Annotated in this window: 44 protein-coding genes and 1 rRNA gene (1 of these 45 running past the window's edge); 24 read left to right on the forward strand and 21 right to left on the reverse strand. The window is 42.3% G+C overall.

Features of this window, described 5'->3' with window-relative positions:
- From rrf to BLW31_RS05705, 15 genes are all read left to right on the forward strand, one after another.
- Positions 1-94, forward strand: a 5S ribosomal RNA gene (gene rrf, locus BLW31_RS05635); the annotation flags it as partial.
- Between the two features lie 323 nt (positions 95-417).
- On the forward strand, positions 418-1,266 hold the full coding sequence (locus tag BLW31_RS05640; RefSeq protein ID WP_010538533.1) for an ABC transporter ATP-binding protein: 849 nt from the start codon (positions 418-420) through the stop codon (positions 1,264-1,266).
- A 3-nt stretch (positions 1,267-1,269) separates the two neighbouring features.
- Positions 1,270-2,085 carry a hypothetical protein gene (locus BLW31_RS05645; RefSeq protein ID WP_010538532.1) on the forward strand — a complete coding sequence of 272 codons (816 nt, stop codon included), beginning with the start codon at positions 1,270-1,272 and terminating at the stop codon, positions 2,083-2,085.
- 15 nt (positions 2,086-2,100) lie between these two features.
- Positions 2,101-2,472, forward strand: coding sequence for a GntR family transcriptional regulator (locus BLW31_RS05650; RefSeq protein WP_010538531.1), 372 nt, complete (start codon positions 2,101-2,103; stop codon positions 2,470-2,472).
- Positions 2,473-2,486: 14 nt separating this feature from the next.
- The gene (locus tag BLW31_RS05655) at positions 2,487-3,287 is read left to right on the forward strand and encodes a hypothetical protein (RefSeq protein WP_010538530.1); all 801 of its coding nucleotides are present in this window, start codon (positions 2,487-2,489) and stop codon (positions 3,285-3,287) included.
- 17 nt (positions 3,288-3,304) lie between these two features.
- Positions 3,305-3,751: a hypothetical protein gene (locus BLW31_RS05660; protein ID WP_022301181.1), complete on the forward strand. Its 447-nt coding sequence runs from the start codon at positions 3,305-3,307 to the stop codon at positions 3,749-3,751.
- A gap of 224 nt (positions 3,752-3,975) precedes the next feature.
- The gene (locus tag BLW31_RS05665) at positions 3,976-4,566 is read left to right on the forward strand and encodes a hypothetical protein (RefSeq protein WP_010538528.1); all 591 of its coding nucleotides are present in this window, start codon (positions 3,976-3,978) and stop codon (positions 4,564-4,566) included.
- Positions 4,567-4,577: 11 nt separating this feature from the next.
- The gene (locus BLW31_RS05670; protein WP_010538527.1) at positions 4,578-5,420 is read left to right on the forward strand and encodes a DUF2764 domain-containing protein; all 843 of its coding nucleotides are present in this window, start codon (positions 4,578-4,580) and stop codon (positions 5,418-5,420) included.
- 17 nt (positions 5,421-5,437) lie between these two features.
- Positions 5,438-7,195 (forward strand): V-type ATP synthase subunit A, encoded by a 1,758-nt coding sequence (locus BLW31_RS05675; protein WP_010538526.1) that lies wholly within the window; start codon positions 5,438-5,440, stop codon positions 7,193-7,195.
- 33 nt (positions 7,196-7,228) lie between these two features.
- On the forward strand, positions 7,229-8,554 hold the full coding sequence (locus tag BLW31_RS05680; protein ID WP_008762991.1) for a V-type ATP synthase subunit B: 1,326 nt from the start codon (positions 7,229-7,231) through the stop codon (positions 8,552-8,554).
- Between the two features lie 42 nt (positions 8,555-8,596).
- Positions 8,597-9,202 (forward strand): V-type ATP synthase subunit D, encoded by a 606-nt coding sequence (locus BLW31_RS05685; RefSeq protein ID WP_005681263.1) that lies wholly within the window; start codon positions 8,597-8,599, stop codon positions 9,200-9,202.
- On the forward strand, positions 9,199-11,022 hold the full coding sequence (locus tag BLW31_RS05690) for a V-type ATP synthase subunit I (RefSeq protein ID WP_010538525.1): 1,824 nt from the start codon (positions 9,199-9,201) through the stop codon (positions 11,020-11,022). Before BLW31_RS05685 ends, BLW31_RS05690 begins: the two co-directional genes overlap by 4 nt.
- Positions 11,023-11,074: 52 nt before the next feature.
- Positions 11,075-11,536 (forward strand): V-type ATP synthase subunit K, encoded by a 462-nt coding sequence (locus BLW31_RS05695; protein WP_005675599.1) that lies wholly within the window; start codon positions 11,075-11,077, stop codon positions 11,534-11,536.
- Between the two features lie 205 nt (positions 11,537-11,741).
- Positions 11,742-13,403: a glycogen/starch synthase gene (locus BLW31_RS05700; RefSeq protein ID WP_010538524.1), complete on the forward strand. Its 1,662-nt coding sequence runs from the start codon at positions 11,742-11,744 to the stop codon at positions 13,401-13,403.
- Between the two features lie 38 nt (positions 13,404-13,441).
- Complete coding sequence (locus tag BLW31_RS05705) at positions 13,442-16,006, forward strand: glycosyltransferase family 1 protein (protein ID WP_010538523.1); 2,565 nt, start codon at positions 13,442-13,444, stop codon at positions 16,004-16,006.
- A 335-nt stretch (positions 16,007-16,341) separates the two neighbouring features.
- Here BLW31_RS05705 and BLW31_RS05710 read toward each other — a convergent pair whose 3' ends face one another.
- Entirely contained in the window at positions 16,342-17,442 is a 1,101-nt protein-coding gene (locus BLW31_RS05710; RefSeq protein ID WP_010538522.1) for a redoxin domain-containing protein, read from the reverse strand.
- Between the two features lie 138 nt (positions 17,443-17,580).
- Between BLW31_RS05710 and BLW31_RS05715 the strand changes: the two genes are divergently transcribed.
- Genes BLW31_RS05715 through BLW31_RS05730 form a run of 4 tightly spaced genes read left to right on the forward strand, consistent with a single transcriptional unit; the run spans position 17,581 to position 21,948 of the window.
- The gene (locus BLW31_RS05715; protein WP_029425609.1) at positions 17,581-18,972 is read left to right on the forward strand and encodes a polyamine ABC transporter ATP-binding protein; all 1,392 of its coding nucleotides are present in this window, start codon (positions 17,581-17,583) and stop codon (positions 18,970-18,972) included.
- Between the two features lie 11 nt (positions 18,973-18,983).
- Positions 18,984-19,784: an ABC transporter permease gene (locus BLW31_RS05720; protein ID WP_010538520.1), complete on the forward strand. Its 801-nt coding sequence runs from the start codon at positions 18,984-18,986 to the stop codon at positions 19,782-19,784.
- Complete coding sequence (locus BLW31_RS05725; RefSeq protein WP_010538519.1) at positions 19,778-20,572, forward strand: ABC transporter permease; 795 nt, start codon at positions 19,778-19,780, stop codon at positions 20,570-20,572. The genes BLW31_RS05720 and BLW31_RS05725 overlap by 7 nt, the downstream gene beginning before the upstream one ends.
- Before the next feature lie 26 nt (positions 20,573-20,598).
- Positions 20,599-21,948 (forward strand): ABC transporter substrate-binding protein, encoded by a 1,350-nt coding sequence (locus BLW31_RS05730; protein WP_029425608.1) that lies wholly within the window; start codon positions 20,599-20,601, stop codon positions 21,946-21,948.
- An 82-nt stretch (positions 21,949-22,030) separates the two neighbouring features.
- Here the strand turns inward: BLW31_RS05730 and BLW31_RS05735 are convergent, their stop codons facing one another.
- The 19 genes from BLW31_RS05735 to BLW31_RS05825 form a co-directional block, all read right to left on the reverse strand.
- Complete coding sequence (locus BLW31_RS05735; protein ID WP_010538517.1) at positions 22,031-22,726, reverse strand: DNA alkylation repair protein; 696 nt, start codon at positions 22,724-22,726, stop codon at positions 22,031-22,033.
- Between the two features lie 104 nt (positions 22,727-22,830).
- A complete protein-coding gene (locus tag BLW31_RS05740; RefSeq protein ID WP_010538516.1) occupies positions 22,831-23,484 on the reverse strand; it encodes a DUF4840 domain-containing protein in 654 nt (217 codons plus the stop codon).
- Positions 23,485-23,658: 174 nt separating this feature from the next.
- A complete protein-coding gene (locus tag BLW31_RS05745) occupies positions 23,659-25,368 on the reverse strand; it encodes a hybrid sensor histidine kinase/response regulator transcription factor (RefSeq protein ID WP_029425607.1) in 1,710 nt (569 codons plus the stop codon).
- 1,316 nt (positions 25,369-26,684) lie between these two features.
- Entirely contained in the window at positions 26,685-27,938 is a 1,254-nt protein-coding gene (locus BLW31_RS05750; protein WP_010538514.1) for a DUF1735 and LamG domain-containing protein, read from the reverse strand.
- Between the two features lie 367 nt (positions 27,939-28,305).
- Positions 28,306-29,271, reverse strand: a complete 966-nt coding sequence (locus tag BLW31_RS05755; protein WP_022301173.1) for a glycosyl hydrolase family 18 protein — start codon at positions 29,269-29,271, stop codon at positions 28,306-28,308.
- Between the two features lie 195 nt (positions 29,272-29,466).
- Positions 29,467-31,098, reverse strand: a complete 1,632-nt coding sequence (locus tag BLW31_RS05760; RefSeq protein WP_010538512.1) for a BT_3987 domain-containing protein — start codon at positions 31,096-31,098, stop codon at positions 29,467-29,469.
- A gap of 13 nt (positions 31,099-31,111) precedes the next feature.
- Positions 31,112-32,068, reverse strand: coding sequence for a glycoside hydrolase family 18 (locus BLW31_RS05765; RefSeq protein ID WP_022301170.1), 957 nt, complete (start codon positions 32,066-32,068; stop codon positions 31,112-31,114).
- Positions 32,069-32,142: 74 nt separating this feature from the next.
- Positions 32,143-33,738, reverse strand: coding sequence for a RagB/SusD family nutrient uptake outer membrane protein (locus tag BLW31_RS05770; protein ID WP_010538510.1), 1,596 nt, complete (start codon positions 33,736-33,738; stop codon positions 32,143-32,145).
- A gap of 18 nt (positions 33,739-33,756) precedes the next feature.
- A complete protein-coding gene (locus tag BLW31_RS05775) occupies positions 33,757-37,098 on the reverse strand; it encodes a TonB-dependent receptor (protein ID WP_010538509.1) in 3,342 nt (1,113 codons plus the stop codon).
- A 196-nt stretch (positions 37,099-37,294) separates the two neighbouring features.
- Entirely contained in the window at positions 37,295-38,281 is a 987-nt protein-coding gene (locus tag BLW31_RS05780) for a FecR family protein (RefSeq protein WP_010538508.1), read from the reverse strand.
- Positions 38,282-38,340: 59 nt separating this feature from the next.
- Positions 38,341-38,892, reverse strand: coding sequence for an RNA polymerase sigma-70 factor (locus BLW31_RS05785; protein WP_010538507.1), 552 nt, complete (start codon positions 38,890-38,892; stop codon positions 38,341-38,343).
- A gap of 188 nt (positions 38,893-39,080) precedes the next feature.
- The gene (fucP, locus tag BLW31_RS05790; protein ID WP_010538506.1) at positions 39,081-40,397 is read right to left on the reverse strand and encodes an L-fucose:H+ symporter permease; all 1,317 of its coding nucleotides are present in this window, start codon (positions 40,395-40,397) and stop codon (positions 39,081-39,083) included.
- A 16-nt stretch (positions 40,398-40,413) separates the two neighbouring features.
- The gene (locus BLW31_RS05795; RefSeq protein WP_010538505.1) at positions 40,414-40,806 is read right to left on the reverse strand and encodes an L-rhamnose mutarotase; all 393 of its coding nucleotides are present in this window, start codon (positions 40,804-40,806) and stop codon (positions 40,414-40,416) included.
- 7 nt (positions 40,807-40,813) lie between these two features.
- Positions 40,814-42,244, reverse strand: a complete 1,431-nt coding sequence (locus tag BLW31_RS05800; protein ID WP_010538504.1) for a rhamnulokinase — start codon at positions 42,242-42,244, stop codon at positions 40,814-40,816.
- A 15-nt stretch (positions 42,245-42,259) separates the two neighbouring features.
- Positions 42,260-42,898 (reverse strand): class II aldolase/adducin family protein, encoded by a 639-nt coding sequence (locus BLW31_RS05805; protein WP_010538503.1) that lies wholly within the window; start codon positions 42,896-42,898, stop codon positions 42,260-42,262.
- Between the two features lie 107 nt (positions 42,899-43,005).
- Positions 43,006-44,781: an L-fucose isomerase gene (gene fucI / locus BLW31_RS05810; protein WP_010538502.1), complete on the reverse strand. Its 1,776-nt coding sequence runs from the start codon at positions 44,779-44,781 to the stop codon at positions 43,006-43,008.
- 69 nt (positions 44,782-44,850) lie between these two features.
- A complete protein-coding gene (locus BLW31_RS05815) occupies positions 44,851-45,846 on the reverse strand; it encodes a GntR family transcriptional regulator (protein ID WP_010538501.1) in 996 nt (331 codons plus the stop codon).
- A 176-nt stretch (positions 45,847-46,022) separates the two neighbouring features.
- Complete coding sequence (locus BLW31_RS05820) at positions 46,023-46,577, reverse strand: 30S ribosomal protein S16 (RefSeq protein ID WP_010538500.1); 555 nt, start codon at positions 46,575-46,577, stop codon at positions 46,023-46,025.
- Positions 46,578-46,685: 108 nt separating this feature from the next.
- A complete protein-coding gene (locus BLW31_RS05825; RefSeq protein ID WP_010538499.1) occupies positions 46,686-47,987 on the reverse strand; it encodes a Na+/H+ antiporter NhaC family protein in 1,302 nt (433 codons plus the stop codon).
- A 195-nt stretch (positions 47,988-48,182) separates the two neighbouring features.
- On the opposite strand from BLW31_RS05825, the gene BLW31_RS05830 reads away from it, so the two are divergent.
- Genes BLW31_RS05830 through BLW31_RS05850 form a run of 5 tightly spaced genes read left to right on the forward strand, consistent with a single transcriptional unit; the run spans position 48,183 to position 55,465 of the window.
- A complete protein-coding gene (locus BLW31_RS05830; protein WP_022301168.1) occupies positions 48,183-49,253 on the forward strand; it encodes an efflux RND transporter periplasmic adaptor subunit in 1,071 nt (356 codons plus the stop codon).
- 7 nt (positions 49,254-49,260) lie between these two features.
- A complete protein-coding gene (locus BLW31_RS05835; protein ID WP_010538497.1) occupies positions 49,261-52,293 on the forward strand; it encodes an efflux RND transporter permease subunit in 3,033 nt (1,010 codons plus the stop codon).
- A gap of 2 nt (positions 52,294-52,295) precedes the next feature.
- A complete protein-coding gene (locus BLW31_RS05840) occupies positions 52,296-53,600 on the forward strand; it encodes a TolC family protein (protein ID WP_010538496.1) in 1,305 nt (434 codons plus the stop codon).
- Between the two features lie 16 nt (positions 53,601-53,616).
- A complete protein-coding gene (locus BLW31_RS05845; RefSeq protein WP_010538495.1) occupies positions 53,617-54,672 on the forward strand; it encodes a sensor histidine kinase in 1,056 nt (351 codons plus the stop codon).
- Positions 54,665-55,465: a LytR/AlgR family response regulator transcription factor gene (locus BLW31_RS05850; protein WP_010538494.1), complete on the forward strand. Its 801-nt coding sequence runs from the start codon at positions 54,665-54,667 to the stop codon at positions 55,463-55,465. Before BLW31_RS05845 ends, BLW31_RS05850 begins: the two co-directional genes overlap by 8 nt.
- Positions 55,466-55,470: 5 nt before the next feature.
- Here the strand turns inward: BLW31_RS05850 and BLW31_RS05855 are convergent, their stop codons facing one another.
- Positions 55,471-57,671: the 3' portion of an ATP-binding protein gene (locus BLW31_RS05855; RefSeq protein ID WP_022301166.1), read on the reverse strand. The gene runs 919 nt beyond the window's last position; the window shows 2,201 of its 3,120 coding nt (coding positions 920-3,120); its start codon lies beyond the right edge, outside the window; its stop codon occupies positions 55,471-55,473.

A 57,671-nucleotide genomic window follows, 5' to 3' on the forward strand; every position in this document is an offset into this window, starting at 1 on the left:
GAGGGTTCCACCTCTTCCCATTCCGAACAGAGAAGTTAAGCCTCGTCACGCCGATGGTACTGCGTAACAGTGGGAGAGTAGGTAGCCGCCGTTTTTAAAGAGTCCCCGCCGGTCTTTATTGACTGGCGGGGATTTATGTATTTATACCCATCCATCATCTTTGCTATATTCTATCTTTTATCTTTATAAAGCCATATATTAGCTTCATTTTAGTTCAATCGGATTCGAATGATTCCTGCTTTTAAAACGTCTTATTCTATCGAAATCATATTCTCTCCTGTTGATTTTCTGTAGTTTGATCTAATTTATTTTCCTTTTCTTTTGTTTTCTCAGAACAAATGCATACTTTTGTAGTGTACTATTGAACTAATACACTTAGAGCCATATATTAGCTCTAACAGCTAAAAAAATAATATTATGATTAAAGTTGAGAATTTATCTTTTACTTATCCCAAATCAAAGCACATGGTATTACACGACTTTTCTTTTTCTTTAGAGGCAGGTCGGGTTTATGGACTGTTGGGACGTAATGGGGCAGGGAAATCAACTCTCCTTTATTTGATGACTGGATTATTGACTCCGAAAAAAGGGAAAATAATGTACCATGATATAAATGTCCGTTCTCGTCTGCCAATGACATTGCAGGATATGTTCTTGGTTCCGGAAGAATTTGAATTACCTTCTATATCATTGAAAAAGTATATTGACTTGAATGCTCCTTTTTATCCAAACTTTAGCAAAGAGGATATGTATAAGTATCTTCATTGTTTTGAAATGGATATGGATGTGAATTTAGGAGCACTTTCTATGGGGCAAAAAAAGAAAGTATTTATGAGTTTTGCTTTAGCTACCAATACTTCTCTTTTATTGATGGATGAACCGACAAATGGATTGGATATTCCGGGAAAGAGCCAGTTTCGCAAATTTATGGCATCGGGGATGACAGATAATAAAACAATTGTGATTTCAACTCATCAGATACGTGATATAGACAAAATGCTGGATTCTGTTATGATCATGGATGAAAGCCGGGTATTATTGAATGAATCGACAGTGCATATATGCGAGAAATTGTGCTTTAAGGAAAGTGATGACCGTAGTCTGATTGATAAAGCGCTTTTTGCCGTTCCTTCTTTGCATGGGAATAGTTTGCTTTTACTGAATGAACACAACGAAGATTCAGATATCAACATAGAACTGCTATTTAATGCAATACTGGCACAACCACAAAAGATTGCTAATTTGTTTCACGCTCAAGAAGAATAGATTATGATAAAGGATACATTTTTTAGTTTTTCTCGCTTTGGAAAATTATGCCGTAAAGAGATTTTAGAGAATTGGAAGTTGTATGTGCTTCAGTTGTTGGTAATGTATTTAATAATGGCAATTATATTGATTTGGTATAGCTATACTGATTATAGTAGTTTTAATATACTTACTAAAACAAATGATTTAAATGTTCATATATTTACGTTGGTCTTTTGGATGTGGTCTTGGTGGGCATTTATGTGCTTGGGAACTTCTTTTGCATTTAAAACCATGAAATGTAAAACAGGTCGTATTACAATGTTGATGATTCCTGCTACTGTCTTTGAGAAGTTTTTCTTTCGATGGCTGGTATATGTGCTTATTCTTCCTTTACTTATTTTTCTATCTATTTGGCTGGCGGATTATACACGTGTACTTTTTTATTCTGCAATATATTCAGAAATACCTTTTATTGAAGTTACTGACTTCAAACACTTTGTTGGTCAGGGAGATGGAGGGTATTCACTATGCCATAGTTGGAAAGATGGTTCTTTGCTAATATTACTTAATGTATATATTCAATCATTGTTTTTACTGGGGAGTATTGTTTGGCCTAAGAACTCTTTTATAAAAACACTTATTAGTATTGTGCTTGTTGCCTTTCTTTATAATTGGGGAGTAGTAGCTTTCACTCGTTTTTCAGAGAATAGTACTCTTTCAACCTTGATTTTGTTTTTCTTTAAGTGGGGATATATTTTATTCCCAATATTGACTATTATAAATTGGACATTGACTTATTTCCGCTTGAAAGAGTCGGAAGTAATCCATCGAATATAGAAAAGGAGGGTATGTATGAATTTTAAAGAAAGCAGAGCAATATATTTACAGATAGCCGACCGTATTTGTGATGATATCTTGTTGGGACAATACGAGGAAGAAGGACGTATCCCTTCTGTCAGGGAATATGCGTCTATTGTAGAAGTGAATGCAAATACAGTAATGCGTTCGTATGAGTATCTTCAGTCTCAGGAGGTGATTTACAATAAAAGAGGGATTGGCTTTTTTGTAGCGTCCGGGGCAAAGATGCTGATTCATTCATTGCGAAAAGAGCAATTCTTAAAAGAAGAAGTCGGCAGCTTTTTCAGGCAACTTTATACACTTGGTATTTCTATCAAAGAAATAGAGAAGATGTATTATGAGTTTATACAAAGACAAAATCAATAATAAACAGATAAGATATGAAACGCACAACATATATAATAATAGGACTTTTTGTATTGGGCTTATTCTTTATACCTATCCTTCTGCAGACACCTGGCGGTGAGAAAACCGATAATCGTTTATCAATGGAAGGTGAGCGGACTGAAATAGAAATGACGGGAATCCGTCATGTGAAGGTTGTTGAAAAGTTAGGGAAGATAGATAAAGATCATATAGGCGTATTAGGTAAGTTGGATGTGGAAGCCTCTCACTCTTCAGGTAAGAGTATATTTGTGTATCCGAAAAGTCAATATTTGCATGTGACACAAGAAGGGGATTGCTTATTGATTGAAATTAATCTGGATAATGAAGATATCTATCAGGTAATTAGACAGCTAGAAAATGGATGCAGATTGGTTTTAGATGGTTTGAATCTGGAATTGAAAACGGATTCAACATTGTTATCTATTGAGAATCGTGCGGCTAGGCTGGATCTTAATGTAAGGAAATTGTGTTTGGACTCTTTATATCTCTTTAATGACGAATGGCAGAATATCTCATTGACTTCTTGTCGCTTTCGTTCGTTGGATATAAAAGGAGAGAAGTTGCAATTGAAAGCTGAGCGGGTAGAGGCAACAAACTATTATGAAGAGTTAGGGACTTTTAGAAGTCGTGAGACTACTCAGTTTATGGTTGAGAATCTGTATTTATCAGGAAAAGATTCGCATAAGTATCGGCCAGGTATAAATTGTAATCGTATCTTCTGGAGTCCTCAGGTCAGAGATGCAGAACTTGAGCTGACCTTGAATCAGAAGAGTGAGATCATATTGAATCGTTGAACATAAATGAAAAGGAAATGAAAGTCATAAAGTCTATTGCAGTTTTAAGTCTGTCAGCTTGTTTGTTTGCTTGTACTTCCAAACCTGATTTAGACGGATTTCGGAAGGTAGATATTAGTAATAATATGCTGGATACGATGCCGAAAGGCAGATTGAGTAATTATAAAGAAACGATAGAGAAAACTTATTTATTGGGGTGTCTGGTATTGAGTACAGCGGGTAGTTCGTCAGAAAGCTCTCCGGCTCAGTTGAAAGAATGGAAGGAGGCTCTGAGTATGCCCGATACGATAAAGCCGATATATAGGGAGAGACTGTGGGACTTTGTTTTTTATCCCCAGATTACTTATGAAGTTGAATCTAAGTATTTGGGTATTTATCAACGAAGAAAAACAGTAATTAAAGGTATCGGGCTTGATATGATAACAGGAGAAGAAGAAAAATATATCAAATCGAGACAAAAGTAGTTTTTGAGTATTTTATTCATTATAATATTTTAAAGCAGGTGTCATTTAGTAATATTACTAGGATATAACCGGAATAAAATTGGTGTAAAAGTGTGATTTTATAAGAAGAGAGGCGTTTTCTTTGCGTCTTTCTCTTTTTTATCAAATTGATTTTTGTAAATTTGGCGAGAATCTTACAGAGACACACAGTTAATATAGTAATAATACTAAATACTCCTGTTAATATGGAAAACAAAATTCAAGAGTTGACCGATAAGATTTATCGTGAAGGCGTGGAAAAGGGAAACGAGGAAGCGCAGAGACTTATCGCGAATGCTCAGGAAGAAGCAAAGAAGATTATTGAAGATGCTCGTAAAGAAGCTGACTCAATTGTTGCTGCCTCTCGTAAATCTGCTGATGAACTGGCAGATAATACAAAATCAGAGTTAAAACTATTTTCCGGTCAGGCTGTCAATGCACTCAAATCCGAGATTGCAACGATGGTCACTGACAAGTTGATAACCGCTTCTGTGAAGGATTTCGCTCAGGATAAGGATTATCTGAATGCGTTTATCGTTGCGCTGGCATCCAAATGGAGTGTAGATGAACCTATTGTCATCTCAACGGCTGACGCTGAATCACTGAAAAAGTATTTCGCAGCTCATGCAAAAGCTCTGCTGGATAAAGGTGTGACTATCGAACAAGTGAACGGTATCAAAACTTTATTCACGGTTTCTCCGGCGGACGGTTCATATAAGGTGAACTTCGGAGAAGAAGAATTCATGAATTACTTCAAAGCGTTCTTGCGTCCTCAATTGGTAGAAATGCTATTTTAAAAGAAGCGACTATGAGTAGTAAATACTATTACTTGGTAGCCGGTTTGCCGGAGCTCACTCTGGAGGACAGTAAACTGAGCTATACAGTAGCCGATTTTAAAACCGAAATCTACAGTGGATTGTCTGCTTCAGACCAGAAGTTGATTGACCTGTTCTATCTGAAGTTTGATAATGCCAACGTGTTGAAACTCCTCAAAGACAAAGAGGCGGAAATAGACAAACGGGGAAACTATTCTGCTGCGGAACTCACCGAGTATATTTCTATTCTGAAAGAAGGCGGTGAGATCAGTCCTAAAGAATTCCCTTCCTATTTATCTACTTTTATTTCCGACTATCTGAATACTCCGGCTGAAAGCATGGTGTTGCAGGAAGACCATCTGGCTGCTCTGTATTATGAACATGCTATGAAATGCGGAAATAAGTTCGTCTCTTCCTGGTTTGAATTCAATCTGAACATTAATAATATTCTTGTTGCATTTACAGCCCGTAAATTCAAATGGGATATTGTTTCCTATATTGTAGGAAATACGGAAGTGTGCGAAGCTTTGCGTACATCCAGTGCCCGCGATTTTGGTTTGTCCGGTGAAGTGGATGTTTTTGAATCGTTGGTGAAGATCAGTGAGATTACGGAACTGGTGGAACGTGAAAAGAAATTGGATGCTCTGCGGTGGAACTGGATGGAAGATGCTATCTTCTTCGATTATTTCACTGTAGAACGTATTTTCGCTTTCTTACTGAAGCTGGAAATGATTGAGCGTTGGATTTCATTGGATAAGGAAAGAGGAAATCAATTGTTCCGAAGCATTATTGAATCGCTGAAGAATGAGGTACAGATTCCCGCAGAATTCAGATAATAAATTAAAAAAAATATATGGCAACAAAAGGAACTGTTAGTGGCGTTATTGCCAACATGGTGACCCTCGTCGTTGACGGCCCGGTAGCTCAGAATGAGATTTGTTATATCTCTACCGGTGGCGATAGATTGATGGCGGAGGTGATTAAGGTTGTAGGTTCGCATGTGTATGTTCAGGTGTTCGAAAGCACACGTGGACTGAAGGTGGGCGCCGAAGCCGAATTTACAGGACACATGCTTGAAGTGACCTTGGGTCCGGGTATGTTATCGAAAAACTATGACGGTCTGCAAAACGACCTTGACAAGATGGACGGTGTTTTCCTGAAAAGAGGACAATATACATATCCGTTGGATAAAGAACGTATATGGCATTTTGTTCCGATGGTGAGCGCCGGTGATAAAGTGGTGGCTTCCGCATGGCTGGGACAAGTGGATGAAAACTTCCAGCCGCTGAAAATTATGGCTCCGTTTACTATGAATGGAACGGCTACCGTCAAAACGATTATGCCCGAAGGGGATTATAAAATAGAAGATACAATTGCTATTCTGACAGACGAGGAAGGAAATGACATTCCGGTGACTATGATTCAGAAATGGCCGGTGAAACGGGCTATGACGAATTATAAAGAAAAACCGCGTCCTTTCAAATTGCTGGAGACCGGTGTACGTGTTATTGATACGCTGAACCCGATTGTAGAAGGTGGTACGGGATTTATCCCCGGTCCGTTCGGTACAGGCAAGACAGTGCTTCAGCATGCTATTTCCAAACAGGCAGAAGCGGATATCGTAATTATCGCGGCTTGTGGTGAACGTGCAAACGAGGTTGTGGAAATCTTTACGGAATTCCCGGAACTGGTTGACCCGCATACGGGGCGTAAGCTGATGGAACGTACAATCATTATCGCGAATACTTCTAACATGCCGGTAGCAGCCCGTGAAGCGTCTGTATATACAGCTATGTCATTGGCTGAATATTATCGTTCGATGGGATTGAAAGTATTGCTGATGGCTGACTCTACTTCCCGTTGGGCACAGGCATTGCGTGAAATGTCCAACCGTATGGAAGAATTGCCCGGACCGGATGCGTTCCCAATGGATATTTCTGCTATTATTTCTAACTTCTATGGCCGTGCAGGTTATGTAAAACTGAATAACGACGAGACCGGCTCAATTACTTTTATCGGTACGGTGTCACCTGCCGGAGGTAACTTGAAGGAGCCTGTAACAGAAAACACAAAGAAGGTAGCCCGTTGTTTCTACGCACTGGAACAGGACCGTGCCGACAAGAAACGTTATCCGGCTGTGAATCCGATTGACTCATATTCCAAATATATCGAATATCCGGAATTTGAAGAATATATCAAAGATCATATCAATGATGAATGGATCGGTAAAGTGAATGAGCTTAAAACCCGTTTGCAGCGTGGTAAAGAAATTGCCGAACAAATCAACATTCTGGGTGATGACGGTGTACCTGTAGAATACCATGTTATCTTCTGGAAATCTGAACTGATCGACTTCGTAATCCTGCAGCAGGATGCCTTTGATGAGGTGGACTCGGTAACTCCGATGGAACGTCAGGAAGCTATTCTGAATATGATCATAGATATCTGTCATACAGAATTTGAATTTGAAAACTTCAATGAGGTAATGGATTACTTCAAGAAAATGATCAATGTCTGTAAGCAGATGAACTACTCGAAGTTCAAATCAGAGCAGTACGAAGGGTTCCAGCAGCAATTAAAAGAACTGATTGCCGAAAGAAGCGTTAAATAGTAAATTGTAAATAGCTAAATTGTAAATATATAGATGGCAACAAAAGCTTTTCAAAAGATATATACCAAGATTACTCAGATTACCAAGGCTACTTGTTCGCTGAAAGCGACAGGAGTAGGGTATGACGAGCTTGCCACTGTGAACGGTAAACTGGCACAGGTGGTTAAGATTGCCGGTGACGATGTCACTCTGCAGGTATTTGAAGGTACGGAAGGTATTCCTACCAACGCTGAAGTAGTGTTCCTCGGCAAATCGCCTACGTTGAAGGTGAGTGAGCAGTTGGCAGGACGTTTCTTCAATGCTTTCGGTGATCCGATTGACGGAGGTCCGGAAATTGAAGGACAGGAAGTGGAAATCGGTGGTCCGTCAGTGAATCCGGTGCGTCGTAAACAACCGTCGGAGTTGATTGCAACGGGTATTGCCGGCATCGACTTGAATAATACACTGGTATCCGGCCAGAAGATTCCGTTCTTTGCCGACCCTGACCAGCCTTTTAATCAGGTGATGGCAAACGTGGCATTGCGTGCTGAAACAGATAAGATTATTCTGGGCGGTATGGGTATGACCAACGATGACTACCTGTACTTTAAGAACGTATTCTCTAATGCCGGTGCTCTCGACCGTATTGTGAGTTTCATGAATACAACGGAAAATCCTCCGGTAGAACGTTTGTTGATTCCGGATATGGCATTGACCGCGGCTGAATATTTCGCTGTAAACAACAATGAGAAAGTACTGGTACTGCTAACTGATATGACCAGCTACGCTGATGCGTTGGCAATCGTATCTAACCGTATGGACCAGATTCCGTCTAAAGACTCTATGCCGGGTTCGCTCTATTCGGACTTGGCGAAGATTTACGAAAAGGCGGTACAGTTCCCTTCCGGTGGTTCTATTACGATTATTGCGGTGACGACATTGTCCGGTGGCGATATCACGCACGCTGTGCCTGATAATACGGGTTATATTACGGAAGGACAGTTGTTCTTGCGTCGTGACAGTGATATCGGTAAGGTCATTGTTGACCCGTTCCGTTCATTGTCTCGTCTGAAACAGCTGGTAACCGGTAAAAAGACACGTAAAGACCATCCACAGGTGATGAATGCCGCTGTACGTCTGTATGCCGATGCTGCAAATGCAAAGACTAAGATGGAAAACGGTTTTGACCTGACCAATTACGACGAACGTACGTTGGCTTTTGCGAAGGACTATTCTAACCAGTTGCTGGCCATTGATGTCAACCTTGATACTACTGAAATGCTGGATGTGGCTTGGGGCTTGTTCGGTGAATATTTCCGTCCGGAAGAAGTGAATATCAAGAAGGAACTTGTTGACCAATACTGGCCGAAAGGTGAATAATTAGCAACTAGTAATTTATAACTAATAATTAGCAAAAACAACGTGGCTATAAAGTTTCAATATAACAAGACCTCTCTTCAGCAGCTCGAAAAGCAACTGAAAGTGCGGGTGCGTACGCTTCCTATCATTAAGAATAAGGAAAGCGCCCTCCGCATGGAAGTGAAACGCTGTAAAACGGAAGCTGCCGATCTGGAGGATAGGCTCGAACAACAAATTCAAGCCTATGAAGCCATGTTCGCCCTTTGGAATGAGTTTGACGCTTCATTGATAAAGGTGAATGATGTTCATCTTGGCGTGAAAAAGATTGCGGGTGTACGTGTACCGCTACTCGAAAATATCGATTTCGAGATACGTCCGTACAGTATGTTTAATGCTCCCAAATGGTATGCCGACGGTATCCATTTGCTGGAGGAACTTGCTCATACGGCAATTGAACGTGAGTTTATGCTCGCCAAGCTGAACCTGCTAGAACATGCGAGGAAAAAGACCACTCAGAAGGTGAACCTTTTTGAGAAGGTACAGATACCGGGCTATCAGGATGCATTGCGAAAGATCAAGCGGTTTATGGAAGATGAAGAGAACCTGTCGAAATCATCGCAAAAGATCATGAAGTCCCATCAGGAAAAAAGGAAGGAGGTAGAGGCATGATTACAAAAATGAAGAAACTTACATTCCTGGTTTATCATAAGGAATACGAAGAATTCCTGAACAGCCTGCGCGAACTTGGTGTAGTCCACATCGTGGAGAAACAGCAAGGTGCTGCCGACAATACTGAACTGCAAGAGAATATCCGTCTTTCCAACCGTCTGACAGCTACTCTGAAACTGCTTCAGAATCAGAAGCATGAGAAAGATGCTGTGATCGCAACGGAAGGAGGAACTGCCGCTCGTGGTTTGCAGGTATTGGACGAAGTGGATGCTTTGCAGATTGAGCATGGCAAATTGTCTCAGCAATTGCAGGGCTACGCTAAAGAAAAGGAAGCATTGCAGGCATGGGGCAACTTCGATCCGGCAGGTGTCCGGAAGTTGAAAGATGCCGGCTATGTGATCGGTTTCTATAGCTGTTCGGAAGGAAACTATAAAGAAGAATGGGAGACGGAATACAATGCGATGATCATTAACCGTATTTCTTCAAAAGTGTTCTTTGTGACCGTCACTAAAACCGGTCAGGAAGTAGATCTGGATGTAGAACAGGCCAAACTTCCCGCTTATTCGCTGGCACATCTTGAAACGTTGTATGATACAACGGAACAAGCTATTGAAGAGAACGAAAAGAAGCTGGTCGCACTTTCTGAAACAGATGTACCTTCCCTGAAGGCAGCTCTGAAAGAATTGCAGGGGCAGATTGAATTCTCTAAAGTAGTATTGAGTTCAGAACAGGCAGCCGGTGATAAACTGATGCTGGTTGAAGGATGGGCTCCTGCCTACAGTAAAGTAGAGATAGAGGCTTATCTGAACGATGTACATGTATATTATGAGATTACCGATCCGATGCCGGGTGATAATGTTCCTATTCGGCTGAATAACAAGGGATTCTTTGCCTGGTTTGAACCGATCTGTAAACTGTATATGCTTCCGAAGTATAACGAACTGGACTTGACACCGTTCTTTGCCCCGTTCTTTATGGTTTTCTTCGGGCTCTGTCTGGGAGATTCCGGATATGGACTTTTCCTGTTCCTCGGAGCTACGGCATACCGGTTGATGGCAAAGAAAGTGACTCCATCCATGAAGTCCATCCTGTCACTGATACAGGTGCTGGCTGTTTCAACCTTCTTCTGCGGTTTGCTGACAGGTACATTCTTCGGAGCGAACATTTATGATCTGGACTGGCCTATCGTGCAACGTCTGAAACATGCGGTTCTGATGGACAACAACGATATGTTCCAGTTGTCACTGATTTTGGGTGCTATTCAGATTCTGTTCGGTATGGTACTCAAAGCGGTGAATCAGACAATTCAGTTTGGTTTCAAGTATGCAGTAGCGACAATCGGATGGATTATCCTGTTGGTTTCAATGGCTGTTTCGGCTTTGTTGCCGAACGTGCTGCCGATGGGAGGTACAGTGCATCTGGTTATTCTGGGTATCTCCGGTGCGATGATATTCCTCTATAATAGTCCGGGAAAGAACATCTTTATGAATATCGGACTTGGGTTATGGGATTCATATAACATGGCTACCGGTCTGCTGGGGGATGTCTTGTCCTACGTTCGTCTGTTTGCCCTCGGACTTTCCGGAGGCATTCTGGCGGGAGTATTCAACAGCTTGGCAGTAGGTATGAGTCCGGATAACGTGATAGCAGGTCCTATTGTAATGGTGCTGATCTTTGTGATCGGTCATGCCATCAATATCTTCATGAATGTGCTCGGTGCAATGGTTCACCCGATGCGTCTGACATTCGTGGAGTTCTTCAAGAACTCCGGTTATGAAGGAGGCGGCAAGGAATACAAGCCTTTTAGAAATTTAGAATAGAATATTGAGAAATAACAAGTTAAGAATTAAACAATAAAAATAGAATAAGATTATGGAAATGAATTTGTTTATTGCCTACATTGGCATCGCGGTTATGGTTGGTTTGTCAGGCATTGGTAGTGCTTACGGAGTAACTATTGCAGGTAACGCTGCTATCGGCGCATTGAAAAAGAATGATAGTGCATTCGGTAACTTCCTTGTATTGACAGCACTTCCGGGTACACAGGGGCTGTACGGTTTTGCCGGTTACTTTATGTTTCAGACTATCTTCGGTATTCTGACTCCGGAAATCACTGCGATCCAGGCATCAGCAGTTTTGGGTGCAGGTATTGCTTTGGGATTGGTTGCATTGTTCTCGGCTATCCGTCAGGGACAAGTTTGTGCAAACGGTATCGCAGCTATCGGCCAGGGACACAACGTGTTTAGTAATACATTGATTCTTGCCGTATTCCCGGAACTTTACGCTATCGTTGCTTTGGCTGCTACCTTCTTGATCGGTAGTGCACTCGCGTAAATTTTTCCGCAACGATATTTTTTAATAAAGATCTTTCAATCCCCTTGTGAATGCAGCTTTGCGTTTGCAAGGGGATATTCTTTTTTCATGGCGGGCTAACCTTTCTTTCCTCTTATTAACTCATATTTTTCGCATAAAGTATTATTTTTCAAAGAATAATGCGTACTTTTGCACTCGCATACTAAAAAGAGTTTTAATATATTATATGGTAAAAGATTTATTAACCCCCGATTATATCTTCGAGTCCAGCTGGGAAGTATGTAATAAAGTGGGAGGGATATACACCGTATTGTCGACACGGGCGAATACATTGCAGGAAAAATTCCGCGACAGAATTTTTTTCATAGGTCCTGATGTGTGGCAAGGAAAAGAGAACCCTCTATTCATCGAGTCGGATAATCTGTGCGCTGACTGGAAAAAGCACGCATTCAAAAACGATCATCTTTCCGTCCGTGTAGGACGATGGAATATACCCGGTGAACCTATTGTCATTCTTGTTGATTTCCAACCTTTTTTTGAAAAGAAGAACGATATATACACAGAAATGTGGAATCGTTTTCAAGTAGACTCGTTGCACGCTTATGGCGATTACGACGAGGCTTCTATGTTTTCGTACGCTGCCGGAAAAGTAGTAGAGAGTTTCTACCGCTACAACCTGACAGAAACGGATAAGGTGGTATATCAGGCACATGAATGGATGACCGGAATGGGAGCACTTTATGTACAGGAAGCTGTCCCCGAAGTGGCTACTATTTTTACAACCCACGCTACTTCCATCGGACGCTCGATAGCCGGCAATCATAAGCCGCTGTATGACTATCTGTTTGCTTATAACGGCGACCAGATGGCGCAGGAACTGAATATGCAGTCAAAGCACTCTATTGAGAAGCAGACGGCGCATTATGTAGACTGTTTTACGACAGTAAGTGAAATTACGAATAATGAGTGCAAGGAATTGCTCGATAAACCGGCAGATGTAGTACTGATGAATGGTTTTGAGGACGATTTCGTACCTAAAGGCAGTACATTTACCGGAAAACGTAAACGTGCCCGCTCATTGATGTTGAACGTAGCCAATAAATTGTTGGGAACAAATCTGGATGACGATACGTTAATTATCGGTACCAGTGGTCGATATGAATTCAAGAACAAGGGTATTGACGTATTCCTGGAGTCATTGAACCGTCTGAACAGGGATAAAAAGCTCCATAAGAACGTATTGGCGTTTATCAATGTCCCCGGTTGGGTAGGAGATCCCCGTGAAGACTTGCAGGAACGTCTGAAAAGCAAAGAAAAATTTGATACACCGCTTGAAGTTCCTTTCATCACTCATTGGCTGCACAATATGACGCATGACCAGGTGCTGGATATGCTGAAATATCTGGGAATGGGCAACTGTCCCGAAGATAAAGTAAAGGTGATTTTTGTGCCTTGCTATCTGGACGGGCGTGATGGTATTCTGAATAAAGAGTATTATGATATATTGCTGGGACAGGATTTGAGCGTATATGCTTCCTATTACGAACCGTGGGGATATACTCCGCTGGAAAGTGTAGCGTTCCGTGTGCCTACCATTACTACTGATCTGGCAGGTTTTGGTCTTTGGGTGAACAGCCTGAAGAATCAGCATGGTATCAATGATGGAGTGGAAGTGCTGCATCGTTCGGACTATAATGATTCGGAAGTGGCGGATGGCATCAAAGATACGATTACGCTGTTTGCAGATAAGTCGGAAAAAGAAGTGAAGGAGATCCGTAAGCATGCGGCAGATGTTGCAGAGCAGGCATTGTGGAAACACTTCATTCAATATTATTACGAGGCTTATGATATTGCCTTGCGCAATGCCATGAAGCGTCAGTTAGGCTAAAGAAATATTTTATTATCAATAAGTAAACAAAAAACATTATGAAAATTAAAGTTAGTAATGTGAATACTCCGAACTGGAAAGAGGTTACAGTGAAGTCACGTATCCCGGCTGAGTTGGAGAAATTGTCCGAGATTTCACGCAACATCTGGTGGGCATGGAATTTTGAAGCGACAGAACTATTTAGAGATCTAGATCCGGAACTTTGGAAAGAATGTGGCCAGAACCCTGTGTTGTTGCTGGAACGTATGAGCTATGAGAAGCTGGAAGCGTTGGCAAAAGACAAGGTGATTCTGAGGAGAATGAATGATGTTTATACAAAATTCAGAGATTACATGGATGTGAAGCCGGATGAAAACCGTCCGTCTGTAGCTTATTTCAGCATGGAATATGGTTTGAGCAGCGTCCTGAAAATATATTCCGGTGGTCTGGGTGTATTGGCCGGTGACTACTTGAAAGAAGCTTCTGACAGCAATGTAGATCTTTGTGCGGTAGGTTTCCTGTATCGTTACGGTTACTTTACTCAGACGTTGTCTATGGATGGACAGCAGATTGCCAACTACGAAGCGCAGAACTTCGGCCAGCTTCCTATCGACCGTGTGATGGATGCGAATGGTCAGCCGTTGGTGGTGGATGTTCCTTATCTGGATTATTATGTACATGCTAACGTATGGCGTGTAAATGTAGGACGTATTTCTTTGTATCTGCTGGATACAGATAATGAAATGAACAGCGAGTTCGACCGTCCTATTACTCATCAGCTTTATGGTGGCGACTGGGAAAACCGTCTGAAACAGGAAATCCTGTTGGGTATCGGTGGTATCCTGACCCTGAAAGCATTGGGTATCAAAAAAGATGTTTATCATTGTAACGAAGGACATGCTGCATTGATCAATGTGCAGCGTATCTGCGACTATGTAGCTACCGGACTGACATTCGATCAGTCTATCGAGCTGGTTCGCGCTTCTTCTCTTTATACAGTTCATACTCCGGTTCCTGCCGGTCACGACTACTTCGACGAAGGTTTGTTCGGTAAGTACATGGGTGGTTATCCTGCTAGAATGGGTATCAGCTGGGACGACCTGATGGATCTTGGACGTAACAATCCGGGTGACAAGGGCGAACGTTTCTGTATGTCGGTATTTGCCTGCAACACTTCTCAGGAAGTAAACGGTGTAAGCTGGCTGCACGGAAAAGTTTCTCAGGAGATGTTCTCTACTATCTGGAAAGGTTACTTCCCCGAAGAAATACATGTAGGTTATGTGACTAATGGTGTTCACTTCCCCACATGGAGTGCTACCGAATGGAAAGAACTGTACTTTAAATATTTCAACGAAAACTTCTGGTTCGACCAGTCGAATCCTAAGATTTGGGAAGCCATCTATAATGTACCCGATGAAGAGATCTGGAAGACTCGTATGACGATGAAGAATAAGTTGGTGGATTATATCCGCAAATCATTCCGTGATACATGGTTGAAAAACCAGGGAGATCCTTCGCGCATCGTTTCATTGATGGACAAGATTAACCCGAATGCGTTGCTGATTGGTTTCGGTCGTCGTTTCGCTACTTACAAACGTGCGCACCTGTTGTTTACTGACTTGGAACGTCTTTCTAAGATTGTGAACAACCCCGACTATCCGGTACAGTTCCTGTTTACAGGTAAGGCTCATCCGCATGATGGAGCAGGACAGGGTCTGATCAAACGTATTATCGAAATCTCCCGTCGTCCGGAATTCCTGGGTAAGATTATCTTCCTCGAAAACTACGATATGCAGTTGGCGCGTCGTCTGGTTTCAGGCGTTGATATCTGGTTGAACACTCCAACACGTCCGTTGGAAGCATCCGGTACATCAGGTGAAAAGGCTTTGATGAACGGTGTTGTCAACTTCTCTGTATTAGACGGATGGTGGCTGGAAGGCTACCGTGAAGGTGCAGGATGGGCGTTGACTGAAAAACGTACTTATCAGAATCAGGAACATCAGGATCAGTTGGATGCTGCTACTATCTACAGTATTCTTGAAACAGAAATCCTGCCGTTGTACTATGCTCGTAACAAGAAGGGCTACTCGGAAGGATGGATCAAGGTAGTGAAGAATTCCATCGCTCAGATTGCTCCTCACTATACAATGAAACGTCAGTTGGATGACTACTATAATAAATTCTACAACAAGTTGTCAAAACGCTTCCAGATGTTGTCTGCCGATGACAATGCAAAGGCAAAAGAAATTGCTGCATGGAAAGAAGAAGTAGTCTCTAAATGGGATTCTATCGAAATCGTATCTTGCGACAAGGTAGAAGAATTGAAAGCTGGTGATATCGAAAGCGGAAAAGAATATACTATTACTTACGTGATCGACGAGAAAGGCTTGAATGATGCTATAGGACTTGAATTGGTAACTACTTATACCACTGCGGATGGCAAACAGCACGTTTACTCTGTAGAACCGTTTAGTGTGATCAAGAAAGAAGGCAACCTGTACACATTCCAGGTTAAACACAGCCTGTCAAATGCCGGTAGCTTCAAGGTGTCTTACCGTATGTTCCCGAAGAATCCGGAACTTCCGCACCGTCAAGACTTCTGTTACGTGCGCTGGTTTATCTGATAGCTTGACGGAGCAGGGAAGTGATGCTTCCCTGCTTGGCGTCCCTATATAAAAGAAGCCCCTGCAATTCGAGCGGTCGAAATTGCAGGGGCTATCTTTTTATATCTCAATGTAACGGCGTGGATAAGATCAGTATCTTCGGCAAAAGTGCCTGTACTTGAATCAGATTAACCTACTGCGTTAACAAGAATAAGATACCTTGTCGGATGTTGTGCCATCCTATTGGCACAACTGTGCCAACGGCGTGGCATAACTGTGCCAACACGGTGGCACAAGTGTGACAACGGTATGGCACAATTGTTACTTCATCAGGTGAAGTCTCTTATCAGCTTCATTTATTTGATTACTTCCGCTAACTTAGCTTGCAGACCTTCTCCGTGAAGACCACGGGCAATGATAGTGCCGTCGCCGTCAATCAGCACAGTGTGAGGAATGCTGTTTACTGCATAAAGCTGTGCACCTTCGCTTTGCCAGAATTTCAGGTCGGACATTTGCGGCCAAGTCATATTCAGTTTTTTGATCGATTCTTTCCATGCGGCACCGTCCTGGTCGAGCGATACGCCAACGATTTCGAAGTTTTTGCCTTTGTATTGAGCGTAAGCTTCTACAAGATTAGGCATTTCACGACGGCAAGGACCACACCAGCTAGCCCAGAAGTCAACCAGTACCACTTTGCCTTTGCCTGCGTAATCAGACAGTTTCACAGTTTTACCTTCCGGAGTCTGCATTTCGAAGTCAATGAACTTAGTACCTACGGCAGTCTTCTTTTGTTTTTCAGTCTGTTCCTTAACTTTTACGATTGTTTCGTCATTTTGGAAATTAGCCGGGATTTGTTCCAACAAAGCAGCATTCTCTTCAGTAGAGTTATTGTAGAAAGTCTGTTTGAACAAGAATACACCTACCGGGTTGGTGATGTTTTTCTGTACTCCTTCTTTGATTACTTTATCGTATTCTTCTTCCAGCTGTGCACCTTCTTTTTGTTTGGCTTCTTTCTGCTCGTCACTTAAAGAAGAGTCGCCCATCGCTTCGTAGATGGCGTTCATCTTTTTGCTGATATCATTGATTTGAGTTCTGATAGCCTGGTAAGCGTCATTGTTTGAAGTACCGGTTGCAGAATCATTATCCTTTGTCAGAGCAATGTTTATTTTACCGTTTTCGAGGAAGAAATCAATCATAAGCGGTTCTCCGTTTACTTCGCAAGTGACATAACGGTTTACTACAGAATCCTGCGTGCCTTCAAAGGTAAAAGTACCTTTAGAGATGACTGCGGTATCTAGTTTAGTAAGATTTCTGCCTGTTGCTTCCTGAAGGTAAACAGTGTCGCCGTCGGTGGCGCCTTCTACTGTACCTGTGATAATGTATCCGGCTTTGTTTCCGGTACAAGCTACCATCCCCAACGCTGCCGTCGCAATAACTAAATAAGTTAACTTTTTCATGCTTTTGTAAAATTAGTGAATAAATATTTATGCAAAGATAGATTTTTTTTCTGTCTGCCATCGAAAAACACTGTTATATTAGATTAACACGTAGGTGGAAATCGCAGAAATGTGTACCTTTGCAGCCCAAACTTTAGTATGAATATGCAAGAAGACAAATCCATCATTGAGGTTAGCCATGTCTCGAAGTTTTTTGGCGACAAGACAGCATTGGATGATGTAACTCTGAACGTGAAAAAGGGCGAGTTTGTAACGATTCTCGGTCCTTCCGGTTGCGGAAAAACGACATTGTTGCGTCTCATTGCCGGTTTTCAGACAGCTTCGGAAGGCGAAATCCGAATTTCGGGTAAGGAAATCACACAGACTCCTCCCCACAAACGTCCGGTGAACACGGTATTCCAGAAATATGCTCTGTTCCCGCATTTGAATGTATACGACAATATTGCTTTTGGGCTGAAGCTGAAAAAGACGCCGAAACAGACGATCGGCAAGAAGGTGAAAGCCGCTTTGAAGATGGTTGGTATGACAGATTACGAGTATCGGGATGTCGATTCTCTTTCCGGTGGCCAGCAGCAGCGTGTAGCTATTGCCCGGGCGATTGTCAATGAGCCGGAAGTGTTACTGCTCGACGAACCATTGGCTGCGCTTGACCTGAAAATGCGTAAGGATATGCAGATGGAATTGAAAGAAATGCATAAATCTCTGGGCATTACCTTCGTGTACGTGACTCATGATCAGGAGGAGGCACTGACGTTGAGTGATACAATCGTTGTGATGAGTGAAGGAAAGATTCAGCAGATCGGTACGCCGATTGATATCTACAATGAGCCGATCAATTCATTTGTGGCTGATTTTATCGGAGAGAGTAATATTCTCAACGGAACGATGATTCATGATAAACTGGTACGCTTCTGCGGTACGGAATTTGAATGTGTGGACGAAGGCTTTGGCGAAAATACTCCGGTGGACGTAGTGATCCGACCGGAAGACCTTTATATCTTTCCGGTTTCGGATATGGCACAGCTGACCGGTGTGGTACAGACTTCGATCTTCAAAGGAGTGCACTACGAAATGACCGTGCTTTGCGGTGGATATGAATTTCTGGTTCAGGATTATCATCATTTCGAAGTCGGTGCAGAGGTCGGTCTGCTGGTGAAACCGTTCGATATTCATATCATGAAGAAAGAACGTGTATGCAATACGTTTGAAGGTAAGTTGCAGGATGCTACTCATGTAGAGTTTCTGGGCTGTACGTTCGAATGTGCTTCTGTGGAAGGTCTGGAATCCGGAGCAGATGTCAAGGTAGAAGTGGACTTTGATAAAGTGATCCTTCAGGATAACGAAGAAGACGGTACGTTGACGGGAGAAGTGAAGTTCATCCTTTATAAAGGAGATCACTACCATCTGACCGTATGGTCTGACTGGGACGAGAATGTGTTTGTAGATACGAATGATGTCTGGGATGACGGAGACCGTGTGGGTATTACTATCCCTCCGGATGCGATTCGTGTAATTAAAATAACCGATTAACAGGAAAGGAAGTGAATAAGAAGTTTATAGTATTTTTGTCATCACGTAAGAGCTGGACTCTTCCTTACATTATTTTCTCGGCGATCTTTGTGGTCATACCGTTGCTTCTGATTGTCGTGTATGCGTTTACCGATGATAACGGCCATCTGACACTCGCTAATTTTCAAAAGTTCTTCGAACATCCCGAAGCCATCAATACCTTCGTCTATTCCATAGGTATTGCCATTATTACTACTCTTATCTGTATCCTGCTGGGATATCCCGCAGCCTGGATATTAAGCAACAGCAAGTTGAACCGTTCCAAAACGATGGTTGTACTGTTTATTCTGCCTATGTGGGTGAATATACTGGTGCGTACCCTTGCCACTGTCGCCTTGTTCGATTTCTTCAGCGTTCCGCTGGGAGAAGGGGCGTTGATATTCGGTATGGTCTACAACTTTATTCCTTTTATGATCTATCCCATTTATAATACTTTGCAGAAGATGGATCATAGCTATATTGAGGCGGCACAGGATTTGGGAGCCAATCCGGTACAAGTCTTTTTCAAGGCAGTTCTTCCGCTTTCCATGCCGGGAGTGATGAGCGGTATCATGATGGTGTTTATGCCGACCATTTCGACATTCGCCATTGCCGAGCTGTTGACGATGAACAACATCAAGTTGTTTGGTACTACCATTCAGGAAAATATCAATAACAGTATGTGGAACTATGGAGCGGCGCTTTCGCTGATCATGTTGTTGCTGATAGCTGCTACTTCGCTGTTCAGCACCGATGATAAGGACAATACTAACGAAGGAGGAGGCTTATGGTAAAGAAGATATTCGCGCAGGCTTACTTGTGGATATTGCTGTTGTTGCTGTATTCCCCTATTGTGATTATTGTGATCTATTCCTTTACCGAAGCCAAAGTATTAGGTAACTGGACCGGATTTTCCACCAGACTTTATTCATCGCTTTTTAATACAGGTGCCCATCACTCTCTGATGAACGCCCTGATCAATACCATTACCATCGCGTTGCTGGCTGCCACTGCATCTACCTTGCTGGGCAGCATTGCCGCTATCGGTATCTTTAATTTAAAGGCACGTTCGCGCAAGGCGATTGGCTTTGTGAACAGTATTCCTATTCTGAACGGTGATATTATAACCGGTATATCGCTTTTCCTTTTATTCGTATCTTTGGGAATCACGCAAGGATATACGACGGTAGTACTGGCGCACATCACCTTTTGTACTCCCTACGTCGTATTAAGCGTGCTGCCACGTCTGAAACAGATGAATCCGAACATTTATGAAGCTGCCCTCGACTTGGGAGCCACTCCTATGCAGGCATTGCGGAAAGTGATCATTCCGGAGATTCGTCCGGGAATGATCAGCGGTTTTATGCTTGCTCTGACGCTGTCAATCGATGATTTTGCCGTCACTGTATTTACGATCGGCAATCAAGGGCTGGAAACACTTTCCACCTATATTTATGCCGATGCCCGCAAAGGAGGTCTGACTCCGGAGCTCCGTCCGCTGTCCGCTATTATTTTTGTGGTGGTGCTGGCATTGCTCATAGTGATTAATTACCGTGCCGGAAAAACGAAGAAGAAAGATTAATGAACATGTGCTGCTACGTAAATAAAATGAAAAGAATAGTTTCTGTTATCCTGTTTTTACTGGTCCTGGCCGGTTCTCTGAGCAGTTGTTACAATTCCGGTGAGCCACGCGAGAAAGTCCTTAAAATCTATAACTGGGCAGATTATATAGGCGAGGGGGTACTCGAAGACTTTCAGGCATACTATAAAGAACAGACAGGCGAAAATATCCGCATCGTTTATCAGACATTTGATATCAACGAGATCATGTTGACGAAGATCGAAAAGGGGCATGAGGATTTTGATGTGGTTTGTCCGTCGGAATATATCATTGAGCGAATGCTGAAAAAGCATCTGCTGCTGCCCATTGACACCACTTTTGCCCATTCTCCCAACTACATGAACAATGTGGCGCCGTTTATCCGTGAACAGATTAATAAGCTGAGTCAGCCGGGTGAAGAAGCGAGCCGCTATGCGGTCTGCTATATGTGGGGAACGGCGGGAATCCTGTATAATCGGGCGTTTGTTCCCGATTCCGATGCTTCCTCTTGGGAATGCCTCTGGGACAAGAAATATGCAGGCAAGATTCTGATGAAAGACAGTTACCGGGATGCCTACGGAACAGCCGTTATCTATGCCCATGCCAAAGAGCTGGAAGAGGGAACCATGACGGTGGAGGACCTGATGAACGACTATTCGCCGCGTGCTATGGAGGTGGCCGAGAAGTATCTGAAAGCGATGAAGCCGAATATTGCCGGATGGGAAGCGGACTTCGGCAAAGAGATGATGACGAAGAATAAAGCATGGCTGAACATGACTTGGAGCGGTGATGCGATCTGGGCAATTGAAGAGGCGAATGCGGTGGGAGTAGATCTTGATTATGTAGTTCCGAAAGAAGGAAGTAATATCTGGTATGATGGCTGGGTGATTCCTAAATATGCGAAGAATCCGGTGGCTGCCAGTTACTTTATCAACTTTATGTGCCGTCCGGACATTGCGTTACGGAATATGGACTTCTGCGGATATGTGAGTTCTATCGCTACTCCGGAGATTCTGGAGGAGAAAGTAGATACGACTTTGGATTATTACGCCGATTTGAGTTATTTCTTTGGCCCGGATGCCGACAGCATACAGATTGACAAGATTCAATATCCCGACCGTAAAGTAGTGGAACGTTGCGCTATGATTCGTGACTTCGGAGATAAAACCAAAGAAGTGCTGGATATCTGGTCGCGCATAAAAGGAGACAATCTGGGGGTAGGTATTACTATTCTGATTTTTGTAGTGGTAGCCTTGATGAGCGGGTGGATGATTTATAAGAGATGGCAGCGTTACAATCGTCGGAAACAACAGAACCGCAGAAGCAGAAGAAAGAGAAAAAAGAATGTGAAGCGGTAAGCTAAAACACCCGGTAGTAAGCGGTGGATGATAAACGGATGATACGGTTGGAACCGGGCATCGTTTGTCATCCACCGTTTTTTTATCCTGCTCTTTTCATGGAACGGATGATGTCTTTCGTCTCTTTGTCTACACGCAGAGATTCAATGATTTTCTGCAATGATTTATTGTAGGTCCAGTTATCCAGCCTGCTCTGTTGGAGATACTTCATTGTTTTATCCGGAAATTTAATGAAGCAGATGGATATCATCCATGCCATTGCCATACGTGCATAGTAGGCCCCGTGTGTAAATCGGTCGGCATATGCCAGCAATGAATCGATATGCTCCTCATCTACATAATGAAACAGCATCACGATTCCGAACCGGAGCTGATACTCTTCTTTTGATTCCAGATAAGGCTGGACAAACTGCCATATCGTTTCTTTTCCTTTCCGTGCCGCTGTCTTCAGTTCGCCGGAGAAAATGTCGCATACAGCCCAGTTATTGATTCGCGGGACGAAGAGGCGAATGTATTTGATTCGTTCTTCCGGTTCCATCTTGGCACGTCCGATCACCATTCCCTGTAGCATTGTCTCTTCGTAATACAGTGTATCGGTTGCTTCGACGAACGTGCGCCAGTCTTCTTTCTTGGCTATTTCTTTAGCCATTGTTCTGAGTTGCGGGATACGTACGCCGAGAATATTATCGGCACCGGGAATTAAAGAAGAATGAAATTCCCTGTATGTAGGGTCTTCCAGCGTTTTCAGCTCGTTTCGGACGTTTTCTGTTGTTGTCATTAGAGTAGATTTATTATTTATGCAAATATAAAAAAAGAGTGTGGTTTCTTTATGCAGCCACACTCTCTTTTGTCTTTTATTCTATAAATAATGAAGCAGTCACCCTATTTCTTAGTCATATCAAAAGAAAATGTGGTAGCCGGAAATGTATCAAATGCTTCTTCGTTTACCGTAACTTCCGTTGCCTGAATAGCAAACGTTAGTTTCTGTCCTTCGTAAGCGTATTTGCCTTTCTCGTCTGCTTTGATTGTTACTTTCACGGTGAGTTTGGGAGTCTCTTCTTCTCCTTCTGCTTTTACTGACGGCTGCTCCATTGCGATTTCCAATACTAAAGGTTCAGGTGAAAGTTGAAGCAAGATGTTATCTTTGTTGTCGTTGAAAGCTGCCTGATAAGGGATTTTGTATTCTATATCTCCCACAGCTTTAATGATGGCTTCGGCAGCCTCCGGATCTGTGATAATGCTTTTGATCAGACCATCTACCGGAAATTTGCTGATTAAAATATGGTTATCTTTCAATTCGGCATTTACGGCGACTCCTTCCTCCGTTTCATTCCCTGTACTTTCCAGGGGAGCAACAGATGTTGTCTGCATTTTACCGGAGTAGGTTCCTTCTACATCTTTGATGGAATATACCGGAATACTTTCGTCATCATCACTGCTACAGGAACTAAAGGTGCTTGCCAGCCCCAACGCCATTACCAATAAAACAAAACGACCAAGACAACATACTTTTTTCATTTCAGTTAAAGTTTTCATACTGTTAAACAAATTAGATTATTAATTCTCAAAATTAAGGTGTACGTACATAGAGTAAATACCGGGAATCACGGAATACTGCATCATGAAAATAAAAAAGAAAAAGGTACTCCCGCCGGTTTCTCCGTCTAAATCGTGCCGGAGTACCTTCAGACCTGTTTTTAAATGTCTGTTTTATTCAGAATATTTTTTTCTGATTGACTCTCTTGGAGTAATTCCGAAGTATTCTTTATACCTGTTGCGGAAGTTTTTCAGATCTTTCAGCCCAATCATTTCCGGTATTATGCTGACCGGATACTTTCCGCTTTCCAATAACTCATGTGCTTTCTCCATGCGAATGGCTTCGATGAAGACGTTGGGAGCTTCACCGGTCAGTGACTTCCATTTGTTATAGAATTTGGTTCTGCTCATTCCCAGGTGTGAAGCTATTTCATCTATTGTCAGGTTTTCCTTCTCTATGCGCTCCAGAACATAATCTTTTGCTTCATCAATCAGTGACTTCCTGACATCTTCAAGAGTCTCCATGCCGGTCTCGGCAGACTGTACCTTCAAGAATTGTTCTCCGAACACTTTGTGGAGGAATGCTTTTCTCAAAAGGCGGCTGTTTCTGATAAGAACGGAAATCTCTATCTTTAAATCTTCCACGTGAAAGGGGGTGTGCATAAATGTATCTGCTAATGAAGCTTCCCTTTTGTTGCGTTGATCCACATCGATATGCGATCCGTAAAGAATAACCGGTATGATCGATGTCTCTTTAGAAGTCTTCAATCTTGAAGAAAGTTCATCACCACCCATTCCATGCAGCACTGTGTCACATATCAGCAGGTCCGGATGTTCTTTTTTTATACACGCCAATGCTTCCTGTCCATTATTAAAGCTTCTTACTATATATTTCTCCGACAGACATGTTTCCAGATAGAACCTGAAATCGTCATTACTATCCGCCAAAACTACGACCGGTCGGGACGAACTTCTTTTCTGCGTACCTTTGTGGAATAAAGCATCGGTCTTTTCCTCTTCCACATTCTTTTCGATGTGAACAAAAGTGTGCCCGGATGCGTTCTCACATAAACATTTCACAGGAAAGCGTAATGCGATAGTCTGGCATGAATGGTTAATCAGTATTTCTCCGTTACATAGCTCAATCAGCCTTTTGCATAGAGTGCTTTTGGCGAAATGATATCTGGATTCCGTTTTCTGTTTAAGAAGATGCTTTGTAGAACATTTGTAACACTTCATCAGATTGCTGCTTTCGGTATGAGTAGTGCTGATTTCCCAATATTTGTTGCATAAAGATGCATTTAAAGTAATGTTTTTTGATGCCTCAGAATGATCTATTGCATTCTTGATAAACTTCTCAATAACGGGAGAAATTTTACTTTTATCTATCCATACGCTGGCATATTTAAACTCCGTCCGGATTTCTAATTTTACCTGTTTACTTGTCGCATGATCTTGTAGAGAAGAAATTCTGCTATTAAGGAAATTTCCTAGTTCATATTCTGCAAAATTCATTCTTTTGGAATAGATGAATAGTTGTTTCATATCCATTAGCCTGGCTAAATGTTCGTTGAGGCAATCTATGTTGCGGATGGCCAATGACAGATCCTTTTTGATACTGTCAGGACAATCATTGTTGCAGGCTGACTTCAGCGGAGTGTGAAGTGATGTGACCGGAGTACGGATATTCTGGAAAGAATCTATAAAGTATTGATTTTCTTCTTTTAAGAAAGCGATTTCTTTCTTCATGGTAGATGTATGGAATACGAACCAATACAATAAAAACACTCCTGCTACCGAAAATAAAATTGAGAATAATTCATTTTGAGTAGTTATAGCTGTGAATATGGAAGCGGATAATGACGTTATAATTAAATATCTCATATTTATTTGTTTTATAGTAACGTCACTTGGTGAAACCGGTCTATTCCTCCTGTCTGAGTTTAAAACGAAAAATGCACAGTATTATAGTCTTATGATTGTATATCAATAAGTTCAAATAACATGATCTCAAAATTAGTTGTTCTTTGAAGGTTGATAATGGGAATGTGTAGTATATATGTAGAGTTTTAATTCTAATGCTTAAACTCTTTCTAAAGGAATGGTGATTTTCCTCCAAGTAACAATAATTATTTGATTGTTTTTTATTGATTATATATGTTGAATAGTTTATTCGAAATATGGTAGGACAGGAGGTGGTCTTGTCTTGTGTTGGGTACTTTTGGAATATTTTCCATTAAGTACCAATTTAGATTTTCTCATTTGTAGGTAATAGGATAATATATACGCATTTTTTTATAATAAGGTATTGCTTGCTTTAATGAGGTAAAGATACGCCTTAGTTATAAAAAATTGATATAATATTTGATTAAAAATGAATACTTATCACTTTTGGTGTTATATTTACGATAAAAGGGATGAAAAACTTGTATATTTTTAATACAATGTTATATTTATTGTTCTATGAAAAATATGGGTAATCGTAATGAATGGTATACCTGTAATTAAAATAGTGTTAAAATAGAAGGCAGTAGGACCGAAGCTACTATTGAACCCTTTGTTTGCAAATTGGCGGTGAGTGCCGATAAAGTAGATTTTAGTGAGGTCGTTCTAAAAAGTATACTTGATAAATAGGTATAATGCTGTGCATGTTTTCCTATATTTATCAGGTTCATTTGAAGTATTCTACTGTATGAATTAAAGAGTTTTGGTTATCTATTAATGGTCTAGTGTTTATGTTTTATCCTGTTACAGTTGTATATCTATTGGGATGCACAACAGTAACCGGGTTGTAGCACAGGTCTGTCTGTCCGGTTGCTCAACTGTAACTTCATAGTCTCTTTATGATTGGATAGGGGATGCGAAGAAAAAGTGCAGTTTAGGTTGGAAAAAAGGTGAAAAGTATATAGATGTTTTTTGTAAACTTATAGAAAAAAGTATGCTTTTTGAGGGCTAAAGTATTGATTAGTAGTGCTGTGATATTTTTGTTTCTCCCCTTATAATAATTAGATTAGATACAAAAATGTCACAGCATTCATCTGATAATCCTCGGTTGCTACTTCTCTTTTTTTAGCCCATTACTTTCCCACCAGTTAATTATATGAGCGTTGGAAGAGTAAATAGCTTCCGGAGGATGATCAATTAAATAAAGCCCGTATATTATTTTATTAGAGAATGGTACACGAATTTCTCAGAATTGTTTATTCTTTGTTTTTCTGTGTTACTTCGATACCGTCCGGCCACATAACTTTAGAATGGGCTATTGCATCATTACCATTGCCTGTTTGATCTATCGCTTTATCGCCTTCTCCTTCATTAAATTTCCAATAAGCACACAAACCGGGTGTGGTAGGCTCTACACTGTACATATTCTGATAGATTTCTTCTTGTGTACGGGCTACGTTCCAAATACGTGCCTCGCAAATTTCACCATCAAGTTGGCGGAGAAATACATCAGGTTCATCATAAGAGTGACCTATCTTGAACATGTAGGCCTGTTTCTCACGTTCTTGTTTACCCAGATTGATCGGTGTACCGTTACCATAATCTTCGATGCGACTCTGTTCCTTGCCATCTACATACATAATAGCAGTTTTATGTTCTGTATCGTAGGTCACAGCTACATGATACCACTCATTTGCCTGCAGCAGTTTGTTGTTACTTGGATTGGGGAATTTTACATCACCGGGACTTGAGAATTGTAATTGTTGACGTGGGAAACCGGCATCTCCGATGCGGAACAAACAGTATTGTTCTATACCCATGATAGTGGAAATATCTCTTTCAAACTTGTTCACACGGATAATGGCTTCAAATGTCAATTGTGCCATATTGTTCACAACTGAAGCAGTAGGACTTCCGAAATCAAAACCGGGCACTTCGAAGTAGTTATCTTTTAAGCTGGCAGCGGTAGTTATGGCACTGGAACGGCGTATCACGTAACAGATTGTTCTGGAGCCTCCTAGAATACTCATTCCATTTGAAGCTTGGTCGATGGTGACAGGTAACAAATAGCCTGCGTCAATTTCCAGGTCGGTGAGAGATGAGAAATCAATGGTGATAGGTTTCGAGGTGATTTCACCCTTTGGGATAACGACTTGTTCTGCCGAAAATTTGTAATGCCTGGAGTCAAGTACTGTAAACTTGGTTCCGAGGCGGGCGTTGTAAATGTCAGCGAGTGACGGCTCTGCTTTGAAATTAACATTGATATCTGCATCTGTAGGAAATGCGAGTACAGCCGAGATTTCTTTCTTTCCGTCTGCAATTGTCCGGTTGAAAGTAAAGTTGCTAACATCTTGCAATTCGGCAGCGTCAATGTAGACAACATTGTCGAAAGGAGAGGCATTGTTGTAGTCTTTGTTGTCGCAACTCACTGCCGATAGCAACGTGGCTAAGGTGATGCCTGCAAAAGAGGCAGTCGACAAAGCGTTTCGAAAGATTCTTTTTGTTTTCATGCGATTCTTGTTTTTTAGTAATTAGATTAATTCTTTATATATGGTGATATTAATTTCGTTCTTTATTGATTCTTTTTTTATAGTCCTTGGACTTTTATGAGACTTTAGATTTTATAGTTTGGGTCATTGGCCGGTATATTTATTATCTAAGTTTATGCTTTTTCTCGAAAAAACAGGTGTTACGCTTTTTATCTTTATGGCAAAATATTCTTTTGATTGCTTATATAATATGAAGAAAAGACTGGGAGTGTTCCTGTAAGAGTGTTGTTTCTTATGCAACACTCCCAGTTCTTTTTCTTTATCCGACGCAATGCCTGCTTTAGCATACTTTTAAAGAGGCATTGCGCCAGATTGTATTACACCTTAATTAGTAGTTCTTCGAATATGAAGTACCGGTATAGCTTACTGTCCTTCCTCCCCATACATACGGAGCGAAACAATTCATAGTTCCTGAACAATCATAATTGCGGAGATTGAACGACATAACGGCACCATATCCGTTATAGCTGCTTGCACAATTCTGGATTTGATCACAAGTTGGCCAACCACTGGTATAGTGCAATGACAGTTTTGCCCATTTGCTCTTTGGAAGTCCTGAAGGCGGATTAGAACTGCAACCGAAGTTCGGCCACATGTAACTGATAGCATTCATGGTAGTCTGGTTAAAACCTGTATAACCACCGTAATCAAATGCTGTAATCAACTTGTCCGGTAACAACTCACGCACTTTCTGAATGAGCAGACCAAAGTTGTTGGTACTTGGTGTGGGAGTACCGGATATCTTTCCATATTCGGCATATTCATCATCGAAATCCACACCGTCCAAACCATAGGTTGTGACACAGTTGGCTACTTGATATGCGAAATCATTGAGTAGTGAATCTCCCGCAGCTATATTTTTATTAGTAAGATTAGCAAATCCGACTCCCGTGTGGTCGCCGAGCAATCCGAGTAACACCTTAATTCCTTTATTCTGTAACGGCTTCACTAATGTGTTGATATTGTTCAGAATATAAGTTTGGTTAGGGTTGTGATACAGTTGCACTGATGATGCGGTTCCACGTATATTGGAAGCGAACAGAATCACATGATCAATCACCTCTTCGTGAGGATTCGTGCCGGTGAAGTAGTACTCACCTGCATTCAACGGGTTTATATCGTTTGTTTCGATATAAGCGGTGAATTTAGGTGTCTTTGTGCCTACAGCGCGTGTGGTAATATCTTGAGAAGCATCCTGTGCTTCATTTACGGTGTTATCATTGCTGCAACTTGCAACAACGAAGCTTGCAGCCATAGCTACAATCATTAAGAAAATACGATTTAATGTTTTCATCTTTTTAAAATTTTAGATGTTCATATTAAATTCAGGAAACAGTCAAATAACATTGATATAGAAAATAACTGTAGATTTCGGAGATGTACTATTTTACCTCCTTTCTTACTGTCTTTTTTAACACTCAGACATCAACACATACTCTTGGTTCTCATTTATTTTCCGATGTTCTCTTGACATTTTTATTTTTTGTTTTTACCAGTCTTTGGCGTATACATTATATGTTTGATTGAGCATATAGTATAAATACTGACTATCATACATATAATCTCCATTTACAAATCCCTCAGGTCCCCATGGCAATGTTCCCCATATTTTACCGTCATTCATAAAAAAACCTATTTGGAAAATTGTGCCAAGCATAGCACCTTCATATTGGTTTTGTTCATTGGCGATGAGGTCATTTCCAAATACAAGTATGTTATTGTCTCTCTCTTTTTCTTTTTTCCACATCACAAGTTTCTTGGAAGAGTCATTTCCAAGTTGGGCTGTTCCGGTATAATAACGGGGAATATTTACCTTTCCATAATATTCGGGTGCTAATCCTGCAATAGGTCTACGGGTATATTTGCTGTAAGACTGTTCGGATTCCCATGGTTCGATGATTTGTACTTCTTCTTCTTCGCTCACATATCCGTGCCATGCGTAATCAATGTATTCGCCTACTTTGATTCCGCCACATGCATTGACATCGTAGAAGTATTCGGTAGGTTTGTCTTTGTCTACCAAAGTGAGTAACTTGTCATCAGGCAGGACTTCATGTAGTGCTTTAATCAACTTGGGGTAGGAAGTAGTATTTATTGCAGGCATGCCTTCTTTGCCATAACCGCTGTCTCTATCCCAAAGATTCACTCCGTCTAGTTGATAAAGCTCTATCACATCTTTTACTTGGTTACTGAAATCAGCTATCTGTGCGTCACTCATATTACAGAATCCCAATCCTTTTCCACCTCCTTCGATACAGATGCAGACTTTGCGACCGTGTTCTTGGAGTCGGCGGATATATTTGTCTGCATTTTCAAGTACGTAGCGTATATCGCTGCTTAGGTTGAGTAACGCACGTTTGGTTGCAGAATCGTAATCTACAGTTACAATTCTTAGATTGACGATGTCGCCAATCGTATATAATGTTTCAGACCAATCTTCTGTATTTGTTTTATTGATTCCATATACATCGGCTATCAATGGTTGGTAGTTTTCCGTATTAACATAAAATACAGCAAATAAATCGGGTAGCATCGGCGGCATTGCTGTTGGCATTTGGGGATTGTATGGATAAATAGTCGTAAGCTTCTCTCTGATACTTACTCCATAATAGAGCACCTGTTTTTCGTTTTGAGCCTGTACATCTGTTGGTGCTTGCACTATGGTGAGTGGAAGTAGATATGTTGTTTCGGCTTCTAATCCCTGTGTCAAGATTGTAACCTTTATTTTTTCTGATACTTGTTTTCCGGCAGCAATAGTAAGTGTACCTCCCTTTTCGAATTGTACATTGGCTGCAGGTAATGCTTTCAGACTGGTCAGATTCGTTTCATTATAAATGTCCACAAGCTTTTCATCGGCTATCGCGGTTACTGTGACTGCGCTTGCAGCCGGTTGTGTCAGGGTGTAGTAAATGGCGTCGGTAGCGGAAGTTTCGTCTTTGGATAGTCTGATAGCCAGTTTATTGGTCAATGATTTTTCACTGTACAATATTCCCCCTATCTTACTCATCGCCACTTCATCGGGCAACTTGCCTGCTGCCATTGAAATAGGATCTTCGGTACATCCTGCCATTACTATTAGTAGCAACAAGAACAGGAGATGTTTGATTGTATATTTTTTCATAACAGTATATTTTTTAGTTTGACGGATTCATCAATTGTATAGCTGTCCTGGTGATTGCATAATGCATTTTTGTTTGATAATAATCGTCACCTGTGGCAAAAATGGCTAGTCCTCCAAGAGGGCCTAGTGAAACTACGCGTTCAGTCATAACGGTTACGGCATCTTGTTTCACATTGGTTTCGTCGATTATTTGGTTATTGATTTTTGCAGCTAATAGCAGCTTCTCTTTAGGTAATGATTGGTTGTCAAGCAGTCCTGTGACCAGTAGTTTCAAGGTGGTGACATTAGTTATATCAACAGTGTTCAGTACTATATAGTCTAGTTTTTCGATATCGGAAGTTTCCACAAATGCGGGGTCGCCATCCAATACCAGTAATTTGTCACCACTAGCTGCTGCAGAGAGTCTGGAAACAATCAACTTTGCAGCTTCTTTGCGTGCGGCCAGTTCCGCTTCCGTACCACTATAGAGTGGCATGCCCGTAAAGGCAAAACCATTCAGATTCAGTTCGGTCGCTGTAGCGATAGCTTTGTCGAGAAAAGCCCCCAGTTTAGCTGCATCGGAAAGAATAGCCGCTTGTGAAGCGTAGTCTACACGGTAAAGTACTTTTGTACTTTTCTCCTGTAATAAGGGGATGTCTTCGCGGTCATAAGTGCTGATGTTTTCTGAATTAGCTAACGTGACTATATCCAGTGAATCAGGCAATGAACGAAGATACGCACCTTCATTCTTAGACTCTTCGGCACCATTATCGAAACTGCTGTATGTGATGTAATGCGGACGTTCTTGCTTGTAGACACGCAGCGATTCCATATAACGCGCCCAAAGTTCGGGATTCTGATCTTTGGCGTTTTGAGGGGCAATATCTACGGATTCTATATCTTTCCAGTCGTTACATGAGGCAATTGACAGGAGAGCCAGCAACAGGAATAATCCGGTGTATAACCTGGTGATTGATATTTTTATTTTCATATCGTTTGATGTATATATTTTTAGTTCTTTCTTCATTATTATAGTCGGGCAATTGTCCTTCTGAATGTGGACGGTTACGGAGTACGCGGTTTTTTATCCCACCATAAGGGAGTAGCTCCGTTATCGTCTCCACCCAACATCTTTACAGCTTCTGTGATATACTGGTTGTTGGAATACTCACGCGGTGGATACCACAAACGGCGAATCTTAATAACTTTGTCGTTGATGACACCGCCACTGTTATTTACAACTACCGGTAGCAGTTTGGGGTAACCCGTACGGCGGTATTCGCTCCATGCTTCTACTGTGCAGGGGAACATTGCAATCCACTTTTGAGTGATTATACGTTCCAAATTGGCTTCAAACTTATCGTCGCCATCTTGCCAGGCAATAGTAATGGTGCTGGCTGGAGCTGCGACAGAATAGGTACGCATAGGATCGGTATACGCTTGCGGTTTGTTTTGAGAGTCGGCAACATAAGCATCGGCGCCGGTTAGTCCGTATTGGTCGAAGGAAAGTGTAATGGCCTGTTCGTACAAAGACTTGGCATCTCCACCCATATTCCATCCCCGTAAGGCACCTTCTGCACGCAGGAAAGTGATTTCGGCGGCGTTCATCCATAAATAGGGACTTTCGGTAGCGATGACGGGTTTGCTATAACGGTCTTTCACTTCGTCCTTATTGGCTACGTCGATACCGATGCGGATACCTGCATAACCGTCAACTTTTACATTTTGGCCGCCTACCCTTTCGTCCAATTTTACGGTGGTGAACATCTTTGGCCGGCGAGGGTCGTTGTAACCATTCATATAAGAAATAATATCGGCACCCACACGGTGGTCATTCCAACCATTGAAAATCATAGAAGCACGATTCTCTTCTACTGTCAGCCAGGCGTTATCTGCGTTCGAGGTAATGACACCTGCGGATACAGCAGCTTCGGCAACTTGTTGGGCAGTGGCAGGATCAACGTAAGACATGCGGATAGCCATGCGCAGTTTCAGGGAGTTGGTATATTTGTGCCATTTATTCATATCACCGTAATAAACATCATCGAATTTACGGAAAGCTTCAGTCCCCAGGTTTAGATTCTCTTTCAATACAACATCCACTTCGTCCAGTTCTTTCAACATTTGTTTATAAACGTCTGCTTGGGAGTCATATGGCACAGAGAGTGATATTCCGCCTTGTTCGTCTACTATCTTGCTATAGGGGATAGGTCCATACATATCTGTCATACGGTGCATAATAGCTACGCGCAGTAATTTGGATAATGCCAATGCGACAGGATCATCGCTTTGGTCGCGCAGGTCACGGTAGAGCGGATAAGTTTCGGTGAAAACGTCGGAAAATGTTTTGTCCTGCCAATCCACAGACGGATTATATGTTTCAAATTTGGTTGTCCACGGGTTAGTGGCTCCGAAGTATCCGGCATACGGACCGGCAGCCAGCGCTTCAATAAATTGATAAAGATGCTCTTTGACGGGAACGACAAGCCCCTGTAGACCTCTTAGCGTAGCCCCTAAATTATAGTTTTCACGTCCCAGTTCATTCTTGTCCACTTCGTAATCTTTGCGGTTGATGTCGGCAAAGTTACTTGTACAGGCCGTTCCGCCAATAAGTAGTAGAGCAAAGAAGAACATCTTCAGGATAGATGTCACTTGTTTCATAATAGTTGATTTAGTTCGTTAAAAGTTAATTTTTACATTGAAACCAATGTTACGGGTACTTGGCAACATGAAGTAGTCGATTCCCTGATAATAGTTGTCCGTTGTGGCTACTGATTCGGGATCGAAAGGAGCTTTATTGTAAATCATCCATAAATTACGACCTATTACAGATACTTGGATATCACACACGTTTCCCAGCCACTTGCGCGGGATAAGGTATCCGATGCTTGCTTCTTGCAGACGCACGTTGGTGGCGTTGTAGGTGTAGTATTGAGGCAGTCCGCTTTCACTGCCAATCGTTGTATAATAGTTTTGCGCATCGACAAGTGTGCGGTTATTTACCAGTACACCGCCATTATCGCGTGCCAAAGCCGAACGTTCAGATACACCGTACTGGTCCATGGCTGCTTCTGTGGCAGAGTAGACAATGCCACCGATACGTGCCGTAAAGAGAGCGCTTAAGCTTATACCTTTCCATGAGAAGTGATTGCTCCATGCCAAATTGGCTTTTGGAAATACACTACCCAACTTGATGTCCGGCAGATTATTTTCTATAGCTACTATGCCGGTGGGGTCGATATCCACCATACCATTATCATCACGTTTCAGATCGGACTGAGTATAGAGGTCGCCCAATGTGCCGCCTTCCTTCAGAATAAAGCGTGCCTTTCCAAGTCCGCCTACATCCAGTCGGTCTTTGTTTATAAGTTCACCTGTCTCGGGATGTACGTAATCTCTTACTAGTTCTTTAATTTTATTTTTGTTATGGCTAAGGGTGAAGTTACTGTCCCAACGGAAGTTGTTATTCCAGGTATGTCCGTAACCCAATGAAAGTTCCAGTCCTGTGTTACGTACATAACCTGTCTGAAGATAAATGGTAGTGTAACCGGATGATACGGAAATTTGAGGGTCGAACGTTTGGTTGAATGTATTGGCCAGGTACCATGACAGGCCGAGATTAAAGTCCTTGAAAAGTTTCATGTCCAAACCGACTTCCCATGAATCGGTACGTTCCGGTTTCAGATCACCGATAGGATAGTGAGTCTTGGGCTTCCAACTTTGGGTGGCTTCATTATATTCATAAGTTGGAGAAGTTAGGTTGCGCGGATAAGGCATACCGACGGAACTGAACGAACCACGTACTTTCATGTAGTCAATGAAACTTGGCATCTGTATCATTTCGGAGATAACGCCCGAAAGTCCTACCGAGGGGTAGAAGAACGAAGAAGTGGATGAATTGGCGAGTTGCGATGCCCAGTCGTTACGTCCGGTCAGAGTCAGATAGAGCATGCTTTTCCAACCGACTTCTACACTGGCAAAGATGGATTGCGTTTGTTCCTGCCATTCGTCCTGACGTGCTTTCTTCTTGGCATTGTCAAGGTCGAAGACGTTGAATACGTTAGGGATTCCCTTTTCACGTATCGGACCACGATAACTTAATTCTTCAAATTTATTGTTTACAATACTGGCTCCCACGTTTGCTACTAATGAGTAGTCACCGAAACGCTTGTTGATATTGGCAAGTACATCGGCGTATGTTTGAGTTTCATCAGGTTTGGCAATGGTATAATGTCCCTGTGTGCTCTCTTCGGTTATGGTCGCATTTGAACTGGCATACAGTTTCTGTTCATACTTAGTGTGAGAATTGTCTATACGCACACGACCTGCAATGTTTAACCAGTCGGTGATATCATAACTTAACTGTGCGGAGAGCATATAACGTTTTTTTTGGTTGAGGCGTAAATTGCGATATGCAATCCAGTATGGGTTTTGCATACGAAGATCCCCTTCACCTTGCGGCCAAAACATCGTATTGATTTTACGTGCCGGATCCCAACGTTCAAATACTTTGATAAGACTGAAATCGTCACTACGTGGAAACAGGTAGACGGGTACAATTGGGTTGGAATATACGCCCTGGTTGGTCATGTTACGATCGTTTTGAATAATATAGCTGGCGCCTACATCAAGTTTCATCCGGTCATTCAGGAAACTTGTCGTATTGCGGAATGTAAAGTTAAAACGATTGTAACGGTTATTGGGGACTATACCTTGAGAATTTACGGATGCAGCCGAAAAGAAAGTCTGATTTTTCTCCGTTCCGGTAGAAAGAGTAACAGAGTTAGTGAATATCAATCCGGTGTCGAAGAAATCCTTAGGCTCGAATCCGGTACGTGAAGCCTCGTTCAACAATGGTCCCCAGCTTAAAGTGGTGGTACCACCTGTCTTGCCTCGGCTGCCTGTCCCATAGCGATTCTGGAACTGAGGAAGTACGAATGGTTTAGAGAACTCAGTATTACTGTTGACAGATACTTGTAGTTTTCCCACTTGTCCTCGTTTTGTAGTGATAACGATGGCGCCATTGGCTGCATTGCTACCATAGAGAGCGGCTGCAGCGGCACCTGTCAGTACGGATATGCTTTCTATATCATCCGGGTTCAGGTCTGCAATGCTTTCGGACTTACCACGAGAATCAAATTCCGTTCCACCTCCACCGCCAAAATTGAACATAGGAATACCATCGATAACGTATAGTGCATTGCTGCTCTGTTCGATAGACTTTGTACCGCGCATCACGACTTTACTTGCTCCACCCACACCGGAGGAACTACTATTGATATTGACACCGGCTACTTTTCCGTTCAGACTGTTGATGAAATTAGCATCCTTGATACCAGAAATTGCATCAGCCTTCACCTGCTGCACATTGTAGCTCAGTGCCTTTTGTTCGCGTTTGATACCGAGAGCGGTGACTACTACTTCGCTCAGTTGTTTAGTGTCACTCACTAATCTTATTTCGTAGATATTTTTATCTGTTATTTTCACAGTTTGAGGTGTATATCCCACGTAAGTGAAGCTTAATGTGCTGCCTTGAGGAGCCATTATATTGAAATTACCATCGATATCGGTGATTGCGCCTATGGAGCTTCCTTCTACTTTAATGTTCACTCCGATCAGTGGCTCATTATTTTCGTCGATTACTATTCCACTAACTTTCTTTGCAGGAATTCCTTTAGGCTTGTTGTCAGGAATAATCATGATATACTTATCTTTGAACTGATAAGTAAATCCACTTCCCCGGAGAATTTGTGCAAGGGCATTCTCCAATGCCACAGCTTTCAGGTCAAGATTTAAAACAGGCTTGTTTCTTAGTTGCGAATCATTATATCCGACAGAATAATCGGATTGTTTTTCTACTTCCTTAAGTGCCTCGATGATAGATATATTTTTCTTCTGAATCGTGATCTTGGCACTATTTTGTGCAAAGGAGGGTGCTTGCATCATCAACAAACAGAAAAAAAGTAAAAAACTTCTTCCCTTTGCGGTTTGATCTACTATAAATTCATAAATTTGTAGCATTTTCTTAGTATTAGGTTATTAACTAAATTATTTCACGGTAATTGAGTAGAGTAAGACTCTAGTATTGAGAATTTTGATTTCATATCCGGGATAGAGTTAGGGCTCCGTTCCGGATACTTTTTTACATGGGCTTTTAAAAGGTTAAAAAGGTTATTGAATATTGTTTTTTACTATTTCGTTTTTCCGGGGATACTTATTACTTAGAGATTAAGTAACAGTGATCTCCTTTTATCTTATAGTCCATTTGACCTACTACACTCACTATTATATCCATTACCTCAGAGAGTGGTGCCCGGTCTTTGAATCGGAAACTATACTTGTCTTCTTTCAGATTCTTGAGCTGATATTCGAATGTATAAGGATATTTACGTTCGAGTACTGTAATTATATCTTTGACGGACATTTCTCTGAATACAAGTTCTCCGCGTTGCCAGGCTGTAACCTCCTTCATGTCGGGATTGTCCAGGCAATGGCGACGGGTGTCTTTATTGTAAGCCAGCTGCTCATTCGGTTTTAGAATCACCTGCGATTTTAAATCATTGTACTCTACCAATACACTTCCTGAAATCAATGTGGCTGCCAACACCGGATTTTCCGGATAGGCTGAAACATTGAACTCCGTACCCAATGCTGTCACCTGAAAATCATTGGATTTGACAATGAACGGATGTCTTTTATCCGGTTTGACTTTAAAGTTAGCTTCACCGATTAAAAATACACTACGATCTTTCCCGGTAAAGTTTTGCGGATATAAAAGTGTACTTTGTGAGTTCAGCTGTACCTGAGTTCCATCGGGTAGAGTGAGAGTCCTTATTTCAGCAGTAGGAATATATTGTTGAATAAGGTTCGCTTCTGTATCTTTACCGATGGTAGAAAGGTAAACGGAAGAAGCCGCTACTATAAATAAAACCGCCGCAACAGCCTGCCATATATGAATCGGTCGGATTGTTCTTTTTCGTGGTACGGAAGGAATTCCAGCGTTCTTTTTCAAAAGTTCATAGGACTCTTGCATATCGGCTGCGGTTCCTCGCTTATGAGCATCATCCCACAATTTTTGCAGTGCTTCATCTTTTTCAACGGTATGCTCTTCGTCTACCAGCCACTTGTAGAAATCTTGCTGAGTAGATTCCGGATAGTCGTTTCCGGTGAATAATGTTATTATTTTCTGAAAGTAATTCTTCATATTGAGGTATTAATGTTGTAACTGTTATATTAATACTTCAATTAACTAAGGCAGCTTACTTAAGGGAGTAGCAGAAAAAATGCAAAAAAGATGATTTTTTTCATTTCAAGCAGGGTTAAATAGATGTGATGTTCCACTGTTCGTTTCGAAATATTTAGTTTCTCGGCTATTTCAAGATTGCTCATATGCTTGAAACGACTCATTTCGAAAATCATTCTGCGTTGTTCCGGGAGACGTTCGAGAACTAATTTGATGATTAGTTGAGCCTCTTTATAATAGATGGGGTTGAGTGTATCTTCTGATTGGAAAAGTTCGTCGATGAGAGTTTTTTCTATAATTTTCTCCTGATAAGCCAATTCTACTTTTTTGTGTTTGATAAAATTGAGAGTTGTACTTTTAGTAAGAGTATAGATATAAGGAGTCGGATTAGGAACTTCTGCCCATAATTCAGGCTTAGTCCATAGTTTGGTGAAAACATCTTGGGTAATATCCTTCGCGTCTTCTTCGGATTTAAGCAGCATTAGGGCGAAATATTTCACTACTGAATAATACTTCGTGAATATTGTTTCGAATTGTTGCGCTAAAAGTCTTTCGTCTTGGTCTGGGGTCATCGGGTTAACAGATTATTAAAATCGAAAGACAAATGTAAACAAATTAAATTAAGATACGAAGAAAAAAGGAATAGTTTATAAAAAAAGAAAAAAGATAGTGACACTATCCGGTCGGGATGGTGTCACTATATGAGTGGGATGGTGACACCATCGTAGCAGGATAGTGTCACCATCTTAAAGTCCTTTTTCTACCAGTTTCTTTTCACGGTTCGATAGCCATAACCGATGATTACAAGGAAACAAATGAACGGCAAAATGAATGAAACATTGACAGCCGGCATAGAGCCAATTTCTTTCATATCAATGATACTTGCCTGTAACGGAGGTAGTACCGAGCCTCCCAGGATTGCCATAATAAGACCTGCCGCTCCAAATTTGGCATCGTCTCCCATACCTTTCAGGGCAATTCCGTATATAGTGGGGAACATCAGTGACATGCATGCGGAAACGGCTACCAGACAGTACAGTCCGAAGATATTCTGCAGGAAGATAGTTCCCAATGTAAAGATACCTCCGAAGATGGCAAGGATCATCAGTAATTTTCCGGCATTAAGATAACGCAGGATAAAGGTACAGATAAATCGGCTGATACAGAAGATAACCATTGCTATGATGTTGTACTGCTGTGACAGTACTTCTGCACTTTTTTCGTCCATACCATATTCCGGTGACATAAACAGGCGGGTTCCGTATTGAATGATGAATGTCCAGCACATAATCTGTACACCTACATAGAAGAACTGGGCAATCACTCCTTCGCGATAACGTGTCAGGGTAAAGATACGTTTTAGTGTCGGGAAAAAGTCTATTTTGTGATTCTGATCTCCGTTCTTTGGCATTTTGACGAATCGTATCAGTAGCAACATGGCCAGAATAACTATTCCGATAGTGAGATAGGGAGCAATCAAGACGGCAAGGTCACTTTCTTTGATAGCCTGAAATTCGCTTTCATTGAGTAAGGCACGTTCGTCGGTTCCCATCGGGTGGAGTTTTGCCTGAATAAATTGCATGGCTACAAACATACCGAGTAATGATCCCATTGGGTTGAAAGACTGGGCCAGATTCAGACGCCTTGTGGCAGTTTCTTCCGTTCCCATAGAAAGAATGTATGGATTGCAACTGGTTTCCAGAAAGGAAAGTCCACAGGTCAGAATAAAGTAAGCGATCAGAAACGGATAATATTCTCCCGTCATTTTGGCGGGAAAGAACAAGAAGGCTCCGAAAGCATATAGCCCAAGTCCCAGTAATACACCGGCTTTATAAGAATATTTACGGATGAACATGGCAGCAGGAAAAGCCATGGCAAAGTATCCGCCGTAGAAAGCTACCTGAACCAGTGCTCCATCGGTTGCACTCATCCTGAAAATTTTGGAGAATGCTTTTACCATCGGATTGGTAATGTCATTCGCAAATCCCCATAGTGCAAAGCAGGATGTAATAAGTATAAATGGAATAAGATAGCTGACACCGTCTTTTGAGATGATAGACTGCTTGGTGTGTTTCATGGTTATTTTTGTTATTTTAGGTATTATATAGATGGAACATTCTCTCCATTGGTTTCCATTTCTCAGCCGAACTCATTCCCGGAGCAGCCTGCTGGAAGATAGACATGTATTCTTCCCATTCCTGTTGTCGGGGGAGGGTGTTCAGGCGTGTCATAGCTGTGTCCCAGTCAAAGTCTGCAGGAGTTTCGACGATCATAAACAGACGGGTGCCCAGAATGTAGATTTCCATCTCAAGGATACCTACTTCGCGGATTCCCGCAAGGATTTCGGGCCATGCTTCTGCCTGACTATGTCTTTTCCGGTACTCGGCAATTAGTTCCGGAGAATCCCGTAAATCAAGAGTCTGGCAATATCGCTTGACAGGGACGTTGTAGGTTTTTACTTGATAACCAGTTTGAGGTGTTTCCATATATTTCTTATTTTTCAGGGTAATATACTTGCGGTGTAACGCTGCGGCTTACAATTTCTCTGATTTCCCGGAGACTGGATATTTCTCCTTTGGCCATTGCCTGAGTCAGAATGTTGCCCATAGCAGTAGCTTCTATAGGTCCTGCATAAACAGGGATACCGAGTGCGTTGGCTGTGAGTTGGTTGAGCAGTTTATTTTGTGATCCTCCTCCGATGATGTTTAGCCGGTGAATCGGGGAGGGGAGACAACGGTTAAGTTGTTCTACTGCTTCCCGATATTTGAAGGCTAGTGACTGGAGTACACATTTTACCGTTTCTGCCTTGTTTTGGGGAACTTCCAGGGAATGAGCCCGACAGTAATTCAAAAGAGCTGTTTCCATATTTTCAGGGTTCATGAAGGCTGCATCGTCTACAGGAATAATGGTGTCGATTTCTGCTTCGGCGGCTTGCGGAAGAATCGTATCATAATTTTGTTCTTCTCCACACATTTTCCATTCGCTCATCAGACGCTGCAGAATCCATAGCCCGGTAATGTTTTGCAGGAATCGGATATGTCCGCCTACCCCTCCTTCATTGGTAAACTGAGCGAGTCTTGCTTCTTCCGTTAATATGGGTTCATCCACTTCGACTCCCAGCAATGACCATGTGCCGGAGCTAAGAAAGGCTACTTGTCCTTTCATTGCGGGGACGGCAGCAACGGCACTGGCAGTGTCATGTGAGCCAACTGCAATAATATCGACGGAGCCTAATCCGGTTTCACGGGCTATATCTTCTTTTAGTGTTCCTCTGATGGTTCCCGGTAGAATAATTTCTCCGAATAAATGTTCGGGGAGTCCCAAAGCACGAATAGTGTCCATCGACCAGTTTCGTTGGCGTGCGTCGAGCAATTCGGAGGTGGAGGCTATGCAATATTCATTATTAGCCACTCCTGTCAGGTAATAACTGAAAAGATCAGGCATGAACAGCAGTTGGTGGGCAACTTCCAATTGTACATCTTGACTCTGTTGCATGCTGTAGAGTTGGAATAGCGTATTGATGGGCATTACTTGTATTCCTGTGCAGGCGTAGTGCTTTTGTATATCCAGTATTTGGAATGCTTTAGCGGGCATTCCGTCTGTCCGGGCATCCCGATAGCAGACAGGGTTGCCCAGCAAATTTCCTTTTTTGTCAATCAGGCCGAAGTCTACTCCCCAAGTATCGATACCGATTCCTTTGACACGGTATCCTTTCTGTGCAGCGAGTTTCAATCCGGTTTTCATATCCTCGAACAAGGCCGGAAAATCCCAGTAAACATGATTTCCGAGTTTGACTTGCCGGTTGGTAAAGCGGTGGACTTCTTCTAATTCCAGTTTTCCCTGAAGAAGGGAGCCGGCGATAACACGTCCGCTGCCTCCTCCAAAGTCTACTGCTAAATATGTGTTTCTTGTGGTATCTTCCATGGTATTCCCAGATACTTATTTGGTTTTCTTTCCTAATACGTATATTTCCAGGTCTTCTATTTCTTCCGGTGTCAGTACGGAGTAATCGCCGCCGGACTGAACTATGATGCGGCAGGCCATTTCAAAGAAAGTAGCCCGTTCGTACACTTGGTCAAAGTCTTTTCCGCATACTACTTGTCCATGATTGGTCAGCAGGACGGAATTATGATTCAGCATAGCCTCTACTACCGCTTTCGCCAATTCAGGAGATCCCGGTCGATAGTAAGGAATTACAGGGATTTCAGAGCCTACATGACAGGGGATCTCTGCTGTTACATTAAAATTCGTCGGTTTGTTTTTCATGCAGGAAATGGCAGTAGCATATTCCGACTGAAAATGGAGTACTACATTTACATCCGGTCGTTCGCGAAGGACGCCGAGGTGAAAAGTACTTTCCATAGACGGCTTTACACCATTAGCAGGCATACCGCTGGCAATATTGCAGATAGATACTTTTTCTTTGGCAAGGGTAGGGACCCATGAACCTGTACCCGAAATCAGTGCTTCTTCTCCGATTCTCCAGGAAAGATTTCCGCTGCTGCAGAGCATTAATTTTGCATCTCCGTAGCGGTGTGCCTGTGCAAGAAACAGTTCGATGTGTTCGTTAGTTATCATAGTGTTTTTATTTAAGCCGTATAGGGTGGAAGCTTGTTTTTCAGGCAGCTTCCACTTCTATGCGGCAAAGTTAAATTTTTAATTTATATAGGACGAAGGTTTCTTGTTTATTTGTAGATAGGTCCGTAAGTTGTGCAGGCTCTGTAGTCTGCTCCTTCTTTATCCATGCCGAATGCGTTCCATGCAGCCGGGCGGAAAATTTCGTTCTCATCTACATTGTGCATGCAAACAGGGATGCGAAGCATAGAGGCAAGGGTAATCAGGTCTTGTCCGATGTGACCGTAGCTGATAGCGCCATGATTAGCTCCCCAGTTGTTCATTACAGAATATACATCTTTGAAAGCAGCTTTGTCGCACAGACGGGGAACGAACCAGGTAGTAGGCCATGTCGGGTCAGTACGCATATTCAGCTTCTGGTGGATTTCCGGATCGATTTCAACGGTCCATCCTTCTGCGATTTGCAGGACAGGACCTAAGCCTTTAATCAGGTTCAGGCGCATCATAGTGACAGGCATTCCACCTTTTGAAAGGAAGTTGGATGAGAAGCCGCCGCCACGGAAGTAGTCGCGGTCCGCCGGATACCATGTCGTTGCTTTGAGGCAGTTTTCTACATCTGCATCTGTCAGGTTCCATGGTTCTTTCATGACAGGATTTCCTTCTGCGTCTAATGACTGGCCGGAACCGTCGAGGGTTGTTGCTCCCGAGTTGATCAAGTGGATGATACCGTTTGCAGCTAAGCCGGTCAACTCTTTACCGGTTACACGTTTTACGGCTTCAGGACTCCAATAAGTACGTACATCGGAGAATATTTGTGCACGGTTGGTCAGTAAATGTCCGAATAGCATGGCCACACCGTTGCAGGCATCGTTTTCGGTAGCTACTACAAATGCTTCGCGGATGCCGTTCCAGTCGAAAGAGGTGTTGAGCAATGCTTCCGGATAGTCACCGTTAGGATAGAAGTCTGTCCATTGGCGTTGTCCCTGGAAGCCGGCAGCGATGGCATTGTGTCCCAGAGCTTCTTCCTTGAATCCCATTTCTTTCAGTTTCGGGTTTCCGGTCATCAGGTCGCGCATGATAATCATCATCTTCACAACAAATTCCCAGTCTGCATTCTTTTGTTCACGGTTTTTACGTTTTTCCGGACGGTTCTTGAAGTCCTCACCTTCGTTTACTTTACAGTACTTTTCAGTCCATGCCATTGCTTTGGCGTATTCTTCGTGGTCATAAATACCTTCTTCCATGCGGCGGATGATTTCTGTCAGGTCTATTGACTCATTGCGCATTCCCAGATATTCCTGGAAGAAATCAGGATTAACGATAGAGCCGGCGATGCCCATAGAGACGCTGCCCATTGAAAGGTAAGACTTACCTCTCATAGTGGCTACTGCCTGTGCTGCACGTGCAAAACGAAGAATTTTTTCTGCTACGTCTTCCGGAATTGTGTTATCGTCGAGGTCTTGTACATCACGTCCGTAGATACCGAATGCAGGAAGTCCTTTTTGCGCGTGTCCCGCCAATACGGCTGCAAGGTATACAGCTCCCGGACGTTCGGTTCCGTTGAAGCCCCATACTGCTTTCGGGTAATGTGGATTCATATCCATTGTTTCCGCACCATAGCACCAGCAGGAAGTGACAGTAATAGTAGACCCTACACCTTCTCTTTCAAACTTTTCCGCACAAGCAGCGCTTTCGGCTACACGACCGATGGTGCTGTCGGCAATTACACATTCCACAGGAGTGCCGTCACCGTTTTTCAGGTTATTGCCGATTAACTCAGCTACTGCTTTGGCAAGGTTCATTGTCTTTTCTTCAAGACTTTCGCGAACGCCGCCCTGGCGACCGTCGATAGTGGGACGAATCCCGATTTTCGGATACTTTTTCATGGTTTCTTAATTTTTTTATTTAGTGGTTAATATCTGTGCTGAGCTGTGCTGGTTATGTGGCAAAAAAAATCATAGGGAGTTTCGGAGTCTTACTTCTGTAGGCAGGTATTTTTGTATCGGTACATTGTTCAGAACAAAATTTGCCGCCTCATTTCCCATCATTTCCCAATCAATGCTCAATGAAGTGATTCCTTCGTCAATCACTTCGTAAGAAGGAATATCATTGTATGCCAGCAGACCGAAATCTTTTCCGCATTTCAGTCCTTCCAGTCTTCCTTGTTTTACAACCTTCACCACATCCTGTTGTTTAATGGCTATATAGGCCACTCCTTTACGTACGGTCAGGTTATCAATATCTTCCTGTATTTCACATAAAAATCCTTGTTCCTCGCAGAAACGGGTAAAATACTCTTTACTGCTCTGAGGATGTTTCAGGTTTTTAGAGAATAACAGAACAAGTTGAGGATAATGCCGCAATCTTTCCTTCAGCATAAGTAATGCCTGATAGAAAGCTTCATCAAAGTCCTGGCAAATATAAGAGTACTTTTCTTTCTCGAATTTGCCGAAGTCAAGGAGCAGTAATCTTGTAGGATGGATTTTATTGAGAACTGTACTGAATTTCTCGTTATCGAAATTCATCACTATGTATTTATTGTATTTTCCTATAGATTCGCGGATAATGGTATTGAAAAGCCGTTCATTGTATTGATGAAACAGCAAGTCTACCTTGTAATTAATAGGCAGATGTTTAACGAAACTATTGTATAGGGCTTCTTTGAAAGGAGTATATTGGTCAAGCAGGAGCAGGATGTTGGTTACCTGACTGGTTACATAATATCCTTTTCCCGGAGTAGAGTCGATCAATCCGCGTTCGCGAAGATCGAGAAAGGCTTTGAAGACCGTATCACGGGATACTTCGTATTGTGCACTTAACTGATTGATGGAAGGCAAAGAATCTCCTTCACGAAATTCTTTCATGGAAATAGCCTGACTAAGTGTGTCCGCCAATTGCGTAACCTTACTGGACTGTTGACCAAATGTTTTCTTTTTACCAGTTCGTCTCATACTGTTATAAGATAAATGACTGTGCTGAGCTATGCTGCTGCAAAGAAAGGAAATTAATTCATAAGTCGAGAACTAATTTTATATGTTCTATAGCAGGAAATAAAAAAAATCCCCTTCGGCGAACCGAAGAGGATTTATAGCTTTTTCCAAATTTCTTGTTAGGAACCTGCCGAAATTTATTCAGCAGCAGCTTCTGTTGCAGGAGCTTCTTCAGCCGGAGCCTCAGTTGCTTCTTCTGCAGGTGCTTCAGCAGCAGCTTTTTCAGCAGCTTCAGCAGCTTTCTTTTCAGCGAGTGCTTTTGCTTTCACTTCGTTGATCTTCTTTTCTGCTTCCAGACGTGCTTTAGCTTCCGCTTTCTTTTCTTCGTTTTGTTTAGCTTTCAAAGCAGCCAGACCTGACTGTTTGTTATTCTTCCAAGCTTCGAATTTAGCTTCTGCTTCTGCTTCTCCGAATGCGCCTTTTGCAACACCGCCCAAAAGATGTTTCTTCATGTAAACACCTTCACGAGAAAGGATATTACGTACAGTGTCACTTGGCTGTGCACCTTTCAGTACCCATGCCAATGCAGCGTCGAAATTCAAATCTACTGTAGCAGGATTGGGGTTCGGGTTGTAAGTACCAATCTTCTCAATAAATTTACCATCACGTGGTGCTCTGCTGTCTGCAATTACAATTGAATAAAACGCGTAACTTTTACGTCCGTGTCTCTGCAATCTGATTCTAGTTGCCATTTTTAATAATTGTTTTTAATTAATGATTTGAATTATGCTACTAACTCGTAATAGCGGGTGCAAAGATACAGTTTTTCTTTTGATTGACAAATATTTCCTTTTTTTTTCTTACGAATACCTCCTCGGATATCGGAACAGGATGGCGAGCAAGGCACAGGCTCCCATGGTGAACGGGTAATAGAGATTACCGATGATACTGATAGGAGAGATGTTGGCTAATCCTGCGGCAATCAGCATTTGTGCTCCGTAGGGTATAATACCTTGTATCAGACAGGAGAAAGTATCAAGGATGCTGGCGGTCTTTCTACGGTCGAGGTGGAATTTCTGTGCGATATCCTTGGCAATAGGTCCTGTTGTGATGATGGCAATTGTATTGTTGGCGGTACATAGATTAGCGATGCTGACCAGAGCGGCAATGCTCAGTTCCGCACCACGTTTTCCGTTGACGTGGCGGGTCAGCTTTTTGATGATAAAATCGATACCGCCATTATAACGGATCGTTTCGAGCATACCACCTGCCAGCAAGGTGATAATAATCAATTCTCCCATACCTGTGATACCCGTTCCCATTGCTCCAAACCAATCGAATACATCAAAATTTCCGGTAACTATACCGATGATACCGCTTGTCAGGATACCTATGATTAATACCAGCATCACGTTCATTCCGGCAATGGCTGTTCCCAGTACTATAATATAAGGTATCACTTTGACCCATTCGATCGTTTGTACTTGTGTGGGTGCAGTGATGGATAACCCTTGGAAAATATAGATTCCCAGCACGATAATTGCTGCCGGAACCACAATCATGGAATTGACCCGAAACTTATCGCGCATCACACATTCCTGTGTTTTGGTAGAGGCGATGGTCGTGTCGGATATAAATGACAGGTTATCTCCGAAGAAAGAACCTCCGACAACGACTGCTACCATGAATGGAAGGGCTATTTCAGTCTTTTCGGCCAGACCTACAGCAACAGGGGTAAGGGCTACAATCGTGCCTACACTCGTGCCGATGGATAATGAGATGAAACAGGCGGCTATGAATATACCCGCCAATAGTAAATTGTCAGGGAGGATGTGCAGTGTCAGATTGACGGTTGCATCAATGGCTCCCATCTGCTTGGCGCTTTGTGCAAAAGCTCCGGCAAGAATGAAAATCCATATCATCAGGAGGATATTCTTGTTGGCGGCTCCTACTGAGAACTGGTAAATTCGCTGTTCGAGCTTCAATCCCCGTGTAATGGCAATTGCGTAGCAGGAAGAGACGAGGAAAGCAACGGTGATAGGTACTTTATAAAAGTCATTAACAAGAATGGAAGTAACCAGGTAGAGGCAAAGAAATACGAGTAACGGACTCAGTGCCCACCAGCTACCATGACGTTCTTTATGTATTTTTTCTTCTGTCATAAATTGATATTATGGTATATATTCGAACTGCAAAGATAGTAAGGAAACACATAAGTAGGATAAAAGGCTCAATTTTTCATCTTTTCTTTTTCCGTTTGGGCTCTTTCTTTTTCCGCTTCAGAAATTAAATTCCTTCTCTTTTTTCCTCTTTCCGTTACTTTCGTGCCGTTGACAACGTAACTAATGTAGAATAGAATGACAACGACTAAATTTTCATTATGTGTTTTTTGTCTCTGCCTGCTCACGTCGTGTGGTAAAGGAGAGAAGAAAACGAACGAGCCTGTACGGGTAAAAGTGGCGGAAGCGGCAATTCATGTTCCTTCTGCAGAGCGTGAATTTTCATTCATTTCCAAGCCGTTCAAGGAGACTGAACTCTCTTTTCGGGTGGGCGGACCGATTGACCGTTTTGAAGTGTATGCAGGTAACTTCTATCACCGGGGAGATATTATAGCTGAAATTGATTCTCGTGATTTTCGTATTCGTAAGGAACGTGCCGAAGCTATTTATCATCAGGCAAAGGCGGAATTCGAGCGAATCAAAGTGTTGTATGAGAAAAACAACTTATCTGCCAGTGCCTATGAAAAAGCGCATGCAGACTATACTTCTGCCAGAACGGCTTATGAAACAGCCGTCAATGAACTCGAAGATACACGGCTGATCGCCCCTTTTGACGGATATATAGGGGAAGTATATATTGAAAAATATCAGGATGTGAAAGCAACTCAGTCTGTCGTCTCTTTTATCGATATCACTCAGTTGAAGATAGAAGCGTATGTGACTCAGGAAATCGCATTTCAAGCGAAGGAGATCAAGGAAGTAGGAATTCGTTTTGATGTTCGTCCCGAAGTCGTATATCCGGCAAAAGTGATAGAGATTTCGAAGAGTACGACGCGCAATAACCTTTCTTTCCTTATGACGGCATTGTTGCCCAATAAACAAGGGGAATGGCCTGCCGGTATCTCAGGGAAAATGTTGCTGGATCTTCCTTCCTTGTCATCTGTCCCCATGGTGACTGTTCCGCAAACGGCTCTTAATCATCGTCCCACTGAAGGAGATTATGTCTGGATGGTGGATCATGCGACAGGGAAAGTGTGGAAGAAAAAAGTCGTTTTAGGTGAATTACTTCCGAATGGAAGAGTGGAAGTGAAGGGTGGACTGCAGGCAGGAGATCAGGTAGCTGTGAGTAAATTACGTTTTCTTTCGGACGGGATGCCTGTGGATATCATTTCTCAGAAAGAAAACAAACCGGTTACTGCTCAAAAGTAAATAGAAGATGAAATTGGTGAAATATTTCTTGCAGAAGAAGTCGGTGACTATTCTGCTGCTGGTATTAGTGTTGGGAGGAGGATTGTTTTCTTATGTCAAAATGGGAAAACTGGAAGATGCCCCGTTTACTATCAAGCAAGCATTGGTGATGACTCCTTATCCGGGTGCTTCTCCTTCCGAAGTGCAGTCTCAGGTGACGGATGTATTGGAGGAATCGATACAGTCATTAGGAGAGTTGTACTATCTGAAGACTGAGAATCGGGCAGGATTATCTAAAATAACTGTTTATGTGAAGAAGGAAATCCGGGCAGACGAGATGCAGCAATTGTGGGATAAACTTCGTCGGAAAGTCAATGATGTGCAGTCGAAACTTCCTGCAGGAGCAGGTCCTTCCGTGGTAAATGATGATTTTGGGGATGTGCTGGGTGTTTTCTATGGTCTGACGGGGGAAGGATATTCTTACCGGGAACTGGAAAATCAGGCGAAGCTTATCAAGAATGAGCTGCTCAGAGTGAAAGATGTGGCAAAAGTCGAGATTTACGGCGTACAGTCTCCAACGATTGATGTTATTCTTAATCCCTCCGTTATGGCACGGAGCGGAATTACGACTGCGGATATTTCGCGTGCTTTCGATGCGCAGAATAGAGTGGTGGATGCCGGAGGAATTGATGCCGGTGTAAACAGGATACGGATTGAGTCTACCGGAAATTTTTATTCTCTGGATGATATTCGGAATATGACTATCGTATCACGTACAGGTGAACATTTCCGGTTGGCTGATATTGCGGAGGTTCAGGAGAGCTATCAGACACCTCCAAGCAATAAAATGCGGATTAACGGTCAGCCTGCTGTGGGGATTGCTATTTCTACAATTCCTACAGGGAACGTGGTCGATATGGCAGAGGCGGTGAAACTGGTGATTGACCGTTTTACAGAAACAATGTCCGAAGGGTTTGAGTTGCAGACGATTTATGACCAGGGTTATGAATCGGCGGTAGCCAATCAAGGATTTATCCTGAATCTGATCATATCTGTTGTGACAGTAGTAGCTATTCTGTTGTTCTTCATAGGGTTCAAGAATGGCATTCTGATTGGCAGCGGATTGGTGTTTTCTATTTTTGCTACGTTGATTGTGATGTTTTCGCAAGGAATTGCATTGCAGCGTATGTCACTTGCCGCCATTATCATTGCCATGGGAATGCTGGTAGATAACGCTATTGTGGTTTCTGATTCGGCCTTGGTCAATATGCAGCGGGGGATGCGTAAACGGGTAGCTATATTACGCGCTTGTTCTTCGACCTCATTGCCCCTGTTGGCGGCAACAGTGATTGCGATTCTGACCTTCTTGCCTATTTATTATTCGCCGCATATTACCGGCGAGTTATTGTCATCCTTAGTTGTAGTTATCGGCGTTTCGCTGATGTTCAGTTGGGTCTTTGCGCTGACACAGACTCCGTTCTTTATACAGGAGTTTGTCCGTCGGCCGAGACCCGACGAACTTAAGGCGGCTCTTTTTGCAGGCAAGTATTATGATAAATTCCGTTCTGCATTAAGATGGGTGATTCGTCACCGGTATGCGACGATTGGATGTATGGTCGTTATGCTGGTGTTGTCGGCATGGAGTTTCAAGTTTATTCCGAAGGTCTTTGTCCCTGCTTTGGATAAGCAGTATTTTACATTGGATATGTGGCTGCCCGAAGGGACACGGATTGAAGAAACAGATAAGATGGTGATGGATATGGCGGCGTATATCCGTGGACAGGAAGAAACGGAAATGGTCTCGACTTATGTAGGGCGCACTCCGCCGCGTTATTATCTGTCAAACGTCTCCTTTGGGCCTCAATCCAACTATGCACAGATTCTGGTGAAATGCAAGACTTCGAAACTTTCCCGTCAGTTGCATGCCCGTTTGCAGGATTCTATTTCGTTGAAGTATCCGGAGCCGTTGATTAAAGTAAATAAATTCGAGTTGAGTCCATTGACGGAGGCGGTGATTGAAGCCCGTTTTCTCGGGCCGGACCCTGCCGTACTCGATTCGCTGGTGGGACAGGCTGTTGAGGTGATGAGGCGAAATCCCAAGGTTGCGGATGCCCGGAATGAATGGGGAAATATGTCGATGATAATTCGTCCGGTGTATGATCCGATGAAAGCCGGAGCATTGGGGATTACAAAAGCTTCGATGATGGAGTCGGTGAAGTCAATTAATGATGGTTTGCCTGTCGGTGTCTATCGGGATAATGAAAAGAAAGTTCCCGTTCTTTTGAAATCGGGTAATGTGGATATAACGGACGCTAATTCTTTAGGAGACTTCTCCATATGGAATGGAGAAAGGTCGGCTCCGCTTTCGCAGGTAACGGAGCGGGTAGAGACGACATGGGAATTTCCACAGGTGAGAACCTATAACCGTCAGTTGTCAATGGCTGCAATGTGCGGCGTGAAACCGGGGCATACGATGGCGGAAGTACACGGAGAAATCCGGAAAGAAATAGAGAATATCCGACTTCCCGAAGGATATACTTTCTTTTGGGATGCCCAGTATAAGGATCAGGGGGAGGCGATGCAGGCTATTGCCAAATATTTCCCGCTGGCATTTCTTGCATTGGTTGTTATTTTAGTTTGTCTGTTCGGTAATTTCCGTGACCCGGTTATTATTCTTTGTGTCCTGCCTTTGTCTTTGATAGGCATTGCGGTGGGGATGCTTTTGACTGGTTTCGATTTTGGGTTCTTCCCGATAGCCGGCTGGTTGGGGTTGCTTGGGATGATAATTAAAAATGTGATTGTACTGATTGATGAAATAAATGTGCAGCACCGGACCGGAATTGATCTGTATACATCTATTGTTGAGGCTACGGTTTCCCGAACTCGTCCGGTATTGATGGCAGCTACTACTACCATCCTCGGTATGGTTCCGTTATTGTTCGATGTTGCTTTCGGCGGAATGGCTGCTACTATTATTTTCGGACTGACGTTTGCTACGGGACTGACCTTGTTTGTCACCCCTGCATTATATTCAATGTTTTATAAAGTAAAAGGAAAATAAAGATGAAAATAAGAATATATAGCTTGTTGTTTTGCGGCTTTGCTCTGGGACCTTTATCTGCTTTTGCCCAACAGAGTCCTTTGCTTGAGAAATACCGGACGATGGCACTGGATTACAATCACGACTTGAAGGCGGCAGAAAAGAACATAGCCGCCAGTGTGGAAGTGGAAAAATCAGCCCGGGCAGATTTGAAACCGAAACTTTCCGGAGCAGCTAATTTTCAGTATACAGAGAATCCGCTGGAACTGACTTTGGACGTCCCTTCTTTGGGATTATCGAGAACTGTAGAAGGGAGGCAGCTAAACTATGGCGGCTCTCTGTCTATCGTGCAACCGGTCTATACGGGCGGACGCGTGCTGGAATCCATTCGCATGGCACAGCATCAGCAATCATTGGCTGCCAATCAGGCAAGGGCTTTGAATGACGCCGTTTGTTATCAGACGGATATTCAATATTGGAGTGCCGTAGCCCGGCAGGAGATTGTGTCTGTTGCCGAAGATTTTCGTAACTCTATAGCAGCTTTGGTTCAGACAATCAAAGAAAGGGTGGAGGTAGGGCTTGTTGATCCGCAAGATTTACTGATGGCGGAAGTAAAGTTGAATGAGGCGGAATATCAGTTGCTTCAGGCACAAAGTAATTTTGAAACAGGGCGCATGGCATTGAATTCTATGATTGGTGTTCAGCTGGAACATCATACGGAGCTGGATTCGCAGATACCGATGGTGGTGGTCGAAGATTCTACGTGGCTGTCTGCCGGCATGACACGTCCTGAGATCCAAATAGCTTATGACCGGATTCGTATGGCCGAGAGTACAAAGAAGTTGAATGATTCGCAGTTCAAACCTCAGTTTTATGTGGGTATAGACGGAAGTTACTCTTCTCCCGGATATAATTTCAAGAAAGATCTGGACCCTAATTATGCTGTTTATGCTAAAGTCTCCGTACCCATTTTCGAGTGGGGAAAGCGTAAAAGTGAGAAACGTGCTTCTTCTTTTCGGATAGGTATGGCAGAAGATAATTTGAATAAAGTGATGGATCAGGTGGAACTGGAAATAGGCGTGGCACGTAAAGCATTGTCACAAGCCATTGAGCGGGTCCGTTTAAGTGAAAGTTCATTGGCCAAAGCAGAAGAAAATGAAGCGAAAGCCATAGAACGTTATAATGAAGGAAAGGTTTCAGTGGTGGAGGTGATTGATGCGCAAACCTATCGGCAGACATCGCAGGTGAATTATGTGCAGGCCAAAGCTGCGGCACAAGGACACTATTCGGAGTTAATAAAAGCTCTTCACGGATATGATTGTCGATAAAAAGCGCTAACTTTGTATGAAAAGAGCCGACTATATGAATGTAAAGTTGAACACCTTATTATATGTAGTGCTGTTTTCAGGGTTGGGTATATTCTCTTTCCTGTTACTGATCAATTATGCAACCTTCTCTGATCGGGTTGCTGATATATTACATTCAGTCAGTACACTGGGATTTTTTATATTGGCTTTTAATGTGCTGGGATATACCACTATCAGATTAAGTTCATGGATCGACAATCAGTATGCGCTGAATCTGTATCGGTGTTGGAAGCTGGTCTCGGTCTATATGGTCGTAATGGGGATGTTTTTTTTGCTGAACTACGGTTTGATGGTAACTGCCAAATTATTGGCAGGAGCTTCCCATCCGTTTACGTTTCCCAACGGAGGATGGCGGATTCTTATTACTGTATGGCTAGTAGAGCTTGTCATTTTAGGATTGCTGTTGGTTAATCGTTCCATGCGGAATACATTGAAGTTGCAGCAAGAAGCGGCTGCCTTGCAGAAAGAGAATAATACGGCACGATATACGGCTCTTCAGAACCAATTGAATCCTCATTTCCTATTCAATAGCCTGAATACATTAATTTCGGAAATTCGATACAATCCGGCAAATGCGGAGTTGTTTACCCAGCATCTTTCCGATGTGTACCGTTATATTCTTCAGTGCCAGAATCAACGACTGACAACATTGAGGGAAGAACTGGAATTTCTGAACTCTTATATCTTTTTGCATCGGGTACGGTTAGGGGATTGCATCCATATAGATAACCGTATTCCGAAAGCCTGTCTGGAAGCTCAACTTCCCCCGCTTACGATTCAGTTACTGGCGGAGAATGTAATAAAACATAATGTGATTCATATGGGGAAACCAATGACTATTGAACTGTTTTATCTGGAAAAGGAAAGGGAACTGGTAGTCAGTAACCGGATGCAGGCTAAAAAATCAGCAACAATTTCAGGGACCGGATTGAAGAATCTTGCTGCCCGGTATAGATTGTTGTGCAATCGTGATATAGTAGTAGAAAACACTTTACAGAAGTTTACCGTAAAAATACCTTTGCTCTATGAATAAAATAAAAGCAGCCATCATAGAAGATGAGATTCCGGCAGCCCGTCTGCTTAAGGATACATTATTGTCTCTTCGTCCCGATTGGGAAGTTCAGTTGTTGCCCGGTAACATTGAAGAGGCGGTAGAATGGTTCGGACAACATCCTCATCCGGATATTCTCTTTCTGGATATTCAGCTGACGGATGGTAATTCCTTCCTTTTTATAGAACAAGCGCACCCGGAGAGCATGATTGTATTTACTACAGCTTATGATGAATATGCCGTACGTGCTTTCTCTGTGAATAGTATTGACTATCTCTTAAAGCCAATCCATGAGGACCGTTTGATGCAGACTATTCTTCGTTTTGAAGGGTTGACAAAGAATTATATTCATGATTTCAACCATGAAAGCCGGATGCTGGAAATATTGCAGCAACTTTCTGTTGTACAGGAAGCTTCTTCTTCAGCACAGAAAAAGTATCGTACCCGTTTCCTGATTTCCGGTGGTGAGAAGCTTTTTACTTTGCAAGTGAGTGATATCGCCTACTTCTACTCAGAGAATAAGCTCACCTTTGCCGTGACTCATAAGAACCGTGAGTATCTAATTGATCTGGCATTAGACCGATTGAGCGAACAACTTGACCCGGATCACTTTTTCCGAACGAACCGTCAGACATTGGTCTGTATTGATGCCATTCAGCGTATTGAATCCTACTTCTTGGGAAAAGCGATTGTTCATGTGCAACCACCTTTCAAAGATAAGATCGTGGTGAGCAAAGACAAAATGGCTTCATTCAGGATGTGGCTGAATTATTAGTCATTTTATAGCAATATAATGCGCTTTTGCATAATGTCTGTAAGTTGTGCCTTCAACTGACGGGCATTGATTGGTTTCGGCATATAACCGTCGAAACCACTTTCCATTACCTGCTGTTCGTCCGAAGCGTATGCAAAAGCCGTGACTGCAATAATCGGTACCTTAGCGGAGTATTTGCGAATTTCTTTAGTTGCTTCATATCCATTCAGAACGGGCATGTTGATGTCCATCAGTATGATTTGCGGATTATATTCTTTGAACATATTCACAGCTTCCTGACCGTCCCAGGCATGAATCAGATGGTAGTCGTATTTTAGAATAGACTCGAATAACTTATAGTTGCTTTCATTGTCTTCAGCAATCAGAATGATCAGTTTGTCCTTTTCTATGAAAATCGTCTGTGTTTTCTTCGGGAGAGGCTTTTCTACTGTTTCGGCTTGTTTGTAAGGCAATGTAAACCAGAATGTAGCCCCCTTTCCTTCTTCTGATTCCACTCCGATTTTACCACCCATATGATCAACGAGTGTCTGGCAAATTGAGAGCCCTAATCCTGTTCCTTGTGTAAAGGAATTCAATTTTATAAAACGTCCGAAGATACTTTCTTGTTTATCCTGGGGGATGCCGCAACCTGTGTCAGTTACGTAAAAATAGAGCTCATCGTTTTGGTGTTCATATCCGAACCGGATGCTGCCTTGAGGTGTAAACTTTATGGCATTGGTTATAAGATTGATAATTAACTGGGATAACCTGTTTTTTTCTATATGTGCAAAACAAGGTTCTGCAGGAGCTACAAATTCCAGCTTTACAGTATCCGACTTGAGTTTCAGTTGGCAGCTGTTTTCCAGATCTTTCATTAAATCATTGAGTTCAATATCGGAATAATGTAAATCCAATGTTCCGGCTTCTATTTTGGATAGGTCGAGGATGTCACTGATGAGTTGCAACAATAGGGTATTATTGTTTTCAATGATGCTGACATATTCCTGTTTTTCCTCTTCTTCCTCCGTAGAGGCCAATATGCCGGAGAAGCCGACGATAGCATTTAATGGAGTACGAATTTCGTGACTCATGTTGGCGAGGAAGGCGGACTTCAGACGATTAGATTCTTCGGCACGGTCTTTGGCATTGATCAATTCCATTTCCATTTTTTTCCGTTCGGTAATAACGAGTGAGGAGCCTATCAAAGTTAACGGTTTGCCGTTCTCATCCCGCGTTTCAACAGCTGCCTGGGCTTCCACCCATTCTATTCTATGAAATCCGTTTTGTGTGCTGATCACACGGTACTCTTCTTTCACTTTTTTCGAATGACCTTCTATCAGGTTCTGATAAGCTTGTTCTACCCGTTTTCGGTCTTCTTTGAATATCTTGGAAAAATATTGATTGTCCGGAACAGCCAATTGATCTTCATTAATGTCTTTTCCTTGTGTGCTTAGCTCTATCGGTTTATTGATGTCACATAGGATTGTTTTGCTTTGCAAATCCCATTTCCAGGGTACAATGTTTGCCACATCGAGTGACATGGCTAGCTTATTATTGATAGTACTTAGTTTTTGTTGTGCCCTGTGTAATTCCGTACTGTCCAGGCAGAATACATCGATCATCTTGTTTTGAGGATTCGCTTTGAGCACAATGTCATAGAAAGTATTTATTTTCTTGAAATAATAGGGAAAAGTTATTATCTTATTTTCAGACAAAGCTATTTGAGTGAAGTGTAAGAATGGGGGCATTGACTCAAGGAATATTTCACTCGCTTTTCTTCCGATAACTTTCTCTTTGCGGAAAAATTTCTTTTCAAAGTGAGCATTCACATTACGGTAAATCAATTCTATAGGAGTACCGTTTTTGTCAGTAATCACTTCTTCCTGCATATATAGAATAGGCATATTATTAATCAGGCTTTTATAGTTTGCCATTGCTTCGATCTCTTTTTGCTGTGCTTTTTTGATGATATTTAGATTATGAATACGATAGAAAAAAAATAATGCCAATAATAGAATGAAGAAAAGTGCTCCTATAATAAAGTACCTGTTCTGTTCCCAAAAAGTGAGTGGTTTGTTTAGAAAACAGGTGTTGGGCGGACACATGGAGGGGGAGTATCCTTTACGAAGCAAGATAGTATAATTAATGATGGGCACACCGTCCGATGGTGTATAGAAAGGAATTTCCCGTGCCTGCTTTCCATTAAGTATTTCGGAGACAATATGAA

Source organism: Bacteroides faecis MAJ27 (assembly GCF_900106755.1).
GTDB lineage: Bacteria > Bacteroidota > Bacteroidia > Bacteroidales > Bacteroidaceae > Bacteroides > Bacteroides faecis.

Excerpts from the sequence above, each read along its gene's own strand:
- BLW31_RS05640 (WP_010538533.1), top strand. The coding sequence starts at position 418 with ATGATTAAAGTTGAGAATTTATCTTTTACTTATCCCAAATCAAAGCAC.
- BLW31_RS05645 (WP_010538532.1), top strand. The coding sequence starts at position 1,270 with ATGATAAAGGATACATTTTTTAGTTTTTCTCGCTTTGGAAAATTATGC.
- BLW31_RS05650 (WP_010538531.1), top strand. The coding sequence starts at position 2,101 with ATGAATTTTAAAGAAAGCAGAGCAATATATTTACAGATAGCCGACCGT.
- BLW31_RS05655 (WP_010538530.1), top strand. The coding sequence starts at position 2,487 with ATGAAACGCACAACATATATAATAATAGGACTTTTTGTATTGGGCTTA.
- BLW31_RS05660 (WP_022301181.1), top strand. The coding sequence starts at position 3,305 with ATGAAAGTCATAAAGTCTATTGCAGTTTTAAGTCTGTCAGCTTGTTTG.
- BLW31_RS05665 (WP_010538528.1), top strand. The coding sequence starts at position 3,976 with ATGGAAAACAAAATTCAAGAGTTGACCGATAAGATTTATCGTGAAGGC.
- BLW31_RS05670 (WP_010538527.1), top strand. The coding sequence starts at position 4,578 with ATGAGTAGTAAATACTATTACTTGGTAGCCGGTTTGCCGGAGCTCACT.
- BLW31_RS05675 (WP_010538526.1), top strand. The coding sequence starts at position 5,438 with ATGGCAACAAAAGGAACTGTTAGTGGCGTTATTGCCAACATGGTGACC.
- BLW31_RS05680 (WP_008762991.1), top strand. The coding sequence starts at position 7,229 with ATGGCAACAAAAGCTTTTCAAAAGATATATACCAAGATTACTCAGATT.
- BLW31_RS05690 (WP_010538525.1), top strand. The coding sequence starts at position 9,199 with ATGATTACAAAAATGAAGAAACTTACATTCCTGGTTTATCATAAGGAA.
- BLW31_RS05695 (WP_005675599.1), top strand. The coding sequence starts at position 11,075 with ATGGAAATGAATTTGTTTATTGCCTACATTGGCATCGCGGTTATGGTT.
- BLW31_RS05700 (WP_010538524.1), top strand. The coding sequence starts at position 11,742 with ATGGTAAAAGATTTATTAACCCCCGATTATATCTTCGAGTCCAGCTGG.
- BLW31_RS05705 (WP_010538523.1), top strand. The coding sequence starts at position 13,442 with ATGAAAATTAAAGTTAGTAATGTGAATACTCCGAACTGGAAAGAGGTT.
- BLW31_RS05710 (WP_010538522.1), bottom strand. The coding sequence starts at position 17,442 with ATGAAAAAGTTAACTTATTTAGTTATTGCGACGGCAGCGTTGGGGATG.
- BLW31_RS05715 (WP_029425609.1), top strand. The coding sequence starts at position 17,581 with ATGAATATGCAAGAAGACAAATCCATCATTGAGGTTAGCCATGTCTCG.
- BLW31_RS05725 (WP_010538519.1), top strand. The coding sequence starts at position 19,778 with ATGGTAAAGAAGATATTCGCGCAGGCTTACTTGTGGATATTGCTGTTG.
- BLW31_RS05730 (WP_029425608.1), top strand. The coding sequence starts at position 20,599 with ATGAAAAGAATAGTTTCTGTTATCCTGTTTTTACTGGTCCTGGCCGGT.
- BLW31_RS05735 (WP_010538517.1), bottom strand. The coding sequence starts at position 22,726 with ATGACAACAACAGAAAACGTCCGAAACGAGCTGAAAACGCTGGAAGAC.
- BLW31_RS05740 (WP_010538516.1), bottom strand. The coding sequence starts at position 23,484 with ATGAAAACTTTAACTGAAATGAAAAAAGTATGTTGTCTTGGTCGTTTT.
- BLW31_RS05745 (WP_029425607.1), bottom strand. The coding sequence starts at position 25,368 with ATGAGATATTTAATTATAACGTCATTATCCGCTTCCATATTCACAGCT.
- BLW31_RS05750 (WP_010538514.1), bottom strand. The coding sequence starts at position 27,938 with ATGAAAACAAAAAGAATCTTTCGAAACGCTTTGTCGACTGCCTCTTTT.
- BLW31_RS05755 (WP_022301173.1), bottom strand. The coding sequence starts at position 29,271 with ATGAAAACATTAAATCGTATTTTCTTAATGATTGTAGCTATGGCTGCA.
- BLW31_RS05760 (WP_010538512.1), bottom strand. The coding sequence starts at position 31,098 with ATGAAAAAATATACAATCAAACATCTCCTGTTCTTGTTGCTACTAATA.
- BLW31_RS05765 (WP_022301170.1), bottom strand. The coding sequence starts at position 32,068 with ATGAAAATAAAAATATCAATCACCAGGTTATACACCGGATTATTCCTG.
- BLW31_RS05770 (WP_010538510.1), bottom strand. The coding sequence starts at position 33,738 with ATGAAACAAGTGACATCTATCCTGAAGATGTTCTTCTTTGCTCTACTA.
- BLW31_RS05775 (WP_010538509.1), bottom strand. The coding sequence starts at position 37,098 with ATGCTACAAATTTATGAATTTATAGTAGATCAAACCGCAAAGGGAAGA.
- BLW31_RS05780 (WP_010538508.1), bottom strand. The coding sequence starts at position 38,281 with ATGAAGAATTACTTTCAGAAAATAATAACATTATTCACCGGAAACGAC.
- BLW31_RS05785 (WP_010538507.1), bottom strand. The coding sequence starts at position 38,892 with ATGACCCCAGACCAAGACGAAAGACTTTTAGCGCAACAATTCGAAACA.
- fucP (WP_010538506.1), bottom strand. The coding sequence starts at position 40,397 with ATGAAACACACCAAGCAGTCTATCATCTCAAAAGACGGTGTCAGCTAT.
- BLW31_RS05795 (WP_010538505.1), bottom strand. The coding sequence starts at position 40,806 with ATGGAAACACCTCAAACTGGTTATCAAGTAAAAACCTACAACGTCCCT.
- BLW31_RS05800 (WP_010538504.1), bottom strand. The coding sequence starts at position 42,244 with ATGGAAGATACCACAAGAAACACATATTTAGCAGTAGACTTTGGAGGA.
- BLW31_RS05805 (WP_010538503.1), bottom strand. The coding sequence starts at position 42,898 with ATGATAACTAACGAACACATCGAACTGTTTCTTGCACAGGCACACCGC.
- fucI (WP_010538502.1), bottom strand. The coding sequence starts at position 44,781 with ATGAAAAAGTATCCGAAAATCGGGATTCGTCCCACTATCGACGGTCGC.
- BLW31_RS05815 (WP_010538501.1), bottom strand. The coding sequence starts at position 45,846 with ATGAGACGAACTGGTAAAAAGAAAACATTTGGTCAACAGTCCAGTAAG.
- BLW31_RS05820 (WP_010538500.1), bottom strand. The coding sequence starts at position 46,577 with ATGGCAACTAGAATCAGATTGCAGAGACACGGACGTAAAAGTTACGCG.
- BLW31_RS05825 (WP_010538499.1), bottom strand. The coding sequence starts at position 47,987 with ATGACAGAAGAAAAAATACATAAAGAACGTCATGGTAGCTGGTGGGCA.
- BLW31_RS05830 (WP_022301168.1), top strand. The coding sequence starts at position 48,183 with ATGACAACGACTAAATTTTCATTATGTGTTTTTTGTCTCTGCCTGCTC.
- BLW31_RS05835 (WP_010538497.1), top strand. The coding sequence starts at position 49,261 with ATGAAATTGGTGAAATATTTCTTGCAGAAGAAGTCGGTGACTATTCTG.
- BLW31_RS05840 (WP_010538496.1), top strand. The coding sequence starts at position 52,296 with ATGAAAATAAGAATATATAGCTTGTTGTTTTGCGGCTTTGCTCTGGGA.
- BLW31_RS05845 (WP_010538495.1), top strand. The coding sequence starts at position 53,617 with ATGAAAAGAGCCGACTATATGAATGTAAAGTTGAACACCTTATTATAT.
- BLW31_RS05850 (WP_010538494.1), top strand. The coding sequence starts at position 54,665 with ATGAATAAAATAAAAGCAGCCATCATAGAAGATGAGATTCCGGCAGCC.